The following is a 57,671-nucleotide window of genomic DNA, read 5'->3' on the forward strand; positions in this document are numbered from 1 at the left end:
GCTCGATGACCGTAAGGCTACTTTTTGCCGCGATGGGAAAAATTGCGAAGTGATGTTTTGAAAAAACCAAAAGCCCAGTGGGCTTTTGAACGGAGTAGCCGCGTAAGCGGAGGGCAATCTCTTAAATGTCATCTCGATACTATTTTCGCAAGACTCAATCGAAGTCGCATTTTAATTCAATAAAAAACAAAACCCCCGCGCCTTTCAGCGCGGGGGTTTTCATCACAAAAAGTGAATAATATTATTGTTTGATAAACTTAACAGTATTCCCAGAATCTATCTTAAGGAAATACATCCCTGGAGTCAACTCATCAATCTGAATAGGCTGATTGTTATTCGCAACCCCAGACTTCACTTGTGCTCCAAGCACGTTGTAGATCACAAACTCCTTCGCCTCGCTAAGTCCCGCAAGGGAGATTACGTTGTTGGCTGGGTTTGGATAGGCTTGGATACCAGCGTTTAGTTCAAAATCTTGTACAGAAAGTACTCCTGCAGCAAAGGCGATCTCTGCAAAACCGCTTCCAGTTCCTCCGTGATTACTGGTCACTTCCATACGAATGAAGGAAGCAGTAACGGCTGGGAATACGCGCACTTCTGGTGGCGCAGGAGCCGTAAACACTTCATTAAATGCCGTTGGAGCTCCCGGGATCTCCACATAGGTTACCCCGTCTGTAGAAGAATAAAAGGTTACTCCGTTTACACCAACGTCAGTAGATGGTCCTCCTGCATTTTGGTTCCAAAAAGCAATTCCATCAATATCAAAAGTACCTCCCAGATCAAAGTCAATGGTTCCTGCAACTTCTAAAGCCACAAAACTGTTGGTTGGTGAAGTATCATCGTGTTCTGACGTCACGGATGGGAAAGAGAACAGTCCAGTTCCGTCATAAGTACGGGTTAGATCGGTTCCAAAATCTGGGTTAAAGGTAGTCGTTGCACTTGTTGGGTTAACGATCTGCCCGTAGGTCAAACCACAAACAAAAAGTGCAATTACAGCGTAGAGTTTTTTCATAGGTATTTGATTAAGGTTTATAAGTAGTTATTCAAAGATAGCGGAATAGCCTCGCCTTTAGTTTAAATATATCTTAAAGTGTTTCTTTTACGTCGCGATTCCTGTTGCAACTCAGGTTTTTTGGTTCGATGTCGCAAAATGGGCGCAGAGCGACCTGCGACTCAGAAAAACCGAAGGGTTTGCCGCTTGAGCGGCGAATGCAACTTTATCGCGACTAGATTTTTTTGTACACTTTTTTCATCAATGGAAAAAAGTGTGAGAAAGAGGTGCAAGGACTTGTCCTTGAAAGAGAAGACTGCTTTTAAATGTCATCTCGATACATTGCTGAACGAAGTTTCATAGAAACCAAACATCCAGTGGATGTTTGAGTGAAGCACCTGCGCTAGCAGCAGGCCGATTCTATGTCACCACTCGATGCCCGCAAGGCTAAATCCTTGCTTGGTAAGTATAAAGGTCAAAGTATCTCCCTTTCTTCTCTAACAAGTCATCATGATCTCCGCGTTCGGCAATGCGGCCGTTTTCAATGACCAGAATTTGATCTGCTTGACGAATGGTGCTCAAGCGGTGGGCAATTACAAAGGTCGTTCGGTCTTTAACCAAAGCGGCCAAGGACTTTTGAATGAGGGCTTCACTCTCGGTATCTAAGTTAGAAGTCGCTTCATCCAAAATGATCACTTTAGGATCTGCCAAGATAGCTCTGGCAATGGCAATACGCTGGCGTTGTCCGCCAGAAAGCTTGACTCCGCGCTCTCCAATTAAGGTGTCCAAACCGTCTTCAAAACGGTCTGTAAATTCGTTGACATAAGCCGCTTTCACTGCAGCTAAAAGTTGTTCTTCGGAGGCGTTCGGTCTTGGAAAAAGAATGTTCTCTCTAATGGTACCTTCAAAGAGAAAATCGTCCTGTAAAACAACCCCTAAATGCTGTCTGTAACTGTTCAAATTGACTTTGCTGAGATCTTTGCCATCTACCCAAACGGTTCCGCTTTCTGGAGTGAGAAAACTCGCAGCCAAACCAGCTATAGTAGACTTTCCAGAACCCGAACTCCCTACTAGGGCCGTTACGCTGCCTTTAGGTGCATTAAAGTCAATATCGTGTAGTACAGCCTTGCCTTCTTCATAGGCGAAGTTTACTTTGTCAAAACGCAGTTCTCCTTCAAGAGCGTCTAAACGTTCCGGTCGTAATCTGTCATCTTGTTCGGGCTCCATATTCATAAGTTCTTGGGTACGGTCCAAACCGGCTAGAGCTTCGGTGAGTTGGCTTCCAATATTACTCATCTGCACTATAGGAGCGATCATGAATCCAAGCAGCAGAGTAAAAGACAAGAATTCACCTGTGGTCATAGTACCACCCATCATAAAATAGCCGCCAATTCCCATGATTCCTGTAGAGGCTAAGCCCAACAAAAAGGTAGACGAACTGGTCATCAGCGCTGTGGCCGTCAAGCTCTTCTTTACATTTTGAAAGAGGCGCTCCACCCCTTCTTCAAAGGATTTATTCTCCTGATCTTCTGCATTAAATCCTTTAATCACGCGTATTCCAGAGAGGGTCTCTGTCAAGCGCCCGGTAACCTCTGCATTGATCACACCGCGTTTTCTAAATATCGGACGGATGTACTTAAAGGCCTTTAAGGCCACAAAGCCAAAAATCGCCACGGGTATAAACACAAAGGCCGTCATTAGGGCATTCATATTGATCAATAAGACCAGGGAAATAATGGCCGTAAAGGTTCCACCAACCAATTGCACCAAGCCAGTACCAATGAGATTCCGAACACCTTCTACATCACTCATAATTCGGCTTACCAGAGCTCCGGATTTTGTGTTGTCAAAAAAGCTGATGGGCAAGGAAAGAACCTTTTTCTGCACCTGAGCCCGCAGTTCTGAGATCAGATACTGCGCCTGTACACTCAAGATTCGCGTGAGTAAAAAGGAGGTGGTTGCTTGAACCACAATAGCTCCGAGAACTATGGCCAAAAGCGTCCAAAGCTGCCCGAGGTCGTTGCTGGGAACCACTTCATCCAGCAGGGTTTTACTCTGCAGCGGAAGCACCAATCCAGCCAATCGACTCAAAACAATCAATACCAAACCCACAAAGACTAAATTCCTTCGGGGCCAAATGATGGTTTTAAATGCCTGTACTATGGTAACCTTTTTGCGCTTATCGCTTTTGATCTTATCGAGTTGCAATGCTTTACTTGCCATATGGGATGTTTTCTACTCCTCAAGTTAGTCAAAAGTCAAGCCTTTTTGATTTTAAGGACAAATAGTCATGTTTTCTTCTTTTCCTTTTTACCCGTCCCTTTACCGTCTGTAATGAGCAAAGATCAGTCTGGTTATCGAGGTGAGTACCGTGCACCTTTTAATTTTTCTTTTCTATATGTCCTTTTTACCATTGCCGTAAAAAGGACCAAAAAGGTCTAGCGACGCTCCTTCATCTCTAAAATCTACGCCAACCGCAGCCACAGCTGTGTGGAGTACTCTCTCGGCATCGCCTCGCACCGATTCCACACATCTTTTTCCCAACCGCTGCTGGCTTGATTTTCACGAGACTCAGTCGGAGTCGCGTTTTCTAAATAATTTATTATCCGTCGCAATTCCCGTTGCAACTGAGGTTTTTTGGTTCGATGTCGCAAAATGGGCGCAGAGCGACCTGCGACTCAGAAAAACCGAAGGGTTTGCCGCTTGAGCGGCGAATGCAACTTTATCGCGACTAGATTTTTTGGAGGTACTTCAGTCATAATGTCCACTGGACATTAATCCTTCAGTAATCATCGATGGAAAAAGTATCAGAAAGAGGTGAAAGGACTTGTCCTTGAAAGAAAAGGCTACTTTTTGCCGCAATGGGAAAAATTGCGCAGTGAAGTTTTGAAAAAACCAAAAGCCCAGTGGGCTTTTGAACGGAGTAGCCGTGGAAGCGGAAGGCAATAATTTAATGTCATCTCGATAATAGAAAAACATTATGGAAGAAAAAGAAAGCTGCAGACTTCTCTGCAGCTTTCCATGCTTACTATAACCAAATACATGAGACTGTATTTCTATTACAATTCAAAGGTGAACTTTTTGATTTACAGACGGGTAAATCCTTATCAAGCTTATCGTTTTTACAAAACTTTACCTCAAATGATCAGAAATTACGAACTTTAATGCATGAGCTTAGAAATTAAATCGCGCATTTGGATAGAGAAGGACGGACAAACGCTTTTGGGGCACGGCAGAGTGCAACTTTTAGCGGCTATTGAAGCCACAGGATCACTTTCGGCCGCAGCAAAAAGCATCTCCCTTTCCTATAAAAAAGCCTGGCGCTTATTGGACGAGATGAACACAACGGCCGCGACACCCTTGGTGGTCACTTCTGTCGGCGGAAAAGACGGAGGCGGCGCACAACTTACAGAAGCGGGAACCCAAATTGTGGCCAGCTTCAATCACATCCGCAGTGAATGCGATAAGCTTTTGGATCAACTCAGCAAACAACTCCCTCCCGCATAAATGACTCCTCTAAACGGCATAATTCTCTGTGGTGGAAACAGCAAACGCATGGGTGCTGACAAAGCCTTTTTGGACTATAAGGGCCAGACCTTTTTAGCGCGAATCATTGCCCAAATACAGCCGTTCTGTGAGACTGTTTATCTCTGCGGAAACAAACCGAGCTATGCCGAATTTGGCTTGGAAGTGGTTCCTGATCTTATTCCAGACTCTGGAGCTCTTGGTGGTTTGTACTCCGGATTGCATCGTTCTGAAACTCCATGGAACCTAGTGTTGAGTTGTGATGCACCATTAGTAGATTCAGAGATTATGGAATCTTTAATAAATAGTATCCATCCGCAGCTAAAAGCCATACACGCCCAAACCGCAAAAGACGCGCATCCTTTGGTGGGTTGTTATCACCAAAATTGCCTTCCAATATTTGAAAAGGCCATTAAAAACGGGCGCTTAAAGCTACAACCTGCCGTTAGTGCTTGTAATCCAAAGACCTTGGAAATTACTGGAGCTCAGGCTTCCAAATTGCGCAACATCAACACACCAGAAGACTATAAATCCTTGCTAAAGCTCGACTCCTAGCGGGATTTCACCCTTTTGAATATAAAATTTTGCTATCTTCATATCCTACAAGGCCGGAATCGTTCTCTGGTTTTGTAGAATCTGAACTAACTAAACTGCACATGACGGATCTTGACATTGCCAAGCAATGTACGCTGCAACACATCAGCGACATTGCGGGAAAGTTGGGCCTCAGCCCCGACGACATTGAACTCTACGGTAAACACAAAGCCAAACTACCACACAGTATTATTAACCCAGAAAAAGCAGCGCAAAGCAAGCTGATCTTGGTAACAGCCGTCTCACCAACACCAGCTGGTGAAGGGAAGACCACCATGTCCATTGGACTTTCAGAAGGACTGCATCAAATTGGTAAGAAAGCCATTGTTGTATTGCGCGAACCAAGTTTAGGACCTGTCTTTGGGATCAAAGGTGGCGCCACGGGTGGAGGCTATTCTCAGGTCCTTCCTATGGAGGACATCAACCTGCACTTTACAGGAGATTTCGCGGCTATTGAAAAGGCGCACAACCTCTTGGCCGCCGTTATTGACAACAATATTCAAAGCAAGACCAACTCTTTGGGTATTGATGCGCGCACCGTAGTTTGGAAACGGGTTATGGATATGAATGACCGCTCACTGCGCAACATTGTGATTGGCTTGGGCGGAACCACTTCTGGGGTTCCAAGACAAACTGGTTTTGACATTACCGCAGCCTCTGAGATCATGGCGATCTTGTGTTTGGCAGCTGATATGGAAGATCTCAAACGCCGTTTGGGGAATATTTTTGTGGGCTATACCTTTCAAAAAGAGCCTATTTATGCCCGTGACCTCAAAGTTCAGGGCGCTATGGCGGCCCTACTGAAAGAAGCGGTAAAGCCCAATTTAGTGCAGACTATTGAAGGGAATCCGGCCATCATACACGGCGGACCTTTTGCCAATATAGCCCAAGGAACCAACTCTGTGCTGGCCACAAAGATGGGAATGTCCCTAGCCGATTATACCGTGACCGAAGCTGGTTTTGGCGCAGATCTCGGTGCGGAGAAGTTCCTAGACATTAAATGTCAAAGTGCGGGAATTTCTCCTAAAGCAGTAGTGATCACCACGACGATTCGCGCGTTGAAGTATCACGGCGGAGCCGATCTAAAGAATCTTACGGAAGAGAATGTTGATGCCTTAAAGAACGGATTGCCGAACCTTGAAAAACACTTGGAAAACGTGATGCAGTTTGGCATTACTCCGATCATTTCTATCAATCGTTTTGTATCAGACAGTGATGCTGAGATCGCTTGCATCAAAGAATTTGCGGCAAACAAGAACGTGCGGGTTTCTTTGGCAGAAGTTTGGGCTAAAGGCGGAAAAGGTGCAATGGATCTAGCACAACAAGTAGTAGATATCATTGAAGAGAACGAGGCGAATTTTACGCCCATGTACAGTTGGGACATGCCTGTGATGGATAAGATAAAGGCCATTGCTACCAAAATCTACGGCGCTGCCGATGTGGAATACGCGGCCAAGGCCAAAAAGAACCTGCGCACCATCGCAGATCTGGGATTAGAAGGGCTACCGGTTTGTATTGCCAAAACTCAAAAATCACTCTCTGACGATCCCAAGCAAATTGGACGACCGAGCGGATTTACCCTAACGGTCCGTGAAATTGAGATCGCCGCTGGCGCTGGATTTTTAGTGCCAATAACAGGAGATATGATGCGTATGCCAGGGCTACCTGCGCATCCTGCATCAGAAAACATTGACATTGATAACGAAGGAAACATCAGCGGGCTATTTTAACAGCTGACTGAAAGTAATACAACTGATCTAATTTTGAAAAACCCGTATATTTAGTAAACGTTTGATTTTCTGCGTTTTATTAGAGCTCTAAAATCATGGCAACCCGAAACTATCAAGGCAAGAAATTTGACCACCAACAGGCCGAGCGCGTGGTGGATGCATTGACGGTAGAAGAAGCTTTGCAGATCAACATCAATGGCAAGCCTTTTACCCTATCTATGCGAACTCCTGGTGATGATAAGGCCTTGATTCGCGGGATGCTCCACAGCGAAGCTGTGATCAATGATACAAGCTTCCATCCTAAGGTGGTGCTGCACAAAGAGAACGAGGACGGCATTGTCACTGTGGTAGATCTGGAAATTCCAGAGGATAAACTCGGAGTGGGCTATTCCAACTCACGTTCCTTATTGTCTGTTTCCTCTTGCGGAATTTGCGGAAAGACAGAACTGTCAGAACAAGGCTTCCTCGGCAAGACGCTGGACGAACCCATCACTTTTGATGGCCCGGCCTTTAGTGCCATGTTTGCTAAAATGAATCAGCAGCAGTTTGATTTTAAACAATCCGGAGGCACCCACGCAGCCGCTGCCTTTGACGCTTCTGGCGCCATTTTGGTTGCTGCGGAAGATATTGGGAGACACAATGCCGTAGATAAAGTCATTGGCCATTTACTGCAGCAAGGACAGCTCAAAGCCGCAAAAGCCATGACGGTGAGCGGTCGTATCTCTTATGAGATCAGTATAAAAGCATTTAAAGCCGGAATTCCCTTTTTGGCTGCCGTTTCTGCCCCTTCTTCCTTGGCGGTGGATTACGCCAAAGAATTGGGCATTACCTTGATGGGATTCTGCCGCAACGGACGTGCAACTTGTTATTCACATCCGCAGCGCATAAAAAATAAACCACTAAACAATATTAAAGCGAGTTAACCCATGTCAGAAAATTTAAGTGAACTTTTAGGCAGAAAAGGCCTGCAGGAAAACCTCTTTGACAAGCTGGGAAATTTGGCGCAGCCCGCCGGAACCCCGGACGAGGAAGCTTTGGCCCTCTTGGCTGATGAATTCCTGATCGGGAAAGCCAATACTTACGGTACGGCCACCTTTTACGATTTTCTGAAACCCGATAACAAAGGCAAACAGGTTTACGTCTGTAACGGGACCGCATGCGAATGCGCGGGAACACAACCGGGAGTTATTAAAGAGCTGAAAAAACAATTCACTGAAGATCAAATTGGGCATATGTGCTGTTTGGGCAGATGCCACGAGAATTCGGCCTTTCATTATAAGGGACATAATTACTCCGGAGGAGCGATTGATGCGCTGGATAAGATTGTAAGTGGTGACGGTGAGCATCACAGCGACCGCTATAATGTGGCCGCGAGTCATGATGCCATTCTAACGGCAGACTTCACCGATGTGGACACTTATTACGAACCTTGGTTGGCCGTTTTGGCTCAAGATTCTGCTGATGTTTTGGAAGAGATCAAAACCTCAAACGTGCGTGGCCGTGGTGGAGCGGGATTCCCTATGGGCCTCAAATTGGAGTTTTGTCGCAATGCGGAAGGCCCTGTAAAGTTTATCATTTGTAATGCCGATGAAGGTGATCCTGGAGCTTATTCAGATCGATATTTACTCGAAGAACGACCACATTCGGTGCTCTTTGGAATGTTGGTAAGCGGTTATGTGACTGGAGCCAATCATGGAATTTTGTACATACGTGCGGAATATCCAGAAGCTGTTGAAATTGTGCAGCAAGCCATAGATGCCCTTAAAGATCGAGGTCTGGTGGGCAGCAATATTGGGAACTCCGGATTCGATTTTGAGTTTAAGATCATTCAAGCGCAGGGTTCTTATATCTGCGGAGAGGAAACAGCACTAATCAACTCTATAGAAGGCCAGCGCCCAGAAGTGCGCGTACGACCTCCTTATCCCGCACAACGCGGACTCTTTAATCGCCCGACGGTAGTCAACAATGTAGAGACCCTTGCGGCTTTGCACTACATCATTAGTGAAGGTGGTGAAGCGTGGAAGGACATAGGAACAGAAAAATCCTCAGGAACTAAACTAGTGTGTTTGGACAGTTATTTCAACAAGCCAGGCATGTATGAGGTGGTCATGGGAACACCCATGAAGACCGTAATTGAAGACTTGGGTGGAGGCTTTAAGGAAGCAGTAAAAGCTGTTCAAATTGGAGGACCTTTAGGAGGCGTTGTTCCAGTAGAAAAGCTGAGTGAACTCACCTTAGATTTTGAATCCTTTAAAGAACACGGTTTTCTTTTGGGACATGCCTCAGTAGTGAGTATTCCAGAGGATTATCCGATGATCAATTACATAGAGCACCTTTTCGACTTTGCCTCTTATGAGAGCTGCGGAAAGTGCTTTCCGTGCCGTTTGGGCACCAAACGCGGTCACGAATTGGCCTCCAAAGCCATTCAGGGCAGAGAGACCATTGACCGGGAATTGTTTCAAGACCTTTTGACCACTTTGGAGCAAGGGTCATTGTGCGCTCATGGTGGGGGAATTCCCCTACCGATCAGAAACATTGTGCAGCACTTTGATGACGAATTAAAAAATTACTTCAGTTAAGCTATGAAGACAGCCTATATTAACGATATCGCCTACACCTTTGAGCCGGGAGAAACCATGCTCTCTTTTGTGCGCCGCCATAAAGACGACAACTTGGTACCTACGCTTTGTGATGCGCCCAATTTAGATCCTTTTGGTGCTTGCCGTGTTTGTTCCGTAGAAGTTGCTTTGGAAGAAGGTGGCCCTGTAAAGACCATGGCTTCTTGCCATACGCCGGTCAGTGAAGGACAATACATCTATACTTCAACAGCCAGTGTTCAAAAGCTCAGAAAGAACATTATTGAATTGGTCTTGACCGATCACCCTTTAGATTGTTTGACCTGTGAGGTCAATGGGAATTGCGAGCTTCAGACCGTTGCAGCTCAAGTAGGGATTCGCGATGTACGCTATCCCGCGGGAGACAATCATTTGCACAAAACCAAAGACCTGAGCCATCCGTATATGACCTCAGATTTTAGCAAGTGTATCAACTGCTACCGCTGCGTTCGCGCCTGTGATGAAGTTCAGGGCGAATTTGTGCTCAGCATGGCCGGGCGTGGTTTTGATGCCCATATCATTAAAGGTTTGGATCAGAGTTTTATGGATTCTGATTGTGTGAGTTGCGGCGCCTGTTCTCAGGCCTGCCCTACTTCAGCGATCTCTGATGTGTTCCAATCCAAAGCCATTCAAGCCACAGAAACTACACGCACCGTTTGTACCTATTGCGGTGTTGGATGTAACCTGGATGTAGCTACAAACTCCGGTGAGATCTTGAGCATAACTGCACCCTATGATGCAGAAGTAAATCAAGGACACACTTGCCTTAAAGGGCGCTTTGCCTTCAAATTTTATGACCATCCGGAGCGCTTGGACTCCCCGATGATCAAGCACAATGGCGAATTTGAAAAGGTGAGTTGGGATGAAGCTTACAACTATATCACGGACAAATTCAACCATTATAAAGATACCTACGGGCCAGACAGCATGGCCGGAATTTCTTCTTCTCGTTGTACCAATGAGGAGAATTATTTGATGCAAAAGTTCTTTAGAGCTGTACTACAGACCAACAATATTGACGGATGTGCGCGCGTGTGCCACTCGCCTACCGCTTTGGGGATGCAACGCACCTTTGGAACCGGAGCTGCCACCAATTCTATAGAAGACCTGCAATTCACCAATTGCATCATGGTTATTGGAGCGAATCCTACGGATGCGCATCCAGTGACCGGAGCCAAGCTCAAGCAGTTTGCCATGAAGCAAGACAATGTCACTATTGTGATCGATCCGCGCCGAACGGAAATTGCGCGTTATGCCGATCACCACTTGGCACTGAGACCGGGAACCAATGTGGCCGTACTCAATATGATGATGTATTATATCATTGATGAAGGCTTGGTGGACGATATTTTTATTAAGAACCGTACCGAAGGCTATGAAGACTTTATTAAAGAACTCATGGCCATTGATATTGACAAATTAGAAGCCGTTTCTGGTGTGCCGAGAGAACAAGTAAGAGCTGCCGCAATTGCTTATGCAACTGCGCCTAATGCCATGTCCTTCCACGGTCTGGGTGTGACGGAACACTCTCAAGGAACTTTTACTGTGATGCAGATCGCCGACTTAGCTATGTTGACGGGTAATATTGGTCGACGTGGTGTTGGAGTGAATCCGCTACGTGGACAAAACAACGTTCAGGGAAGCGCCGACATGGGCGTGCAACCGCACCAAGGTGCTGGCTATCTGGATGTGACCAATCCGGAGATCAATAAACGCTACAACGAATTTTACGGCTCGGAACTGCCTTTGCATATTGGGTATAAGATCCCAGAGATGTTTGACGCTGCTTTAGATGGCAAACTCAAAGCCATTTGGATCATTGGAGAAGATGTGGTGCAGACCGATCCGAATACGCAGAAAGTGATCAAAGCACTCAATGCGACCGATCTTGTGATCGTACAGGAACTCTTCATGACTGAGACGGCCAAACAAGCTGATGTGATTCTGCCCGGCTCCTCCTTCTTAGAAAAGAGCGGGACTTTTACCAACGGAGAACGCCGTGTGCAAGCGGTGCGCCAAGTGGTGAAGCCGATTGAAGGAACCAAACCTGACGGTCAGATCATTGTTGATATTATGAACCGCATGGGTTATAAGCAACCCGATTATACGCCGGATGGCATGCTGGAGGAGATCTCTCAGATCGTGCCTTTCTTTGCAGGAATCAAATGGGACCGTTTGGGTCATAACGGGCTGCAGTGGCCGGTGGCACCAGACGGTACCGATACGCAGATCTTACACCAAGAAGAGTTTAAACGTGGACTGGGCTATTTTGAATTCCATCCGTGGGAAGAGACTCAAGAGATTACTCAACACGGGAAAGACTTCCCGTATATCTTGACCACCAATCGCGAATTAGAGCATTACAACTGTGGGGCGATGACCAGAAGAACGGCTAATGAGCAGATCTTAAAGAGTGATTATTTAATGATCAATCCAGAAGATGCTGCGAGTCATTTGATCAAGGACGGAGATTTTGTTTGTATAGAATCGCCGCGAGGCAAAGTTGATGTCAAAGCCCGAATAACTGACGAGGTGAAACCGGGAATCTTGAGTACAACCTTCCACTTTCCGGATATTATGATCAACAACATCACTGGAGACGTTCACGATTCTGAAGCCATGTGCCCGGAATACAAAGTGGTAGCCGTGCGAATCAGAAAATCAAAAGGCAAGTTCAAAAGCCTCTTGCAAGACAAATAAAAAAAGCGCCCGTTTGGGCGCTTTTCTTTTTTACTTTTCTCCGATGATCTCCATGGCCTTGTCCATGAATTCATCGCGACCTGCTTGTATGCCTTGAACCGTTCGGGTCACAAAAACATCCGGTTGCACCCCAACGGCATGATGCTGATCTCCGTTGTGCTTGAGCACCCGCATGCCGGTCCAACTAATTGTGATTCCTCCTGGAAGTCTGGAGCGGTTCACGTTACCGTTGGCTCCTGCTGTAGGTTGTCCCACAATGGTTGCTAGCTTATATCCTTTAATAAAGCCCATATAACTCTCGGCATAGCTAATGGCGCTTCCATCAATGAGAAAGACCACTTTCTTGTCGCCTAAATAAGGCTTCTTAGTTGACATATTCCATCCGCTAGCGCGAAACTCGCGATCCTTCTGATCTGGATAAATATATTCTGGAATATACATCCACTTGTTGTAATCATTGTCTTTGAGCAGGTGCGAGATCAGCTCGTGATTTCCTTTGGGATAACCTCTGAGGTCAAAGATCAATCCGCTAGCTTGTTCCAACTTAGGCATCAAAGCATTGATACTATCCATAGTCATTACATCTAAATTGACGTAGTAGGAGTTCTTGCCCACCTTTTTATGAGGTTGCTTTTCTGTTTCAAACAGCTCATAATTGCTGTACATATCCATGCTGCGCGTTACGGAAACTGATCTGCCATCTTTAAGCACTAAGGCAAGCGTACTTCCTTTTTCACCTCTCAGGGTCTCTGTTTTGGCGCGATAATCTCTCCAGCCATCAGTTCCAAAAGAGATGCCTTTGTAGGTGTCTGCCAAGTAATCGGCAGTCTTTTGGCCGTTAACCGAAGTAACAACATCACCCACCTTTAAAGGCAAATCTGGGTCCAACAATTTGGTGATGACCAATTGCCCTTCCACCACTTCCCAAACAAATTCTGGAGCGAAGTTTTCAGCGCTGCTTGCAGCGTTTACGCGTACGTGGCCGTCTTTGAGTTGAGCGGTAAATTCCTTCACTGTTTGGATGTGATCCTTAGCAGTTTTATCTGAGAACGATTTATTTAAAGCTGTTGTAAAAGCCGCGTACCAATCCACCCCTGTTTGATCAAAATACGGGAAGAAGTGCTGAAAGATATTGTACGTATTCACCACATTCCCCAAACGAGTCTCTAGATTATTAGCATCAACCCCTGTAGCCGCTACGGCATCTTTGAGTGCTTTAAGAGCAGCAGCATCGCCTTTTGGATAGGTCTTTCTATCTCCATCAATACAAACCGTTAAAGGCACGCGTACGTATATATCCTTTCCAATCATAGCCGTATAACTCGCTCCGCGATCTGGAGCCGTAGAGAAAATGGTACGCCCTTTTACCTGTTTTGCTTTTTGTTCACCCTGAATAAGCACCGCCTGTGATCCCTCTGCAATATCTGCGCTGTTAAGGTCAAAATTATAGCCTTGGCCATAGGTGGACCATTTGTTGTTCACTCCCGAAGTATCGTCTATGACACTGCTCTCAAAGGAGGCATTGTGCAGGTCAAATTCTGTCCAATCTTGACCTTCTGAATCGCGGAAGTACAGTTTAAAATCGTCCACAGCAATTGCTCCGGAACCTATGAGTAAGCATCCCAGAACCAAACGATCTGGCTCCTCACCCAACTGTCCTTCAATAGTATAGGTTTCCCACGCTGTTTGTGTTACCGGACGGCCAGCCATATTGTCAAAGAAGCCCATTCCTCCGCTTCGTTTATCCTCGCGAAGCCACAAACGACCTTCTCCAACATTCCCAGCAATGGATTTAACCTGAGCGGTCATTTTCACATACTTGTTAGCTAGATCTTTGGCATCAAGAGAGGTCATTAAATTCGCAAACTGATTGTTTCCGCCTTGAGAAGCCTGATTCATCATCGCTCCTACACGGGAACTTTGGTAAACGCTACCTCCGGAGGTCGCATCATAACCTAGTCCTAAATGCTGCCAGTAGGTCATTTTACAGCTCTGATCTATCTCCGTTAAAAGACTTTCTGAACTAGCCAACTGCAAGCTCGGAGCCATAGGCATAAACAATCGTTTTAAAGTGGCGTGTAGCTCTTTTTGGTTTTTGCATTTGATCACTTCTTGGGATCCATAAATGGCAAATTTGTCCCAATCCATGGTGTAGGCCTCATCCGTAGGGTGGAAATACTTCACATAGCCGTAAAGCTTGGCAAAGGTCTCCATATTTTGAAATTGCTGTTGTTGAGATTGTCCAAAACCAAGCGAATAACAGAGGCTAAAGACTAAAAGAAGTAGTGTTTTTTTCATCGTTGAAGTTGATTGCTTTTTTTAAAGATTGCAAAAAAAGATTCAGCCTCAAACGCTTTTAGGCTAGGTTTAACTAAAGATTGAAAGGTTTTGTTAAAAGCCCACCTTGTTTAAACCTACTCCTTCAAAGTCGTATACACCTCCAAATTATTCACCCCCCAATGGTCTAACTCTTCTTGACTCCAAAGTTCTGGGAAGAAAATTCTACGCTGGTATTTGGGATGCATATACTTATGCCAATCGCTACCTCCCGTGGCCTCTGAGCTGCCTTTGCCGGAGTCTAAATATTGGGCTGCGGTATTGTAATGATGCATTACCCATTTGATGTTCACGGTGTGATCATAATGACGCATGGCATTGATCAAGGCGGTATTTTGCTGATACGATTCTGGCAAGGCCTTGAACTTGGTCCACAAGTTGACCTCATTATAGCGTTTCATCCAAGCAATGAGCTCTTCCTTGTAGCGACTCTCAAAATTCTTCATAAGCATGGTAGGTTTCCCCGTTTTATGGTTCTTCCCAGCCACTTGCCAATACATATGATTAAAAGCGTGCAAATACGGAGTCTCCCGGTCTATGGTCTCTCTGTGTCTGTAATCGATTAGGTTGATGAGCTCTGTGGAGGCGATCTCTATTTTTCTGTATTGAACCGATTGGAATCCGCTAGCGGGAGTTAAGGTATCCCGAAACTTCATGTATTGTTCCAGCTCCATACCCTCACTCATAATGTGAAAGGAATTGGACAACATATCAAAATAACGGCTGATCCGCATCAGGTGCGTGGTGAACTTTTCTGGAGCAATATCGTCCGTAAAAGAGATCTGGTCCATCTCCCAAAGGATCATCTTAAAGAGCAGTTCGTTTATCTGATGGTACATGATAAATACCATCTCATCGGGTTGTTGGGTGCGTTTAATTTGCAGTCCCAAAAGAGCATCTAGCTGAATATAGTCCCAATAATTGATGGATTCTGCGTGCAGGAGTCCAGACAAATGCACATCTGGATTTTGACCAACGGCTTCGTATTTGGCTACTATGGCCGCCACTAGTTCTTCTCGGGTCATAATTGTTTGGTTTAGGTGGAGTGAATAAAAAAGACGTATTCATAGGCGGAGTGTATCCGCAAGGGGAAGAGAAGACTATGAAAAGGGAGATTTTATGTTTCGATACAAACGATACACCTCGGTCTAAATTTTTATTCAGATTCTAATGGAATCTCTACTCAAAGCTAGCCAAATCTAACCGATCCTCAAAAATAAGGGCATTAAAAAACCCGGGCGCGGGGCCCGGGTTTTCCTCACAAAAAATGACTAAAGCTATTGTTTGATCAAACGCTTAGTCGATATTACACCCGTGTCGGTATCTTGCAGTTGAACCAGGTACATTCCTGAGCTCAAGGCAGAGATATCAACGCTTAGAGAAGTTCCGCGCATTTGTTGTGGCGCGATCACTTCTTGTCCGCTAATGTTAAATACGCGAACCTCAACTGCAGTACTGCTCTGTCCGCCCGATGAAATATTCATTTGATTCTGGGCTGGATTTGGGAACAAGCTGATGTTTGCATCAAAGTCTTGCTCGTCCACACTCAATACTTCACAGTCGTCACCGGTCAGACGATTCACGGTCACAAAATTGTCTGAGATATCAGAACAAGATTCCGCGTTCAAGTCTGCCAAAGGACCCCCAATGAATGCCGCCCCGTTGTCCGGCACTCCACGGTAACTCCAACCCCAGATGCGGCAAACCCCTTCACCGGCACCTTCAAGGTCGATAGTACTTGATCCAGAAATACCCAAGATGGTATTGTCTGCGTCTGAATCGGTAATAACATATCTATAACTTAGGTTTTCAGCCCCTGGATTCTCGTGAATCACAACTAATGGGTCTGGAATATCATCACCTGCACAAATAGAAACTTCAGTATCTCCATTCTCTAGGCTTACTGTACCTCCGTCAGCTTCCTCACGGATCACTTCAATGGCGTTGTCTGAGATGTCTGAACAAGATTCCGCATCCAAATCAGCTAAAGGACCTCCAATAAATGCAGCACCATTGTCTGGTACACCGCGGTAGCTCCATCCCCAGATCAAGCAGGTTCCAGGACCGGCTCCATCCAAACTGATCTCACTAGATCCGCTGATGGCCAAAATCGTTTGGTCAGCATCATTAGCAGTGATCACATAACGGTAGCTCAAGTTTTCAGCCCCTGGATTCTCGTGTACAACTACTAAAGGATCAGGGCGTCCGTCCACGCAGATCACAGCGCTAAGTCCGTCATCAGAAATGGTAGTCGTGTTGTTTGGGTTACCCGTGGCAGCGATATCAATGGCTACAGTTCCTCCGTCAGCTTCCTCACGGATCACTTCAATGGCGTTGTCTGAGATGTCTGAACAAGATTCAGCATCCAAATCTGCCAAAGGTCCACCGATAAAGGCAGCACCATTATCTGGCACACCGCGGTAGCTCCATCCCCAGATCAAGCAGGTTCCAGGACCGGCTCCATCCAAACTGATCTCACTAGATCCGCTGATGGCCAAAATCGTTTGTTCAGCATCATTAGCAGTGATCACATAGCGGTAGCTCAAGTTCTCAGCACCTGGGTTTTCGTGTACAACTACCAACGGATCTGGACGTCCGTCCACACAGATCACAGCGCTTAGTCCATCGTCTGAAATAGTAGTAGTATTGTTTGGGTTTCCAGTAGCAGCAATGTCAATGGCTACAGTACCTCCGTCAGCTTCCTCACGGATCACTTCAATGGCATTGTCTGAAATGTCTGAACAAGATTCAGCATCTAGATCTGCTAAAGGTCCACCGATAAAAGCAGCGCCGTTCTCAGGCACGCCACGATAGCTCCATCCCCAGATCAAACAAGTCCCCGGGCCAGCGCCGTCAAGGCTAATCTCGCTAGAACCACTGATTGCCAATATGGTGCGTTCAGGGTCATTGGCGGTGATTACATAACGATAGCTTAGGCTTTCTGCCCCCGGGTTCTCGTGAACAACTACCAACGGATCTGGGCGACCATCCACACAGATCACTGCACTTAATCCATCATCTGAGATGGTAGTAGTATTGTTAGGGTTGCCAGTAGCGGCAACGTCAATGACAACTGTACCTCCGTCTGCTTCTTGACGAACTACAGTTAAAGGATTTGATAGGTCAAAACAACCTTCAAGGTCACTTAGATTATTCCCCACTTCATTTCCTGAAATGGTTTCGTAACGCACATACCAGATCTGGCAATCTCCAGGTCCGGCTGGGTCAAGGTTAAAAGGTCCCATATCTGTAACAGCCAAGATCTGATCTGTAGCGGCATCGGTGATAATCCAACCGCGGTTGGTCCCAACACCACCGGGAAGGGTAGTTACAAATAATGGATCTGGACGACTGTCTACACAGATCACGGCAGTTAATCCGTCATCTGAAAAGGAAGTAGTATTGTTTGGATTTCCTGTTGTAGCAACATCAAAAACAATGTCAGCGGCATTTACACTGCAATCAGAATTCTCAGCGCCAATAGTAGGAAGCGCTACGAAGTAATCAGTTACCGCGTTACCTACTCCGTCATACTGTAAGGAGTTCCCGTCAGAGATTGGATCCGTAAAAGCTCCGGCAGTCCAAATACCCGCAGCAACTGCAACGCCTTCACGCGTTGGGTCTCCAGGGTTCTCACCCCATTGTACATAATCCAAAATAGCATCTGCACTACCAAAAGCATTGGTCTCGTAAAGCGCGAGCTCATCTGCAGGTGCATTCAAAAAGTCCCAGTCTTCAATAACCAAGAATTCACCTGGCGCAATGTTCAGATCTCCAGAACCAATAGTAAGCGCTCCTACTCTTGCGTAAGTAGGACGGTCACAAAGCCAGTAGTTGGTCACGTCCACAGCCGCGTCACCTATATTCTTAAGCTCAATGGTTCCGTTTGGAAATACTTCATTGATCACGATCTCTCCCATAGGCACAGCATTCTCAGCTCCAAGGGTTGGAGTCGCTAGGAAAAAATCACTCACCATCTCTCCCATACCATCATATTGAAGGGAGTAACCGCTCGTAATCGCTGGAGTAAAAGCTCCTGCTGTCCAAATACCGGCAGCGACAGCCACACTCTCACGTGAAGGTTCTCCTGGATTTGAGCCCCATTGCACATAGTCTAGGATCGCGGTCGTGCTACCAAAGGCGGCACTGTTGTACAGGGCCAATTCGTCGCCTACAGGATTTAAAAAGTCCCAATTTTCAAAGACGATGAGGTCTCCGGGGGCCAAATTGAGGTCTCCCGAAACGACATCTAGAGTTCCTACGCGAGTGTAGGTAGGTCTGTCGCATAGCCAGTAATTTGAAATGTCTACCGTTTCTGTACCGGTATTTTTAAGTTCCAAGGTCCCATCAGGATAGATCTCGTTGATCACCACCTGGGCTTGGAGGTTGGTCATTAGGCTCACTAGAAGTAGCGCTAATAAGTGTAAAGTTTTCTTTTTCATGTTATTTGTTATTAAGAGTAAAGCCCCTCCATAGCAAGAGGGGCCTTGTTATTAATTATTCCCAGAAATCAGATCCAAATTGGTCTGCAGATCCGTTAAAGCTGTAGTCTCCCGCAAATGGAACGAATGCACCAGCATTATCCCAACGCCCTGCGGTAATAGCTTGTCCAACGCGCGGTCCGTTTCCGGCACCCCATTGTACATAGTCCAAAAGCACATCAGGACTGGTAGACGCAAAAGTGTTGGTAGAGAACAAGCTCAAACCATCGGCGTCATCATTCATGGCGAAAGTCAAAGTGATAGTCTCATTGGCTCCTAAAAGAGTTGCCTCTCCAGTTAAACCAGAAACTTCTCCATAACGTCCAGGTCCAAGACACAACCAGTAGTTGCCTACTTCTTGAGGCTGACCTCCTAAGTTGGAGATGATCACCAAATCTTCATCGGCGTCTACTCCGACAATTCTAATGATGGCCGCAGGGGCTTCATCGGAAGAATCATCTGAAGAAGAATCGTCTCCAGTTTGTCCACCAGATTGATCTTGTTGTACAGGATTGTTCTCGTTGTAATCGTCATCATTACTGCAGCTCATAACTAGGAGCGCAAGTAGACTAAATAGCATTATCTTTTTCATAGCAATTTTTTGTTTAAAAAGTTTTACGATGCAAATATTCAACACCTGCCACGTGTATTCAACAAAAAGGGGGTGAAGCGGAATTTTTACCCTTAAAAGGGAATAAATCAGGTTTGGCCAAAAATCACTTATGCCAGTGTTTATGGGCTTTCACAGAATTTTAAGGGAAATCACCCCTAAGGGTTCACCCGTGGTGAACAGGAATAAAAAAAGCCGGTTTAAACCGGCTTTTAGATACTTTAATTGGACGCTTTTGATTACTTTTCTAAGCGATTGGAATGTTTAAAATGGATGAGGTAGGTCGCCTGAAACCCGAAGTGTAAATTCCCGTTTCTAAAGTTGAAATTATTAAAGGTTCGGGCAATGAATTTGTCTTCAACCAAGTTTCTGGCATTGGTCAATTTGAACTGTAGCATCAGATCTGCGATCTCCCAATTTACTCCTAAACTAAAAGGTCCATAGGTAGTAATATCTTCACTGGGATCGTCCACCAAAAAGTACTCCGAAGTCAAGGCAACAAAACGCCCAATCTTATAACGCGCACCAAAACCTAATGCAAAACTGCTGGGATCCACTCCGTCTATAAGCTTATCTGCATTGCGGTAAATAAAAGTAGGGCTCAATTGCAAAGACAAATTGGAATTGATCTTGGAAGCGATTAACACTTGAGAGGTATAGGCCAATTCATCACTAAAGTTCAATTCCCTTGAATATATTCCTGGATTCTTTTCCCGATGCACCACATTCTGAAACAAACTTATACTGATGGGCAGCTTTGGTTTTTGATACAGTAAACGGTACTTGGCAAAAAGGTCAATGCTGGTGTAACCTGTTCCAAAAGCACCTCCAACGGTAAGCTGGTCGGTGACACCGTAGGCCAGCTCATAGCGTCCGTTGTACTTATCTGCGGCAAATGTTTGAGTGGTTTCTTCTGTAGGTCTATTCCAAAAACGATTCTGGGCGGTAACTTCCAAAACCCCTTTTCTGCGGGTCTCTACGGAATGTCCTATTCCAATCCGTGTGCTTTTAAAGGTTGCTTGTACTGTAAAAGTACTGTCTGGCGCTATGGCATCTAATTGGTCCAAAAGCTCTTGTTGTCCGAACATATTGAAAGCTGGACTCAGTAACAAAAAGGCGAGCGTATATCTATTCAGCTTCATAAGGGAGGAATTCAAAGTTAAAGGTCACAGAAACAGTTTTGGCAATATTGGGTCTGAGCAAGACTGGTATTTTGATGTTGTAATCGGCTACTTGTAGCTGAAAATCGCCACTAAATACATAGCTGTTTCCTTGTTTGTTCACCGTGGACTTGAATTGAATCTGCTGGTTCTCCCCATGGAGGCTAAAGGTTCCACTGATCAAGCAAGTCTGCTGCGCAGCGGCTGCATCAAAATTCTCCAGCACACCAGCAAAGGTGGCTTTTGGGAAAATATCGGACTCAATATAACTCTCGTTAAAATGCTGTTGCATGAGCGCCTTTTCAAAAGTAAAAGCCCGCATGAGCATACGCACTGCGATCTGATTTTTATCCAGATCCAGCAAACTGTAAACAAGGTCATTGGAGGCCTTTATGTTCTCTACAGGGGTATAGGAGAAAAAGGAAACACTTCCCTGACTGGTGGCGTATTGATTGTCTTGGGACCAGCCCAAAGACGTCAATAGCAGCAGTGTAATGAGGGTAATTTTCTGCATATGCTTATGGAATTATACAATTCTGAAAAATGGCATCGGCAAGTTTGCCTTTGTAAACGCCGCGCACTTGAAGGGTGTCTCCAAGATTGATTTGACTATAGACTTGCTCATTGCCGGGTTTGAATTCACAGAGTAGCGTGGTCGCATTGCCTGCTTGCTTTAAGCGGACGATGTACTTGCCGTTCTTAGTATTTACTTCGGTGACTACACCTTGAAGTTCCATGGTCTTTTCAATGAAGGCAGCGAGCTGCTGGTCTTCTGAATCGTCCAGGATGGAATAAAAGAGTTCGGTTTTAGTTGAATCCAAGACACGCTTGGATTCTGCAATGACAATGACACCTACCATAAGTGCAATAACCACTGCGGATAGCAGGATTCTGGGTAGTGTGATTGTCTTTTGAACTTGCATGACTCGAATTCTGTCGATAAAATTAACAGTAACTTGCATTCTTTGTAAGGAATTGATCGACATTCTGACCTAAACGGAAATATAGAGGTTCAAAAGGAATTTCTGTACCTAAAGATGCTAACCAAGTGACCAACTATCGTTTTTACCGCTATCTATTCATAGGATGGGTTGTCTTCTTTGGCCTTTTAACGGCCTTTGGAGTGCCTTTTGCTGTGAAAAAACAAACCGTGATCGCTCTAGAAGAGCGCATTGACAATGCGAAGACCAAGGCCGATCAGTTGGCAGTTTTGGCTAGTGCCCTCTACGGAAACGATCAGCAGAACAGTACGGCATCAGCCTATATGCAATCAGGCGTAGAGGCTTCCTCCCAAGAAGCCATTGAATTGGTGGTGATCGATTGGTCTGGCAAAGTGATCGCCCACCCTGCCATTGTGGAATTAGGCAATCAATATGAGGCTTTAGAAGAAGCCAATATCGCCTCAGATTTTAGGGCAGAGGCTTTTCTGGAGTCTGCAGAGCAGTCCATAGCAGATCAAACCCATAAGGTCATCTATCTGAAAGACGTGCCTGAGACCGATCTTGTTGTTGTCGCTCAAGCCAAATTAGAATCCGTGCGAGCTCTTAAATCCAAATTGACCTCGGTTTGGTATAGTGGCATTATACTCACGGCAGTATTCGTGCTCTTGCTCGCCCTTTGGGGTGTGCGCTCGGTACAGATGTATTACGATAAAAAGTATCAGCAGCAATTGGAACGCTACCAAACGGGCATGCTCAATATTCAGCAACTTAACTCGTCTTTAGAGACCTATAAACGAAAGGTTGAAGAACTGGACAGACCGGTTGCCCCTGCGGAGAAAGTAGAATCCCCATCCGAAGAAAACAATACCAAAGAGCGTCTACTCACCTACGTGAGAAATGAACTGCTGCCGGTTTCTGTTTTAGACATTGCGTACATCTATGTGGAGAACACCATTACCTATGTGGTTGCAAAAAATGGGAAGCGCAGTACGTCTAACGACAGTCTGGATCAGATCTTTAAAAACTTAGACACGCGCCTGTTCTTTAGAGCAAACCGCCAGATCATTGTGTCCATTGGTGCTATTGAGACCATTCTAAAATACGGCAACAATCAGCTTAAAATTCAATGCGATCCACCTGCTGAAGTGGATATTCTGATTGGAAAGAACAAAGCGGCCCAGTTTAAAAACTGGCTCAACCTATAAAAAAATCCGACGCTTTTCGGCGCCGGATTCTTATGAACTAATCATCACTACTAGATAGTTCTCTGGATCAATTACAAGTTTGTGGCAATTGTTCCAGTGAGTCTTTGTCGTAATAGATCTTCTTATCATCGGGAAGCTCTGCATTCATGGCCGTAACCATTTTTCCAAAGTTCTCGTTGTATTTATTTGATACCCTGATTTCTCGTGAAACAGTGTCGTTTTGTGTTAAAACCAAGGTAAAGATCTGTCCGTCTTCTACACAGTTATTGACGTATTCATCTTTGTCAAAACCTGTTATAGTACTAACCATATCCCCGTAATCTGCACTGCTCAAAGCAGCTTGAAAAACGATGGTATCGGTGTTTTGTGTTCGATGCACCTGATGCACAAAAATGGAACCGTCATCTACCACATATTTCATGGTAAATGGACTCGGAAACATCGGGATGGATAGTGCGATATTGTTTGACTGATCCACTGCGATAGATTCTCCTGGATCTTCGCAGGTCTTTAATCCCAAAGAGGAGATCAAAGCCAAGGCTAATAGATTCTTAAGTATCATTATTTCTTCCAGATTTCAATATACCTTGGGTATGTTCTACTCATACGGCTCATCATACTTTCAATAGAAATATAAGAGCTGCTCACTCCAAGATCCGTCAAATGTGTTTTGATGGATTGGGCCTTTTCTTCATCGTCTGGATGGAAATAACGAATGGTCAAAACGTTCGGTAGATTATCTACCGCCGCTTGACTCACTTCAATCACCGGCGTGTACTCCTCCGTGAACTGAGCCACGTCAAACTTACTGCTACTATCTATGGCTGTTTGAATTTCGCGCAGTCCTTGAACGTCTTTGTCATAGGCTGGCACTATGCGAACCTCAGCAAGTTCAACGCTTCCTGCGGCTACATTAGGACGGCCGTAGATCTGTTGAATTCCAGAGACATCTAAAGAACTCAATACCCCGTGGTTCCCCCAACGTGGGTTACAGTAGTTCATTACGGAATACAAGTCACAAGGGGTCACATAGTATCCACCGCCACTTCCCTGCGGAGCTTCTCCACAAAGACAGTCCGGACGGTTGTGCTCATGCGCCAATCCAATGGCATGACCAAATTCATGCACGGCGATAAACTTGATACATTCCTCTGGTGAATAACCTACACATTTAAAGCTTCCCAAGAAACCAAAATTGAGTTCCATTCCGTTTTCAAGCCCGTCCAATTGAGTCCCGAGACCCTTGGTGTGTGGGTGGGTGTAGTCATCCGCCAAAATGCGAATTCCGCGTTCCCCTGGGCTGGCTTGTCCCCAACCTACAAAGTCAATATTGGCATTGGCTTCCCATGCCGCTTCTACGGCTTCCTTAACCCAAGCTCGGTATTGAGCATTGGCAGGAGTAGCATTTTCCCAACTCACTGGGATTACGGTCTTTCCTTGTGCGTTTGCTGGCCATTTAGTGTCAATGGACATGTTGATCGCGCTGATACCTGAATATCCTTTATAAGGGCCTGGGTCTTGAGCCATGGCTACACTTACCACAAGGATACACAGTAGAATGAGTGTTTTTTTCATCGATTTAGCGTTAATGTTAGAATTAAAAGTTTATCCATATCTCGAAATAATCAGGTATGGGTTGATTAAAATAAGGCGCCATATTCTGTAAAGAAATCTGGCTTGGATGATATTTTGCTGCTATTTTTTGCTGAAACAAGCGTGCCTTGGTCAGGTCGCGTTCATCAAAATAGCGTATAGTAATTACGTTTGATAAATTGGAGACCGCATTGGCCGGAGGCAAATCATCTTCAATCTCAATGGCCTGCACCAAAAGGGCGTCTTGGCCTTGATTGAAGGTGTTTTGACTGATCTGTGCCACAGCCTGTCTGGAATAATCTGTACAGGCCACCAAGCGCAATTTGTCTACAGTTATTTTGCGTTGTGCGGTAGTCCCCACTTCTTGGGTGAGTTTGATAACCTTCTTTCTATTATCTATTGTAATGGCTCCAAAGTTCTCCAAAGCACTTTGGCCTAATAAGGGCGGAACATTAGCCCCGCGAATCACCATGGCATCCACGTCTTCTAAAACCAAACTGCCAAGCGCCAAACGATCAATACGGATCAACAAAGCGTCTGCTAATTCTCCGTTAGCCATCATGGTGCTGGTCTTAGAAATGATGTTCTTAGGCCCCAAAGCACCGGCACGAACCAATTGGCCATAAAGCCCGTCTCCGAAGGAAACTTTAGAAGCTGCAGTATCAAAGATGAAAGGCGTTTCAAAGCCGTTCAATCCTACTTGAACTTCCATCACATTAGCAGCATTGCGCTCAAAAGGGATGACCAATTCGCGCTTTTGCTGGGCAAAGCTCAATAAAGAGCTACAGAGGAATACCGTAAAAAGAATCCGAGAGCACATATTGGTCACAGGTGAATTTAAAAATTAGTACTAGTATTAATGCCAGAATAGCCATAACAAGCATGATCTTATTGGCTAAGCGGCGATATTTCCAGCGGAGTTTGCCGCTTACGTTGAGAATCACGAACACAATCCCGATAACCAAAGCGATCATCACTGGGTAAAAGAAACTACTGAACTTAAAACGGCTGTAGATGTACTCAAATCGGCCTTCGCAGGAGTAGTGCATCAGCTTTAAAAAGTCTGGAATCTTCCCTTGATCAATGAAGTAATCTTCGGCCTCAAAGCGTTTGAGTAGTTTTCTTACATCACGCTTTCTGGTGTTGATGTCTTCTGAGTCAATGCGCTTTTTGATGTGATCTGCCAAAACAGCCAAATAGATCTGCCCTTTAAGCTCATTGTCGGCATTGGTGGTGTCTTTTAATAATCCTACCGCCCGCTCAAAGCCGAGATTGAGATCCTCTATGCTTAAGGGCGCGAGGGCCTCAGGATCCAATTGTTCTAAAGGCACCTCAAAGAAAGCGTCCAAAGACAGTTTATCGTCTTGTGCCTGAAGCTGAAAGCCTAAAACAAACAGTAAACCTATTAATAGTTGTTTCATAGATCTTCTTACTTCTTAATAACGCTTAATAACGGTCCTAATTGATAACGTGGATCGTAGCGGTCTTTCACACCTGGAGCTGCCCACTGACTTAAAAAGCCGTCTAGATAAAGCGCATTGTCACAATTCAACTCATCTCTTAGCAAGGTAGAGAACTCATAAAAGTTCACCTTGTCAATAGAGATCACAAAGACAATGTTTCCGTCCTTATCCACTCCAGCGGCGTTTCTGATATTCAAGTTCGGTGAACCTTCATTAAAAGCCTCATTGAACTTACCGCCATAAACCATCATAGGGCCAGACTGGGTTGCGATCTGCACGTCTTTAGGTCCAAAATTGGCCTTCAAATACTGCTCTGTAGTTAAGACCATAGGTTCTCCTTTGGCCGTGATCAAAAAGACACCATTAGGTGGGAAATCATAGAAATTTCCACGGCCGTTCTTTTTGGTATTGAGCGGGAAAACAGTATTGCCTTCATCGATATATAAACCTACAGGCAATCGATTCTCATTGAACATTCCAGCGTTCATGGTGAAGATATGTTTATCTTTTTTCTGCTGATGGTAGCGCGCCACACTAGCTATATCGTGCAAACGAGTTCCGTCCTCGCTTTCATTGAATAGGTCTACCTTGTATTTCTTCGGATCGACCTTACACATAACATAGCGCTTGCCAAATTGAGTGATCTCTGTGAGTTCGGCAGTGATCTCTTTCATCTGAGTGTCTTGAGGAATCTGAATGTCCTCCTCAACAGTTTCGCCTCCAGTATTTTCCTTGGCTACTAAAATATAAACGGGACCATAACCTGATTTCTTTGGGTTCACCTCACCACCATCTGGTGTGTAATAAGCAGTGTCATCTCGACGCATGATCATGGCGTCATTTACCTTCAACTCAGACTTTACAAAATCGGCCATAGCAGCGTAACTCACCGCATCTTGTGCAATGACAAAAACCGCTGTACCATTGGCTCGTGTTCCCACCACACTCATTGTAGTTTCTGCCGCATAACCCTTTAGGCTAGGATGCATAGCCCCTCCGGCCAAAAGTACCGGTGTAGACTCCACGGCAAATTCAAATCTACCGGTATCTGCAGCCGAATACCTGCTAGAAGGTCTTAGTTCGGTTTTACCCCCTAAGTCTTTAGCAAAAATTCCTTCCAATTGTTGGGTTTGAAAAGTAGCTGGATCCTGAAATTTTGCACCTTGCTGTCGCACTTTACCATCCTTGAAAACCAAGCCGTAAGCTTCCTTCTTTTCATTGATGGAAGTTCCACTAATGGCAAAGACCATTTGTTCCCCCAATTGTGATTTTTGATCGTGATGTTTGTCAAAAGACCACTGAGTAGCAGCTGTATTGTGCAGCTCCAAGACGTGCTTGGCTGGGTTGTATTCTACCACGAGATAGGTTTTACCCTTGTGCTTTTTAGTTTGCATGACCTCTTGAGCAAATGCTCCCGTACTTATAAGCACAGCGAACAACAAGGTCCAAAAGCCACGCATTTTATAGTGTTTGTGTAAATTAATCATAAGAGTAAAAGACTATTAAGTTAGTTGCGTCTTCCAGGCGATCGTCCGCCTTATAGGTAAGTCCATCCCAAGATTCTCGAACCAGAAAAATGTTCTTTCCTCCAGTATCTAGATTGATGATATACTGCACATCATAACCGATCTCCTCCAAGACCCTCAGGGTAAATTTGGCAGAAAGGTTGAGCTCCAATTCTGCTGGAGCATCAATGATGATGTTGTAGTAATTGTCTTCATAGGATGCTGTTGCTAGAAAACGACGTTCTTGCTTCTTTCCGTATCTAAGATCGTAGAAATTGTCATTTCTATCCTTAGAATAGACCAATTGCGATTGAAAAATGGTGTAATTACCCTCTTCTGCAGCCTGAAGCAGAATTTGTCTGTCTTCATAGTTTTGTCGAGGATGTATTTCTAATATACTACCATCCTCAAGCGTCAGGCCGCCTTGCAGCTCATCAAGATCCATGGCGTAGACCATTCCTTCTACTACAAGCACTAAGGCATCCATATCAGGATCCATATTTCTGTTTTTGATCACTCCGTCTTCAACGGTCATCCCAACAGGTTTTGAATCCTTTTCCCAGGTCTCTGAAAATGCACCACTACAGGCGAGCATTACGGTTTTATCACTGTACCAATTCTCATAACGATCTTGAGCTTCCATGGCAAAGTACTCTGCATTGACCGTATAGCCCATATTGAAGGCATAGACCTCATAGTCTCTACCTAATAATGCACGGCTGTAATGCACGAAGTTCTCGTCAAATTCTTGAGCGCTAGCAGGAGCTACACTCAAAAGCAGCGTTAGTATAGTTATTGCTAAAGTTCTCATTTACCGATTAGTCCTTGTAATAGATCAATAAATTGGTTGCGTTTTCAATTTTGGCGGCGTCGGTGTTAGAGCCTTTATAAGGTCTCTTGTCTTCCAAATAGCTGCCGTTGTAGCTGTACATCAAGTTTTTGTCTCCTGTATCTAAATTCAAGATATAAAGTACTTTGAAACCATCGTACTCCAAAACAACCTTAGTGTCTTCTGCTCCTTCTCCAAGATAAATGGCTTCTGGAACATCAACAACAACGTGGTGCACAATACCATTCTTGATACAAATAGCTAAATAACGACGTTCTCTTTCGGCACCGTAAAACTTGTTTCCAAAGTTCTCGTCATAGGTTTTCTTTTCAGAATATACGAGCTGAGTTTGGAATAAGGTAACACCAGCATCCTCTCCCCAGTTCAAGAATTTGGTTCGATCAGTTATATTATCTCTAGGATCGTACTGCTCGTAGTTGCCGCTGCCGTATGGGTTTTCTACGTTGACGTATTTTTTATCCATATCTACTACGGCGATTCCCCCTTGTTGGGCAGCTCCATTGTAGACGATCACCATTCCGTCCATCTCTGATTGTGGAGAGCGGTTAACAATATGTCCGTTATCTACACAAATGCCTACTGGTTTTGCGCTAGAATCCCATCCGTCTGAAAAGGCACCCGCAGTAATAAACAAGATCTCCTTGCCAGACTTCCAATTGAGGTATTGGTCATAAGCATTGGTGGCAAAGTACTTGGCTTTGAGATTAGTTGCAGAGCTTCCCTCTCTAGAGAAATCGTATAGAGTAAATGTCCTGTCACCATAGTCATAGGCTTCAATTCTAAACTTGCCATTAAAATAACTCTGCGCATTGAGCATAGTGACGCTCAAAAGCAAGGTAAAAATAGTGGTGTAAAATAGTCTCATCTTAAAATATTTGATGGTTGTTAAAGTGTGTTGTACTTAATTTTAAAAACGATAGGTAAGGTATCGTTTGGTTGTTGCGCGGCATATTGTCTATCATCAATGATGGTATTCATAAGACCGGCATAGTCGTTTTTATAATCGGTGGTATCCTTTATGTGTTGTCTGTAATTTCTGGGCATGGCGTAATAGGCGCCGTTCAAAAAGGATTTTTTGATCTTGCGTTCATTAAGAATCGCTCCGGTTTGATGCGGCAAATAATCCATACGTACTCGGGCGTATTTGTTGAGCACTTCATTTAAAAAGTCCGATGCGGCTACCAAACTAGAAACACTTTCATTCACAGAATCCCAGTTCAAAGCAATGTACTGGTAGCAGACGTAGTAACCTGCAATATGATCGGTGATATAATCGTATTCAGTTGGTTCAATGCGCAGCTCAAACTGCTCGTATACAGAAGCTGAAAACAACTTGGCCAAGTAAGGGTCTACTACATCGCCATTGGCATTGAGGTAGTTCAAAAAGGTATTCCCCAAGCTGATATGCACATCGGCCTGACTCTGATTTCTGTCTAAACAAAAACCGTCAACTTCTTCTTGAAAATATATAATGGATTGCAGGCTAAAGAAACGTTCCAACTCTTGTTTTACCGGAAAGTCTATGGATTGACCCACAGCTGGGTTCAAGGCATTCCCCGCGTCACGACTGTAGCATTGCGCTTGGGTCGTAGTGGCTCCCAAATAGCATCCCAACAAAAACAGTGCAGGGATCAGGTAGTAGTGATGGCTGCTTTTCTTCATTTAAACCTACAGTATCCAATTCGCCCATCATTAGGCTTGGATAAAACTATACTATGTTGGGAGATGGTAAAATACCCATTGCTGGGTATAATCCTAAAAGTACATCATGTAAGACAAATACGTAAGGTAAAACCGTAAAAATCGTTAACAAACTCTTAACATCGGTGAAATGACTTACGGTTGTTAATTTATTTGGTCACGTACCAGACAATATAACTACCCCAATCCCTTAATAAACCGGCTTCATTTCGCGATAAACCGCTTTGTTCATCAAGATTAGTTATTTGACCATCTATTGAAGAGCGCAAAAAATTGACATTTCCGGTTTCTAAATTCAATATGTATAAAACTTCATGACCGAGATAATCTAAGATGTTCTTTGTGTCACTTGCACCTTCAAGGAGTTTAATTGCGTCTGGAACATCAATCACGATGTGATGCACCTCATTATCTTTAATTGTGATTGCTAAATACCTTCTCTCGCGTTCATTACCTTGATAAATATTAGCAAAATTCTCTTCTTGAGTTTTTTTCTCAGAATACACCAAATGGGTTTGCCAAACACTCAATCCAAGATCTACTGCTGCATTTAAGAATCTAGTGCGATCTGTAATGTTATCACGTGGATTGAATTGCGCGTAGCTCCAGTTGTCAGCGGGCACTTCAATATTTACATAAGATTTGTCCATATCTACTACTAAAACACCTCCTTCTTGTACATGACGTGTATAAAAAAGGACCAATCCATCCATATCAGAGCTAGGACTTCTGTTGATTATTTGCCCATCATCAACCGAAAGACCAACGGGTTTGGCATTGACATTCCAACTATCCAAATAGGCGGCTGATGTAATTAACAGTATTTCCTTATCTTCTTTCCATTCCATCAGCCTGTCATATGAATTGGCAACAAAGTACTTCGCCCCTATCGTAGAGCCAAAAGTATCTATAGCAGCCCTAGACATATCATAGAGCGTAAAATCTCTATCGCCATATTCATAAGTCTCGATGGTAAATCGACCGTTATAATAGGATTGCGCATGAATTAGACTCGTTACGAGTAGCGGCGCGAGAAAAAGAAACTGTCTCATCATTATGGTTTTTTGCAAAGTAGGTGCTAACAGGAAGACTCCACATACCGTTTAAGGGGTATTTTAACTTACTAATTCTAAAACAGCTAAGACTTCTAGATTGACACAAACTCGTTCTTAGGTTCCAAAATTCCGTTCTTCTGTTCCCTGTTTGTGAGATTTATTCCTGTTCCATTTCCTTTTTATAACTTTCTGAGGATTTAATCCAGGCAAGCCACTGATCCTGCGCTCAATGTAACCCAGGTTACTCTGTGACTGAAGCAGAAGCGCTAATTTTCGGCTTGGGTTTAAAAAACCAACTGTCTTGAAACGCAGAGCATTCATTCAAAAAACAGCGCTGAGCGCCTTTGCCGCCGCCTTGGGAACAGAAATAGTCTTTGGCGCCAACTTGCTGAAAGGCTACACGCCCTTGGGACTTCAGGACCCGGATCCTTTTGAACTCTTTAAAAAGAACACGGACATGGTGGTGCTCAACGATCGCCCTTGGAATATAGAAGCGCGTGCCCATCTGCTGGATGAAAAGGTCACCAGCAACGCCAATATGTTTATTCGAAACAATGGGTTGATCCCGCCAGAAATTGACGTTGCTAATTGGACATTGACCATAGACGGAGAATCAGTCCAAAACTCAAAGACCTATAGCCTTGAAGAGTTAAAAACCAAATTCAAGCAATACACCTACCAACTCACTTTAGAATGTGGGGGTAATGGCCGTAGCGAATTTGATCCCCCTGCCAAAGGCAATCAGTGGACCGTAGGTGCGGTACATTGTGCACAGTGGACTGGAGTTAGACTCAGAGACGTTCTAGAAGATGCCGGAATAGCCAGTGACGCTGTATATATAGGATATCACGCCGCAGACATTCACTTGAGCGGAGATACTTCCAAAGAACCGATCTCTAGGGGCTGCCCTATGAGCAAAGCCATGCAAGAGGAAACGCTTTTAGCCTTTGAACTGAATGGAGAAGACATTCCTGTAGCCCACGGCTATCCGTTGCGATTAGTCGCCGGTGGCTGGCCGGCTTCTGTTTCTGGAAAGTGGATAGAGCGCATCAGCATTAGAAATGTAGTACACGATGGAGCAAAAATGACCGGTACGGCCTACCGCGTGCCTTGCAAACCTGTCGCTCCAGGAGCGAAGGTTGCAGATGCCGATATGTGTATCATTGAATCCATGCCTGTAAAATCCTTGATCACTTATCCCAAATCTGGAGCTGTCTTAAAAAAAGGACGCAGACTTAACATCCGGGGACATGCTTGGGCTGGCGAATTGGAAGTTGCTAAAATGGAGTATTCTATAGATTTTGGAAGCACTTGGAAGGCTTGTGAGCTCAGCAAACCTGTAAACCGCCTCGCTTGGCAACACTTCTCTGCGAGTATTGATTTTCCCGAGCTTGGCTACTACGAGGTCTGGGCCCGTGCCACAGACAGTCAAGGCAAAGCACAACCCATGGTATTGCCAGGATGGAACCCAAAAGGCTATCTCAACAACGCTTGTCACCGCATAGCCATTAAAGTACAATAGCATGAACGGACCCGACGCGTTTAAAGATCAAGTCAAACAACTCTACCGAGCCTTAACAGGTTTACTCATAGCCTTTGTAGTGGTGGTTGGGCTTGTCATGGCCTATGTGAATGATCCCTCCCTTTTTGAATCTAAAGACGATTCCTGGGTAGCGGTTCCCGAAGAGGATCCCGATCTAATCGTAGACGGTATTCATCAACGCACAGGTTTAATAGAGGCGGAAGGGCTTATGGCAGTGGTTGCTAATTGTACCAGTTGTCATTCTGCTAAACTCATCACACAAAACCGCATGAACGCTGAGCGCTGGAACACCACCATTGCTTGGATGCAAGAGACCCAAAACCTTTGGGACTTGGGAGATCAACAAGAGGTCATTGTCAACTATTTGGTGACCAACTACCCTCCTAAAGCAAAGGGCAGACGCATGGCATTAACTGATATTGAGTGGTATGAACTCCAATGACTCAGCGACAATTTCAAAAGCATTTATGCAAGGCGAAGAAAAAATGACGACACAGTAAATATACGGTAAGCCGCGATTGATTATCATGTAATTCCTAAGCTAGGTAACCTATATTGCAGCTCACATTTTGTATTTTTATGATCATTAAATGAATCCATACTTAGAAACCTTTTGGAACGCAATTGTGGGTACGGCAGACTGGACCTGGAAGTCCATCATCTTTGAAGTGCCTTGGTATACCAACTTCTTTTGGGGTCTTACGGCTATTTCATTGGTGGTTTGGCTGTTGGAGATTGCCTTTCCTTGGCGCAAAGAGCAAAAGACCATCCGCAAGGATTTTTGGTTGGATGCTTTTTATATGTACTTCAATTTCTTTGTCTTTTCCATAGTGATCAGTGGGTTTTATCAGATCTTGAGTTTACTTTTTGCTGAAGTGAATATTACCGCCAGCAGCTTGGCTTTGATTGATTTCTCCGGATGGGCCCCAGCGTTGCAATTGTTGATATTCTTTATTTTACTCGATTTTGTGCAGTGGTTTACCCACGTATTGCTCCATCGATATGAATTCCTTTGGAACTTCCACAAAGTTCACCACAGTGTAAAGGAAATGGGCTTTGCCGCGCACCTGCGCTACCACTGGATGGAAAACGTCTTATACAAACCCCTAAAGACCTTTGGGGTCATGATTCTAGGTGGATTTGAACCTGAACAAGCCTATATTGTACACTTTATCGCCATAGCAATTGGCCACTTCAACCACTCAAACATAAAGATCACTTGGGGGCCGTTGAAGTATATTTTCAACAACCCCGTCATGCATCTTTATCATCATGCCTATACCCTGCCCGAAGGAAAAAACGGGGTGAACTATGGTATTAGCTTAAGCCTTTGGGATTATATCTTTAAGACCAATTACATCCCAGAAGACAGTGGCACCATTACCATCGGTTTTAAGGGCGATGATGAGTTTCCTAAAGACTTCGTCAGGCAAAACCTCTACGGATTCGGTAAGAAAAAGAAGTGATTTTCTAAAAGTCCTTAATCACAGGTCTCGGCTTTAAATTCAACTGCATCCAGCTCCTTCCAAATGGGCGTGTCAAAGGGCTTCGGTGACAAAGTAAATAACACTTGAACCCGCTGTTGCTCTTCACAATAGCGCTGTTTAACCTTAACGAATAATTCCATCATCTCTCCGGTGTGAAATCCGTCAAAGACCTTGATCTTACCCAAAAAAGCCGCAGACTCTCTTTGCCCAAACGGATTGGCTAATAAGACCATATTGGGCTCAGAAAAGTCCGTAGTCCAATGATTGGGTTGCATCAGCCCACGATAGTAGCCTTCCAAATTTTGGACAATTTTCTCGGCGCTAAATTCCCCTGATGCATTAACGTTCCAAACCAAGGCTAAGCTCCAAAATCCTGGCTTGTCTTTAAACTTCCAATCGGGATGAAATCTCAACTCTTCATAACCCACCAGGTCCATGTCTGGAGCCCAATGAATAGGAAACTCTATGATCTCTTCAGCCCAAGATTCCGGAGCATCCAAAATCAGTTCTTGAGCCTCTTCTTGTCCGCAAACCCAAAAGGGAATTGACAAAAACAGAAACAATACTATTGCTCTCATTGGGCTTTGAATTTCAAGTAAACATCAAACTCAATGGCCTCTGCTATGGCGTGATCTTTTAATTCATTGTTGTAGGTAATTCCCCAACGCGTTCGGTCTATTTTGAATTGAGTGCGGAGTTCCAACTTATCTCCATCAGCAACACCCCAAAACTCTTGTGTCTTGCTAACGCCTTTAATGGTTAAGGTAGCTATAAATTTATGCTTGTTCTCTTCTGGAAAATACTCCGCAGTTTCAATCTCTAAAAGTGCAAATGGATATTTGTTTACAAAGAAGAAATCTTCATCCTTTAAATGGTTAACAGGGCCTTTGCCTTCAAGATGATCAGGGTTGCTTATGGAGTTCATATCGATAACAAAGGAGCCGCCTACTATGTCGCCTGCATCGGTTCGTAATTCTCCACTTCTAAAATTTACCGTGCCTTTGTGTTCGGCAAATTGAAAGGCATAATAGCCACGCCAATTGATCAAACTTCTATCGGTGTCCAAGAGATAAGTGAGTCGCTCGTCTACTTGAGCTTGGGCGGCCACACCCATTAATAAACACAAGGCCATTACTAGTTTTTTCATGATTTAAAATTTTTAAACGAAACTAGACTGAGCGGATGTGAGAAGTGTCAAAAAAGTGTAAAAGATGTGCAAAGGCTTGTAAAAGTTGGTCAAAATCTGTGTTCTTTGCATCAGCTATGAACAAATCCGCTTTAAAAATTAAATACCTCTGCTTAGGAATGCTTTCCCTTTGGATTTTGGTCAGTGCCTGCCAACCCCAAGAGGAAAATGAAGATCAGAAGGCTAAGATCGCCTTGAGAGAGGTGGGGCATCAACTGCTTCTCGCTACAGAGGACTCTACCTCAACCATCCCTCCTATTAAGACTTTAGAAAACAATTCCTACCTGCTTTCCTTCAGCAATGAACTGTCTATTGAACCACAGACGCTCGTGGATCAAATGAAGGATAAGATGCTCCGAGCTGGATTTGAAAGAAACTATACCGTTGAGGTCAAAAACTGTGAAGACCTTGAGGTGGCCTATAGTTATGAAATTGCCAAAGAAGAGCAGCGTACCATCATTCCTTGCGGCACAAGGATATTGCCGCCCGGCTGCTATAAAATTCAATTATTTCTCAGTGCTTCAAAACAAACAGCAGCGACCATACCTTGGTGGTGGTTGACGCTTCCGCTGCTACTTATTGGATTGATACTTTTCTATTTTAGAAAAAGTAATGACACAAAGCATGAGGAATCCAAAAACTTCAAATCCTTAGGTGATTTTAGGTTTTACCCCGATCAGAATAAATTGGTAAAAGCGGCTGTGGAGATAGGCCTTTCCAACAAGGAGTGCGAACTCCTGGCCATTTTAGTTGAGGCGCCCAACCAGATCATTCGCCGTGAAGAATTACTCAAAAGGGTTTGGGAAGACAACGGTGTGGTCACGGGCAGAAGCTTAGACACGTATATCTCTAAACTGCGTAAAAAGCTCAAAGATGATGATCGGATCCAGATCGTGAACGTCCATGGAGTGGGTTATAAGCTCAGTTTTAATTCTAAATAAAAAAGCCGGGATTTCTCCCGGCTAGCATAACTTAATTCTCCCAAAAAAAGTGATCGTAAGATGATCCTGTGCTAACTTTCTTATGGACAGTTTTAAGCTGCATTTGTTTGGTCTTGTATAAATAGCCCGTTGATGCCGGAGCTGTAATTTTGACTTTCACAGATCTACGGCGACGTGTTTTGGTTTTGTTGAGTTCAACAGGCTCCATACAGTCAAAACGAACCGAAACCCCGCGAATTTCTGCGGTAATTCTTCCGCGACGACGACGCCATTTTCCACGCTTCTTCTTGTAATGAACTGTTTTTGATTTAATTCTAGAACCCCAAAGTCCGCTTGGATGAGATAACTTCTGCTTCCCTTTAATTCGGCGGTTTGACGATGGATAATAATATCTGGATCGGTCAAAGCCCAATCGGCATTCTGCACCGCCATCGGTACCAGAGGTTCCCGAGTTATCGTTGTAATTCCCAGAACTACTTCCGCCTGTATATCCACCATATACAGTTACCCCTTCAACATCGACAAACTCATCAACATTAGAAACGGCAATAGTCTCCAACAGACCAACGTCCATAGTACTCACAGTTACATAACCAAAGCGAGTAAAATGATAGAGGTCACGACCAATCTTCACGTTTCCAAACTCATTGACCACAGTTCTTACCTCATCGTCAAAGATGTAATGATTGTCAGGGTCATTTTTCTCATCCAGAATGTCGTTTGCCAACCAAGCATCCTCTTTTTCACGCAACTGTTTGCGCAAAGAGCTAAAGTCACCGAATTGGTTCTCAAAATCGATCAACGGTTGCGCTGGGTCGAACTTGAGTTCGTCTTCTTTCTCATCTAGTGATTCGTCATCTAAGTGACCCCATTCGTCCAGAAAAGCATCGTCATAGGCTTCAACTTGCTCCTCCAATTGATCCAAAGTATTTAGAAAGGTCTCTACGTCTGGAAAATCCAACATATTCTTGTAAACCCCTACGCGAGCACTAGCTTTGCCTGTAAAATTTGCCTGTTCACTAGTTTGCTCCGTCAAAGGCTCCTGCTCACAAGAACCCATTAAGGCGATAAACAGCAATAACCCGAATCGCTGCAGTATTTGTTTAGTCTTCATAGGATATAAATTTGAATTAATACCCTACTGTTACCCGTACCAGCAATCTGTTACCCGCGGTTTTTGAACTTTTTTCGTAAAAAATAAAGAGGTACTACAAGCAGTATAGAAAACCAGGCATAATTCCATTTTTTTCTAGCCTGAATTGGTACAGAATCACCAATGAGAATCAGCGAACTCCAATAATAAGGAGACTTTTCAGACAGATCAGCCTGCTTCAGATAGTCCATCTTTGCCAGTCTTAAAGCGGTCGCTGAGGGAACTCCACTTTCTAAATGAGCATAAAATGACGTGAGGATACTTTGTGTGGTCTTATCGTTGGTGCTCCACCGACTACTGATCACAGTTCGCGCTCCAGATTGAAAGAAGCCTCTGGCAAGACTAGCAACCCCTTCTCCCTTTAGGGCTTGTCCTGTTGCTGTATTGCATGCGCTCAAAACAACAAGATCTGCCTTTAAACGCAAGCCGTTGAGATCAACTAAATTAATCAGGCTGTCCTGCATGCTAATCCAAGGAAGCTCATTTGCGGCCGCGTGAGTTGCTAGATGAATGATTCTCGCCTCGGAGGCGTTTTGCAAAAAATGTTTTCTACTCGCCTGTATATCGGAAAAGATCATACCTTCATAATAAAGCGAAGCTGCTGCTATCTCATCTGTGGTTGCGGGCAAATCCACTAATCCTTCCTGTTGAAAACGCACAGGTGCCATGGCCAAAAGATCGTGTTGGGTATTGCGTTGCATCTCTTTGCTTTTATGTAAATAAGACAGCGATTGCGCATAGCTGATGTTCTTTTGCTCAATCAAATAGGTCAATGGACTGCTTTGACTTACTAAAGCTTCAAAGGGAACGGCATTTAAATTTTGATCTGCAACAATGATGAGATTTGTAATATCCTTGAGGTAATTCTGCAGTTCTTCGGGAAACAACCTTTTATATAAGTTTGCACTAAGGGTGTGGAAATTGGTCGCGTCCGACTTGCTCTGGAATGGCTTCATTACAAATTCACTAAAGGCACTTACTTGCTTTGACAATTCTTTTGCCTGTGGCAGCGAAATCAAAATGGTGTTTGCCTCACTGATCAACAAGACTTGATGTGATTGATCGGGTTTCTCGCTGTCGTTCCAGAGATAATGAAGAATAGCGGTATTTGACTCCAGTTCAGACAGCACATTTTCTAAAGATTCAATTTCAATTTGAGCAATTGCACCCTTTAATTCAGGGTAAGAAATCGAGAGTTGTTTCAAAAATGCCGTTCTGTCCGCTTTTAAGTCCAAAAGCTTTGCATGCTCTAAACTGGGGTCAGCCAGTGCAGCCAATTGTGCTTTATTGATCTGTTTGTTATAGTAATAATAGGCTTTTACAAGGCTGTCGGGTAATTGTTCTAATTGTTTATTGAAAGAGGTGTTTTGCGTTAAAAGGACCGCTTGTTTTTTTTCTGCAAAGTAGAAGGCCTGATCGGGTTGATTCAGTTCCCAGGCCACAAAAGTTCCATTGCCATATATTTTATAAGCATACTTACGCCAAAACAACTTGGAAGCATCATCACGATTACCAACAAAAAGTTGATCTGCAATATAATCCGCAGCTTTGAGTTGAATCATAGCCAGATCTAAATAAGTCTTTTCTTTATTGATGCGGTATTGTTGGGTGTAGATATCCGCTTTTTTAGTGAGTCCCCAGAGCAATAATTTAGCATCAATTGCTCCATCCATTGTTTCAGCCGATGGGACTTGATCAAGCGCAAAAGTATCTTGTGTGTTCTCTTCTAAACTTTGATGAATGGCCGCTAGAGCATCATTCAAACGATCATTCTCCAAATAGAAATCACATTCAATGTTCAGCAATCGGGTAATGGTACTGGCACTGCCTGGATAATTCTTAGCGCGATCAATATAATAAAGTGCACTATCACTGTGGTTTTGTGCGTATAGATTGGCCAAATTCACATAGGAACGAACCAGTAGTGAAGTGTCTTTCACGGCCAAAAGGTCATCAATACTTTTTAAGTAGTATGCCTTGGAGCTTTCATAATCAAAATAGTTGGCGTTGTTGTAATAGCTCGCGTAATGCAACTTCAAAATCACCGCATTTCTGGCAGAAATACTCGCGCCATTGTCCAGCGCTTGATCTATTTCTTGCAGTAGTTCAAACTTCTTCTTTAAACTTTCTGGACTGTTGATTTCCTCATAGATTTGTGCCAAATCTAAAGATCTGGAAACCCAGCCTCGCATTCTGCCCTTGGCTTTATAAATGAGTCGGCCTTGCAAATAGGCATCAACCGCTGCATAGGGATCGCCTTGCTTTTCCGAGATGTTTCCTAAATAAAAGTGAGCACGAGCTACCTTTAAACTGTCAATTTTTTTATCAATCAACTTTTGAAAAAACGCTCGGGCTGCTGGCCATCGTTTATCCCAATAACAAAATCGAGCGGTATTGTATAAAGCTTGGTTGTAATCCTTATTGTAGAGTTGCAACTCATCATACCACGCCAATTCTCTTTGGCTGTAAGCTATAGCAGTACTCAGATCGCGTGCCTTATTATTATAGTAGCGCGATTCTTGATGCGCGATCTGTATGGCTTGTTGCAAATCGGTTGAAGCAACGGCCAAAGTCAGCAGGGAATCTACCCAAGTTTGGCGTTGTTCAAGAGGGACTTTAGCAATACCTGCTTCATAAGATTCAAACAAAGTTTGGCCATTGAGCATACCACATATCAGTACACTCAACAGCCAAATTCTTGTTTTTACAAATCTCATTAGGAGGTAGATACTTTAATAGCGGCAGTGGTTACCCCAAGCAACTCTTTTGACTTGACAAGGTTCAGTCTCATCAGTGGTACCGCTTTTTTCTTCTTCCTCTTCTTCCTCATCTTCACAAGGATCAGTTCGGATTGGAACATCAGCTTCGTGTTCATAACAAACACGGCAAAAAACCACCCAAACTTCTTTGTCTGGTTCGGCAGGACATACTGACCAGCCTTTCAATACCCCGCTGTCGCTGTACTCTTTACGGACTTCATTTTTTTCTATCTCTGATAAACCCGTAAAGAATTCTACGGTGAGCTCTCTGACGTCTGTTTCAGCTTTCAGATTAAATTCGGCTTGATCTTCTGTGGTTGAGGGTTCATCTTTAGAACAGGATACTAAAGACAGGGTTGCGGCTATAACCATTAGACACAACATTTTGAATGCATGTTTCATTTTGTGAATTTAAAATTAAAAATTAGTTGAATCACGTGGTTTGGCCATAGCACGGCTGAGGGAAAGTTGTAAAACCTTGTGTTATAAAGGTAAAGTACAATAGAATCTTACCTTTACCTCTTATGCAACTCTGGTTTTTCTTGCGTATTATTGTCGCACAGTGACAAATCCGCGTGAATTTACAATCCTGTTCCCCTACAGTGGATTTTGTTACCCAGAGAATCGAAAAAACCCCAGAACCGCAATACTATTTAATGGATCCCACCAAATATTTAGAAGCACTTGTAAATGCTAATTCTAAGATCATTGACCAGCTCTATGATAAGGAATTACCTAAAGTTACTCGATTTGTGATGCAAAATAATGGAGGGCAACAAGATGCTGAAGATATTTTTCAAAAGGCATTATTGCAATTAACCACGAGGTATGTGGCAGAACCTTTTGAAATCAAAAGTAGTTTTGAAGCCTATTTATTCACCGTTTGTAAAAATTTATGGCGACGGGAGTTAAATTCTAAAAAACCTCGGGTAACAAATGCCACACATTTGGAACCAGTTTATGATCCTGAGGATCTAGCCTTGTCTGCTATGGAGCAAAAACGATGGGACTTATTCAAGGCCTGCTTCGAATTGCTTTCAGAAAATTGCAAAGCAGTGCTGCAGTTGTTTTTCAACAAAGTATCCTATGCTGATATTGTAAGTCGTTTGGGTTATAATTCAGAAACTGTAGCCAGACAGCGAGTATTTAAGTGCAAGGCTAAATTGACAGAATTTGTAAAAAAGGACCGAAGTTTTAAGGCCTTACGTGAACTATGACCAATCAAGATTTAAAAGAAATTAGCGCGCTATTGCGCGGGGAACTCTCTGCAGAAGAAGCTCAAAGCTTGCAGAATCGCTTGGAGGCTGATCCTGAGCTGATGGAGAACTATTTGCTGGAAAAGCAGCAATTTACGGCTTTAGACGAGTCGCAATGGCTTAAGGCAAATACCGCCGATAAAGATTTTAAAAAGTTTCATAACGCGGCGCAATCAGATGCCGTTAAAAACTTGAATCAGCATTTAGAAACACGAAAACACAGTCCAACTAAAGTTGTTCCACTCTATCAGCGTACCTATTTCAAATGGGTGGCCGCTGTCGCTGTAATTGCTTTAGTAATATCGGGTATACTTTTAGGAGGACAAGATGATCCGCAGACCTTATACGCTCAGTATATCGATATGGATGACGTCCCAACATTAACCGTTCGAAGTGACCGCGATTCTATTTACGGTATTTTAGAAAACCAGTTTCAAAACGGGAACTACCAAGAATTCCTCAGCAATCTTAAAGAAAATGATACCCTTCCTGCCAATGCAAGCTTGTTACTTTACGAAGGATTGGCCTATAATGAACTCAATGATGCACCAAAAGCCATTGAGACTTTTGATGAACTAATTGCCAGCGATCTTATTGACGCGCCGAGAGGTTATTGGTTCAAAGCTTTGGCTTTAATTAAATCTGAGGATGTTAATGAAGCCAAAACGGTTTTGGAATTCATAGTCAATAATAATCTTTACAATGCTGATAAGGCAAAAGAACTTCTCTCAGATCTCCCCTAAAACAAAGGGATTTCAAAGCATAAAATCAAAGCATAACGAAAGTTGTGCTTTTTTTTGGGTAACAAAATAAAATTTACGGAACCCTTTAGTGAGTACCATAACTGTGCATGGTGTTTAGTTAAATAATAATATGGAAGTCGATGATTCCAAATCTCGGCTTTGCATTAAAACTAACCATTATGAAAACTCTAAAAACACTGGGCATAGTCTTGATTCTTTCCTGCTTGATCACTGCATGCTCTAAGGAAAATTCGCAGGAAACCATAACCATTGAAAACCAATCTTCTTACGCCAATAAAAGTGCCCTCAAAGCACCTAGTACCGCTTTTGAAGGATTTACTAATGTAAAAGAGGCGCTCGAACCCTACGGGCCACCCAGATTACCCTTAACCAGATCTAAATTCGCAGAGCTAAGTTCCATTGCTGGAATCACGGACATGGATACCGATTCAGCAAACTTCATTGCTGATCAGATGCTGCTCGCTCAAGACATGGGTACAGAAGCATACATCATGGAAAAGACAGACTTCAGCGAATTCACTAAAGTTCATATTCTCAAGATCATCGCAGAGCAATCTTTGGACGGTATAGAAGAGATTGAAGGGTTCAATCGTCTTAAAGAGCACGAACAACAACTGCTCGTATATCTCAATGATGTTGCTCGAGATTTTCGCGATGACCGCGATGCCTACACCTCTTCAAGATTCAGATGTGAAGTACTCATTTTAGAGTATCCCGTAAGCACTCCCTGTACGTTGAATGGCGCAGTTCTCGGAGGAGCAGCTGGATTTACCCTTTGTGGCCCGCCTTGCGCCGTAGGCGGAGCAATCATTGGTGGGCTTGTAGGACTTTGGGTCGATTTAAAGTAATCCTTATAAAAACAGTATCATTATGAGAACTCTATTATATATGAGCATAGCCTTAGTAATGTCCTTTCTGGTCACAGCTTGCTCCGAAGAAAATCAACAAGAGCCAATCACTATTGAAAGCCAGTCATTGTTTGCCAGCAAAAGAGCTGTCAAAGCTCCAACTACGACCTTTGATGCGTATTTGAGTGTAAAAGCGGCCATTGAAACTCATGGGATGCCCGCATTACCCTTGGATCGCGGAAGCTTTTATGAACTTCAATCGCTCTCTGGCATTGAAACCGAAATAGACACTAAATCAGCAAATCTAATACTCGACGAGCTTTTTGTGTTCCAAGAAATGGGTGTAGTTCCTTATATCCGCGAAAGAACAAATTTCACCGAGCTGACCAAAGATCTAATCATTAAGATCATTGCGGAAGAATCTATTGAGGGCATCGATGAAGTTGAAGGCTTCGCTTCACTCAAAAGAGATGAACAAGAGCTATTGCTTCACCTCAATGCTATTTCTCTAGAATTTAAAGAAGGAGCAGCCGGATTTGAACACAGAGACCGTTACTGTGGCACCTATATTTCTGGGTATGACAGTTATGCTCCCTGCACTAGGGCAGGAGCGGTCATAGGAGGTACCATTGGAATGTCATTGTGCAGCTTTCCCTGCGGAATCATTGGGGGAGTTCTAGGAGGTCTTTTCGGGCACTGGCTTGATACAAAATAAACATCTAAACAACATTGGGTAATGCTACCCAATAGCCTGGAGCAAACTAGCCAATTGGCTAGCACTCTATTTCTCCTTTGTACTCCAGGTTTTTCTAAACAGAAAATGTGCTGCAGCTAAATATCTGTTGACTATGTATTCGCCTCAATACTCAACCAGAGGTCGCGTATGCCGAAAAGCGAACGAGTAGGCAATCAATTAAACTTTAGTATTATGAAAATTGTATATCGAATGAGCGTTGTGCTCTTACTTTCTGTGGTAATCTTCTCTTGTTCAAAAGAGGATAACACAACTCCTGAAAACACAGATGTTAACAGTGAACTCTTAATTGTCAAATCAACTGATAGAGCTTCAGAAAACGCATTTGATCGTTTTAAAAGCGTTCAATCAGAGATTGAAAGCAAAGGAGTCCCGACCTTCCCGATGTCTCGCGGAGATTTTAGTGCTCTATACGGAGCCGCTGGTAATCCAGGTAGTCTGACCGCTAAATCAGCAAATATGATTGCAGATCAGTTGATGGTGGTAGAAGAAGTTGGGTTTGAGACCTATATTCTTGATCGTACCAAATACAGTGATTTCGCAAAAGAAGCGATCATTAAAATTGCTGCAGAAGGCTATTTGCCAGAGCTGACTGAATCTGAAGAATTTGCTTCACTTTCGGAATTTGAGCAAGTGCTTCTAAAGGATATCAACCTTATCTCAAAAGACTTTAGTGAAGGTCTTGGCAGAAGCGCGTTTACTGCAAAAACTGCAAACTGTACCATCAATGGTCAGCCGGCTCCATGTACAGCGACCTTAGCAGTTGCTGGAGCCGCAATTGGAGGTGCAATTTGCGGACTTCCATGCGCCGTTGGTGGCGGAATCATCGGCGGAATCATTGGATGGTTTGCTGACGGAGGTAGCAAATAATTAGTTAGGATCATTCTATGTCACGCTTGTTTAAAATTCTTGTTGTTTGTCTGGCAGTACTCTTTGGTTTTGCTGCGGTTTGGCAGGGGTCTTCTAGGGAGGAAGATCTGCCAACTGCTGTAGATAGTGCAGTATTCCAAAAGGAGAACATTTATTTATTGCTCCGCGGATCCCAAACCAAAATGGGGGGTTATGCCAGAGAATACAACAGGTATGGGGGTCTTGCCTCACACATTGCCTTAGGTGTTTACACCGATAGTCTAAGGATCTATCACGTAAATACCAGAAAGTCAAATCCTATGATCACAGAATCTTTGACCTCTTTTGTTACTACAGAAGAAAAAAGTTATAACTATCTGTCGGTCTGGAAACTTAAAGGCATGACCCCTAACAAGCTTGATAGTATTCAAAATGCGGTCAATCAACTGTTGAACCACGAGATCAAATTTGATTATAAATTCAACAGCAATGACGAAAATACCTTGTACTGTTCCGAATATATCTACAAAGTACTTCAGCCAGTGTCTCCAGCTCTTTTTAAAGATGCTTTCTACACCAAAGAGGTTCCAAGAGGACATCGATTTTATTTAAAAACAGACACTTTGCATTACCTGCCAGCAGATTTTATCCTAGGCAACAAACAAGAACTGGATCTGCTTTTTGAGTGGGAGTTGCCTACACAATAAAAAAGAGTCGCCCTGAAAACAGAACGACTCTTAGGATTAATAGCTGGATTTACAACTTATTAATGATTCGACTATTGGTAATGGGACCAAATAGTTTAGATATGTCAGAAACAGCTAAGCCGTCTGTGTCAATTATTGTAGAAGGCTTGATCCTCAAGGCCTTGTTAAAAGGCACACGAAACTGCTTGTCAAACTTCTTTCCATCTAAGGTTCCAAAGATCTTAACCGGGAGGTTGGTCTGAGCTCCAGAATTTTCCAAATCAATTCCTGTAAGACCAGATTTTACATTCAACTTAATAGATTTCATGGCCTGAACAGGAATATTACTTAGAGCCAGGGTAATCTCATCGCCGTTGATCCCCAATTTATTATTGATCTCTAAGTTCAAATTTTTAGCCTTAGCCGATTTAAAATCAATACTACAAGCATTTGAATTTAAGTCCTTAGTCACAATAGTATTGACTTCGTTTTTAGAGATCGTTGAATCGATCTTCACCGTACTGAACTGGCTTTTGATATAGTATTCCAGCTTCCCATTTTTACTTCCTTTTACCGTATGCTTAAAGTTGCGATCACTATTACTCTTGGTAATTTGTGTGAGTTTCTTTTTAAGCTCTGGACTGAGTTTTGCCGCTGTTTTAGGGTCATTCAACACATGCAAAGCCGATCGATTCTCAATCTGATCGCGCAAAATTCGTGCAGATGGCAAAGAGCGACGGGTAAAACCTCTAACCCTCGAATTTCTAGCCATAATATTCAACGGCATTGCCGGCACATTAATTCGTTCTATGGCTGAGGCAACACTGCTTTTGTACTTCTCTGTACGCATCATCAACTGACCGGGTTTCAAATTAACACCAGAATCGAATCCTGCGAAACTTGCAAAATAATCATCAGGACGGCTACCTGCCTGAAGTAGTTGCTTAGCCTGTGGTCCGTTTCCGTCTAAACTCTTACCATTTTCATCGGTAATGCTTACGGTCTCGGCATCATCAGCCAAGATTAAAATGGTTCCACTTAAAAGCAGCATAATGGCATCCCAAACTGGAGTACGTTGATCTCCATCCAACACACAAAACGGCATATAGTGCATGCGACCTCCACTCCAGGCACCGCCAGAATAGGTTTTAGAACCTTTGTAGCGAAAGGTGTTATTGCCTGCATTGACCTTAACTACCAAAGAAGTATCTCCTGGTTTGTTGGGATCCATTACCCACATTTTCCAATCGTTTCCATTCTTTTCCCAACGGTAGGGCATGATACAGTGCGGTGCTCCAGAAAAGTCGTAATTCTGCGAAACACAGAGTACAGGATTGTTGCCTCTTCTAAAAGCATCACGAGTACGGTTGAATACGTCTTTAGGGTCATGGGTATTACCCGAAAGGAATTGACCTACAAACCACCAAATGGGACCAGCACCTACCTGATAGGTATGCTTGATATTGATTTCGTTTTTAGAAGCACTATTAAAAACCACATCTTCCAAGGGTTGATTCAGCAAACTGTTGTTCTTCCTTGCGTAGATAGCCTCTAAGGACATCCCGAAGCAGTTACCACCACTGGCTATTCCTTTAACGACCCATTTGTAATACAAGTTCTTGAGGCCATCGCCAATATCCCACCATTCTGTCTCGCTATCAACATCGCGGAAAGCAGCCGCATATTGTGCTTTAGAAATGGTTGAAGTTCTAAAATTATCAAAGCCCCACCACTTTTGTTTTTCTGATAAACTGGCAATATTGATCTGTGGTTTGATGGACCATACAATACTCTTTATCTTATTGTAAGACTGATTGAACACTTGATTGGGCTCCCTATAACCCCAAGCATTCGCCGCAGTAAGCATGGTTACGTTTCGCCCGAGGTTGTCATCGTTACCAGGGTCAGAATCGCGAACATTTATATCAAAGCTGTACTGATCATTGATTTTTGGAGTGATCAATACCGGAAAGGTCTTATTGGGATTGATCACATTACGCCCTCCATAGTCTCCGCTTGATGGATAACGTTTCTGATGCAAAGTTCGCGCACCATTTTTGATCTTTACGTGGAAATAGATATCGTTTTGACCCATTCCAAAACCTTCACTCTCACGTGTGTGAATGCGCTGCAGCCTGATCTTAAATGGTCGTACTACACAAATACTGCTGTAGCTTCCGTACCAGTTCAAGCAGCCTTTTTCAAAGCTATTGATGCGTCCAGGTCCAGATACTTTTTGAATGTTTTGCTCATCTGAAGTTGGAAAGCCCAGAGCACCTAAAGGACCGCCAAGTTCTTTGTACTTCTTGCGAATATCGCCGTGAACTTCAAAGGCTCCAATACCGCTTTTCCAATAAATGGTACAACCCTCAAACTCAGAGAACTTTCCGCGTACCGTCCTGCCCTTGCGAACATCGCTTTCATTAGACACAGGGAACCCCCATTTGGAGACACCTCCCTTAGCCAAGTATTTGGCTAGAATTGCACCGTGGACCTCGTGGGCCTTAGCTTCTCCGTGCTTATAATACATTCGGGCTTTTTCAAACACCTGTTCTTCACCTCCTGTGACGGAGCGGGCCGCTCGTTTAGGAAAACCGAGAACTTTTGATTCTCCCAAGTTTTCATACTCCAAGTAAATTTCACCCATCACAGGATGTGCCCCCGTATTGCCGTGCCAATAAATACCTCCTTTACTAAAAAGACTCTTTCGGCCCGAGGTCCGCGTGGCACGTTCTTCATCTGTAATTAAATACCCAAGATTTGCGGCCTTTGAACCCATAGCTTTATATCGGTTGTAAATAGACCCGTGCATTTCAAAAGCGCGCCCTGTACTTTCGTGAAACATGATGGCGCAATTCTGATAAAACTGGGTGTAACTCCCTACAGAAACATTGTACTTAATAGCGCCAATGCGTTTTCCTGTATTCAATTTACCGTGCAAAGAAGCTTGCTTGTAGGTGATTTGCCATTCTGCGTTGGCACGTTGCTCATCTAAGAGACTCTCTAGTTCTACAGGGATGCCGTCAAACCATTTAAAATTTAAAAGTGCTCCTTTCATTTGGAATCTCGAGCCGTCTACCCAAGACCCGAAGAAGAGACGCTTGGTGGATCCTGGTTTTAAAGCCCCAGCTGGAAACCCATGAACAGAAACCAACTTCCCATCCACAAACAAACCTATTGTGTCATAATCATAGACCAAGGTAGCGGTGTACCACTTATTGATTTGAAGTTCTTTTTTAAATTGTGTGTCTGCTCCACGCCATCCGTATTTTTTAAAATTAAGGCTAGATCTCAAATCAAAAGTATTGTTGCGGGAGCCTTTGTCGGCAAAAAGAGCGAAGGGTAAAAAACCACACTCCATTATGTTTTGTCTACTGCTTACGGCAGCATTAATTTTAAAGGTGATCTGTAAACAAAATTTGGACATGCTAGGATCAAGCGTGCTCAGGTCAACTGAGCCCTTGCCAGAAGTTCCCAAGTCAAGAGCTGTGGTGGCTTGACCATCTATAGTAGGGCCTGGGATGGGAGTTGAATTTTTAAACTTGGCAGTAAAATTACCTACGCTGCTACTGACATCCGCAGCATTGAAATCAAAATGAATCAATTGAGTTTCCATTGGTTTGTTAATTGGTTAGGAAAAAATGAGTAGACCGAAATTCTCAGGAATCCGCAGACCAAAACTGGTCTTAGAACCATACGCTATTACCTACATTGTGAACACCGCAAAAAGTTGGATTTTGAAGCTAAGAAGGACGGTCTTCGATCTTCTTTTCATGGACAAGCCTTGGGGAAGTTTAGCTTGATCTTTCTGTAAGAAGCTAGGGGTCGTGTTAGTTCATAATTGTAGAACTAATCACGCCAAAAGTAAATGCAGCGGCAGGGGCAATCAAGAGGTAAAACCCTGATTTTCAATAGAAAAAACCTTCTCATTGTAGAGAAAAACCTCCGGAAGAAATTGAGGTTAAAACGTTAAACGGACAGGTAAATGCCTAATTGGGCTAAATATTTTTCTGGATTTCTCCGCGCTCTTTGACCTTAAACTGAGCATCCATAGAATCCAACAACTCTAATTGTGCTTTGGCTTTTTCTGTCTGATCCAGCTTTAAATAAAGCAAGGTCAAAAACCATTTAGATTCTGTTTGAAATTCAAATGCAGTATCTGACAATTGTTCCAACTCGGGAAGTGCCTGCTCGGTATCGCCAGAATTAAGTAGCGCCATGGCGCGGTAGAATTTTAGGTTGATATCATCATGCTGAGCTAAAAGCTGGTCAAAAGAGGCGGCAGCTTGCTCAAATTCACCGTTTTCATAGAATAAAAAGGCATCACTGACCGAGGTAGATTCCGCACCGCGTATCACCGGTTGATATACGTTGGGATAGGTCTCAAAATAATCCTCGTATAAATTGTCTGGGCCACCAAAGAAGAAATTTACCCCCAATGCGATCACTAACACACTTGCTGCAGCATAACGCAACCAAGCTTGGCGATGCCATGGTTTGGTTTCTTTAGAGATCGTTGACTCCAGCCCTTGAAGTTGTGCTTTGAGTGCGTCGTAATCTGCCTTTTTGAAGGCTATATGCATATCCTGATAGCTTTCAAAGGCGGCTTTGAATTCGGCATCCTCTTTCAGCAAACGGTTCACCAATTGGGAATCAGCTTCCGAAAGGCTCTGCTTAAAGTATCCTTGTATTAACTCCTCGTGCTCCATCATTGATCAACTCCCATTAAGGTTTTTAAGTTCTTCATACATCTCGATTTGTGGCTCTTAACAGTATTGACATCCTTGTAATGTGTCTGCTCAACAATTTCACTTATGGTTAAATTCCTAAAGTAAAAAAGCAACAGAACTTCTCTACAGCGCTCTGAGATCTGATTCAACTTTCTGGCCAAGAGTTTTTGCTTCTCATTGAGTTCGGGCTCTACCGGACTCTGCAATTCTTGATCTCCAAAATCAGCTTGCCATCGCAGGTGTCTGTCTTTCAACTTCAAATATCGAAACACTTTGTTCTTCCCTATTCCAAATAGGTAGGTTTTAAGGCTGCTTTGTTGAAGTTGCAACTGCTTGGTTACAAAATTCTGATGCATGGCTATGACGGTATCTTGATAGATGTCCATGGCGTCTGCATCGTCAATCTTATAACGCTTTACATAATTCAGAAACTCGTCCCGGTATAATTTATAGACCTGCTCTAAAGCTGATTTGTCATCGGCTCGCAAGCGGCTTTCCAAGTTTTGGGGATCAGTGTTTCTTTCCACTTAGTAGAAATGAAGTGTTGAAGGTTAACAGTCAATAGCAAATATAATTTTTTTTAGTCGGTGTTAACCTTTTGGTTCATGGGATCACTAAAGCACGTATGCGAGTCCATTGATTTCCCCATCAATACAGCACGAAGTAAACCATCAACTTAAACCAAACATCTAGGAAATATGATTATCAAAAAAGCCTTGTTCGCCCTTGCGAGTCTTGCTATTCTGAGCGCTTGCATGGGAGACCGTAAAACAATCGTTGGGGAAGACTTATCAGACACTTCTTTTGTCAATAAAAATTTTAAAGCCAATGCCATAAACTACACGGAGGGCATGAGTGCTTGTAGTGAATTATCTGCGGATGAGATCGCCCAAATCTATCAAGTCTCGGTCAGTGCGGTTATCATTGATGACCCACTGACCAATCCGCAGCGAAGAGCTACCTCCACCCCCTTGTGCTCTTTTTACATCAAAGCGGGTGCAGACGATTATCAATGGTTGCGCGGCTCAATAAGCGTGGAACGAGAGATCGGTAAAGATGAATTTATGGGCGATGTGGCGGAGGCCACAGGTTCCGGTACCGATTGGAAAGAAGCTTGGAAGCTAAAACAGTCTATGTATGAATCTACCGAGTGGGTGCCCAACTTAGGAATGGCCGCACTTTGGCACGGACAACAAAACACTTTAGAGATCAAATTTGAAGGCTATACCCTAAAGGTACATCCGCTGATGAACAAATCGAACCCACAAGAAGTAGCACTGAATCGCGATTATAAAGCAGCCGCTATTGCAATGGCCAAAAGCGCCGGATTTCTCAACTAAACCATCATCATGAAACCTATATTCTTAAAAGCTTGTACCCTTTTTATGACCCTTTCTCTGCTGAGTTGTTTGGGGGGAGCAGAACAATCAAAATCCGAAGAAGAAAGTACCAACGCTACAGCAAGCAATAACGAAGCTCTTGCTTCAAAAGCTGCTGATCTAGCAGAAACCCTGTGCGAGGAATTCCCAGAGGCACTTATTCTCAAATACAACCCCGACGGTTTGTGTATAGAAAGCGAGCGCGTTGAATACAAACCAGGGGTGTTGGATCACTGTAAGATCAAGCTTTTCTACGGTAAAAAAGACTACGAATTTTATGAAGGACAAGTAGGGGCTTGGGCGCCAAAAACTGAAAATCCTTTATGGCAATACGACCCCAAGCGAAATGCCAATATGTACCACGCAGTGGACGGCCTGGGAGAGAAAGCTGTATTCCTAACAGCGGTCAATCAGCTGCTGATCTTGAAGGACGGAATTATCTATAACATCAATCCTCCGAACAGACGCGGAACCACAACTAATTCTGGAAAAGCGGTTAAAGAGATCGCCATAGAAATGGCAGAACATTACGGGATTTAATTTGATGGGACGTATTATGAAAAAACTAATCCTACCCTTACTGTGTTTGCTGATCAGCGCCGTTACTTCATACGGGCAGCGGTTTGAGCTCATGAACGGTTTTGCTAAAGACATAGCCATAAGTTCAAAAGATGGTAGCATTTACATGATCAACCGTGCGGGTAAGGTGCACAAATACAATGCTGCAGCCCAAAAATTTGAGCCTTTCGGATCGCAGACAAAAGCTGCCTTGAGCATTGCGGTAGATCCCAATGGAATTGTCTATATGGTTTCTACCAATAAGGACGTCCATATCGATGTTAACGGACGATGGAATTTCATTCCTGGCATAAAAACAACAGAAGTACACATTGACAAAAAAGGGAATATCCGCGCTTTAGATTCCAACGGAAACCTGCGCAAGCTCTTTCAAGGCAAGTGGACCATGCAATCCTTGGTGAATAGAAATACTTCTGGATTTAATCAAGTTTTGGGTCAAGACTCTAAAACGCTTTTTGCCCGTTTTAAAGACAATGCCTTCAAACAATTCAAAGGAGGTCAATGGATCAACCTCAACGGAAAACCGCTTAAAATAGCTTTTGATGAAGCGACCAATACGGTTTATGCCGTTGGCAGAAATAAAGGTATTTACCGCTGGAATGCGAGTGCGCAAAAATGGAATTTACTGCAAGGCACCAGAAAAGACCTTATGGATGTAGCGGTTCACAAGGGTCAGATTTGGGCTATTGGCAACATGGGTGATATATACAAATACAACCCGAAAGCCCAACAAATGACTCACGGTAAGTATCGTGTAAGCATCACAAAAATTTGGGCCATGGCGGGTGAAATGACTATAGGTGAAAACATTCGCCTGTATGGAACCATGGGCTTTCGTGTCAACGCAAAGGGAAGTTCGGGCCCAATGGTCCTTGGACCTATTAATGGAACCCCAAGAATGTTTGATCACAATAGGGACTATCCTGTAGCCATTAGCCCAGTTCCCTATTCAGATTTTGAATATAAAAATCCAGGAGAGATCTATGAACTTGTTCTCTACAATGGAGAATATAAGGTACAAGCCTCTCGTGACTTTTTATTTACCAAAGACTTAGATCTATCCTCGATTGTATTTGATTTTCAGGTCGATATGTCTCAAAAACGATTGGTAGACATGAGCTTTGATTGGACCAGGAAACAGGTACGTCTTGAGAATTTGATCCCCAACAAAGAATACTATGTCAGCTTTTCAAAAGTGGCAGGGATAGGTCGCACCAACGTTACCATCGGCTTTAAAATTGAAAAAATAGATTGATTCCAAAACCATCAACTTATGAAAACTCATTACCTAAAAAACAGTCTCTACCTACTTCTGGTTATAATGACCGGCACAGCCTTAGGCCAAAACACCGTACGTGTAAACAGTTCTAGTTTTAAACCAAACTTAGAGGTAGCGCAAGCACAGATCTCAGATCAAACCTTAATGCTAACCTTGATGGAAATTGACAAATACGACTCAAAATTCTTGCAGGATAATTGCGATGAATGTCCCGACGGAAAGGATCTCCTTTTAGAAGTTGATTTTCAACGTGGATTTAAGTTTCCGATCACAGAAAAAGACAGTGTTTATGTAAGGGTGAGTTTGCTTCAAGAAGCTTTAGCAGAAAACGAATTCAATGAGGGACAGATAGAAGATTACAAAAGGAATCGAAACCAAGGGGAGGAAGCCGCATTAGCTAGTAATGCCGATCTGATCAAGAAAAAAGGCATGGAAATCTCCCAACAACTCATGGCAGGGACTATCACCCCAGAGGAGGCAGAAAAACAATTGCTCGCTTTGACTGAAGGTTACACGGAAGCCCTTGACAATTCAACCATTGGGAGTATGGAAACTGAGGAGTACAAAGAGCGCTCTAACTATTCCATCGTTTTTTATAACGATGAAACCATGACGGACCATCAAATGTTCTCAGGGTATTTGTACATCAAACGATTTGACAATGAGCGTTTTGTTGCGGAGTTTCAAGGCGATGGAATTGAACAGTGCGTTGAAAAACGGGCGGCGCGCTCCGCAGAAGATGAAGAGATTTGCGGGCAAACAGAGTCGCAATTCTTGCCAGACGCAAAAGTGCTCAGCGAGGGAGCAAGTTCCATATTCATTGATGTTGCTATTAAAGAATTACTGAACAATAGATAAATTGTTCTCAGCGATTTAAAGACAATTACTATATTGATAAAAACGGACTACGTTGACCAATCCATCATTAAACAGATCTTTGCTTTTAACTCTAATTCTGGGTAGCTGCGGTCTTTTCTTGTTTTGGAGTTCAACGAGTTTTGAACCCAATTTAGCAACGCCTGTCCAAGTAGAAAGTAGCGTGAATGGTCTGGATAGCCTGGCTAAAAAGACCATGGAAACCTATGTGAGTGGTGCTTTTGCAACAGTCATTGAAGCTACAGATTCTATTCTGCCAAAACAGACTGCTCTAAATGAAAAAGACAGTCTGAGCTTAGCGAACATCTATCTGGTTCGTGCCATGAGTTTTAGACATCTTTACAAATCCGAAAAAAGTCTGCATGCTGCGCAGCAGGGACTACTGTTTTGTACAAAATCACTAGAGGGAAACAAGTTAAAAGCCAAACTCTATAACAGTAAAGCTTGGGCAGAAATTGACTTGAACTATTACAATAAAAGTCGCAAGAGTATTCTGAGTTCTTTGGAGCTTCTCAACCAAGAAGATGACCCCAACAATTTATACCTAGTAGGGGGGTATATTCTCGCTTCTACTTTAGAGGCATACTACGGTGACAAAGATGAGGCGCAGCGTTATTTAAGACTTGCAGAACGCATCTACTTTGAAGATCAAGAGAATATTGAAAAAGAACGGCGTGGGATCTATAGAAATTACGACCGTTTGGAGGTCATGCTCCCATACCGGAAAGCCTATAATCTTTGGAAACTGGGAACCTCTACTGCAGACAGTATACAGCTGGAAGCCACTATTGATCGTTTGCAAGAAATTCGTCAAAGTGCAGCCTTTGTCAAAGAGTACGAAAGTCAATATTACACTACAGCCTTAAATCATGCTGCAGATTGGTTTATTAGTCGCGTGGTGGATTCTTTGGTCACTCCAGCAGAGATTGAGCGGGCGAGAAAGTTACTGAATGAAGCCATTAATTTGGTGGAGCGGGAAGGTTATAACGGCCCAATTATGAGCTTCAAATACAACAAGACCAAAGTTCTTGCCCTTGCGGGAGAACACCAAGAGGCCGATGCTCAGATCACCGCGCTTTTGGAAAGCTTGTCACAAACCGATCCAAGAAGACCCTTTTTCTATGCGCAGAAAGGACTCATTCAGGCGCTGAAAAAAGAAAAAGACAGCTGCATTGCATACTTCTACAAAGCCATGAGCTTGGCCCACAGCAGCGATACGATACTGGCCAAGGATTATAGTAATTACAGCCCGAGTACCGTATTTGGGCATACAGACATGATGGTCAAGATCGCGGCCAAATTGGACGAATTCTACCCCAAGGATACCGTAGTTTCTCAGCAAGTAGCCAAACTGTATCAAGGTGCCCTCAAACAATTCAAGGCGAGCTATGCAGACAAAGCCTTTAACACCAAATACAACCAAACTTTACGACTGATATTAGACGGTATTTTAGAGCTGAAAAATCGTGGGTTTGGTCTGGAAGACATACGCTTGCAAGAGATCATCAACGAATCAGAAACCATAAGAAATCAATTAGCCTGGAAGCAATTCAATCAAAATAGATATACCAATTATCTGCCCAACCTAGACTCCTTAACCAAGCGCAGCGTAAGACTCCGAACACAATTGGTCAAAGCCAAACAAAGTGATGCCACCCGAAGTGCAGACTCTATTGAGCAATTGATCCGAGGACATCAACGCGTGATCAAAGAAGAGTTTCCCAATTTAGATCTATTGAGTAATTCTAAATTCTCCATAGCGCAACAACAGAGTACCATGAAGGCTGATGCGTTGATCTTGAAATATATTTTTCTTAAAGATAAACTGGCCCTATTCTCCATTTCTAAAGACGATATCAATGTCGATATAAAACCATGGAGGTCAGAAGAGAAAGCACTACTGGATCGCTTTGTAGATAATCTCAAAACGCAACAATACGATAAAGAATTAGCGCAAGATCTCAGCGAGATGCTTTTGCCTGAAATCAATGCCTACAGTCAGCTGATCATCAATCCAGATGGGGAATTGTTCCAATTGCCCTTTGAGGTTTTAAATTCCGATGATGGCTATCTTTTTGAAGAATTTGCCATTAGCTATACCTCCAATCTTAAGTTTATCGATGCACAAGCCTCTCAAAATACCGCTTCTGAAGAATTGGCCATTTACGTCCCGAATTATGATGACACCTCAGCAATGAGTTTGACGCGCAGTCAGTCTTCTGTTTTGGTTGGCGCCCAAAAGGAGGCCCGTACCATTGGAAACCTGTTCAGCGGCAAAGTGTATGATGAAAGTAGCTTGAACAAAGAAGCTTTCATCACCACTTCTACCAATGCGCGAATGCTGCATTTGGCCATGCACGCAGAGGTCAATAACGACCAACCCGAACTCAGTAAATTTATTTTTAACAGCTCCGAGAATGATGATGACCACTTATACCTCGAGGAGATCTACGGAATGAGTCTAGGCGCAGAATTGGCCGTACTGAGCGCTTGTAATACAGGCCTAGGCAAAGAGAATGCAGGTAGAAGTTTTGAATCTTTTCAACGTGCTTTCACCTTTGCGGGAGTTCCTGCTACCGTAGCGAGTCTTTGGGAAGTTCCAGATCAGGCAACAGGACAGATCATGGTGGAATTCTATCAAAACTTAAAAGCGGGTAAAACTAAATCCGAAGCACTCAAATTGGCCAAAGAGAGCTTTTTAGCTCAGCACCGTGGCACGAAACTCGCCCAACCTTATTACTGGGCAGGATTTGTTATTTACGGCAATGACGATGCGATAAATACTGCCGCAAATAACACCCTTTGGTATACAATTGCTGTGCTACTCTTTTTAGGAATTCTAGTTTTTTGGTTGCTGAAAAGACGAACCCAAGCCCAACTATAACAACTCGTTCTCCAGGGCTATTTTGATGATCCCCACACTGTTCTTCGCCCCGAGTTTACTCATCAAATTCATACGATGGGTCTCTGATTTTAGTAGGTGTAAACAATCCTATCCAGAACAATAGACGAAGACTTATCAGCGTCAATACAGTCGGCACTAAACCTCTAAATATGGAATAGAAACTGGCCAAGGGATCCAAAAGTTCCTGCTTTGATACTTCTGAAAATAGCAGTTCTCCGTAGGGCTGCGCCTCATAGAAACAGGCCATTAAAAGATTGTATCCCATATGAAATCCGAGTCCTAAATACATGGAGCGCGTTTTAGAGAACGCATAGGCCCATACATAACCCGTTAAACCCGTGATAACAATCACGTAAGCAATGAGTATCCAACGATCCTCCAATATCCCGTAGGAGAACACGTGATAGACCCCAAAACAAACTGCGGATATCCACAAGGCCCATTGCGAGCCCAATCGCGTTAAAAGAATATAAAGCAAAGCGCCTCTAAAGACCAGATCTTCGGTCAGTGCGGAACGCCAATGATAATACAAGGCCTGGACAAAGGTTTTGAAATCAAATTCGGTGCTTTCCCATTGGACGGATTGTACAGCAGTTTCAATTCCAATAAGGATCAGACAGCTTAGCACTAAAATTATCAAACCA

The 57,671-nt window shown here is 43.6% G+C and carries 50 protein-coding genes (1 of these 50 only partly in view); 22 read left to right on the top strand and 28 right to left on the bottom strand.

The features are described 5' to 3' along the window. Positions 1-241: 241 nt before the first annotated feature. From POW22_RS01305 to POW22_RS01315, 3 genes are all read right to left on the bottom strand, one after another. A complete protein-coding gene (locus tag POW22_RS01305) occupies positions 242-1,009 on the bottom strand; it encodes a T9SS type A sorting domain-containing protein (protein ID WP_272830611.1) in 768 nt (255 codons plus the stop codon). Between the two features lie 426 nt (positions 1,010-1,435). Further along, positions 1,436-3,211: an ABC transporter ATP-binding protein gene (locus tag POW22_RS01310; RefSeq protein ID WP_272830613.1), complete on the bottom strand. Its 1,776-nt coding sequence runs from the start codon at positions 3,209-3,211 to the stop codon at positions 1,436-1,438. Between the two features lie 171 nt (positions 3,212-3,382). Next, positions 3,383-3,532, bottom strand: a complete 150-nt coding sequence (locus POW22_RS01315; RefSeq protein WP_272830614.1) for a hypothetical protein — start codon at positions 3,530-3,532, stop codon at positions 3,383-3,385. Positions 3,533-4,156: 624 nt separating this feature from the next. Between POW22_RS01315 and POW22_RS01320 the strand changes: the two genes are divergently transcribed. The 6 genes from POW22_RS01320 (at position 4,157) to fdhF (ending at position 12,152) form a co-directional block, all read left to right on the top strand. Continuing rightward, positions 4,157-4,495 carry a winged helix-turn-helix domain-containing protein gene (locus POW22_RS01320; protein WP_272830616.1) on the top strand — a complete coding sequence of 113 codons (339 nt, stop codon included), beginning with the start codon at positions 4,157-4,159 and terminating at the stop codon, positions 4,493-4,495. Next, a complete protein-coding gene (gene mobA, locus POW22_RS01325; protein WP_272830617.1) occupies positions 4,496-5,068 on the top strand; it encodes a molybdenum cofactor guanylyltransferase in 573 nt (190 codons plus the stop codon). Between the two features lie 101 nt (positions 5,069-5,169). Beyond that, positions 5,170-6,837, top strand: coding sequence for a formate--tetrahydrofolate ligase (locus POW22_RS01330; protein ID WP_272830620.1), 1,668 nt, complete (start codon positions 5,170-5,172; stop codon positions 6,835-6,837). Between the two features lie 95 nt (positions 6,838-6,932). Further along, positions 6,933-7,760 carry a formate dehydrogenase accessory sulfurtransferase FdhD gene (gene fdhD, locus POW22_RS01335; protein WP_272830622.1) on the top strand — a complete coding sequence of 276 codons (828 nt, stop codon included), beginning with the start codon at positions 6,933-6,935 and terminating at the stop codon, positions 7,758-7,760. Between the two features lie 3 nt (positions 7,761-7,763). Then, positions 7,764-9,416: an NADH-ubiquinone oxidoreductase-F iron-sulfur binding region domain-containing protein gene (locus POW22_RS01340; RefSeq protein WP_272830623.1), complete on the top strand. Its 1,653-nt coding sequence runs from the start codon at positions 7,764-7,766 to the stop codon at positions 9,414-9,416. A 3-nt stretch (positions 9,417-9,419) separates the two neighbouring features. Continuing rightward, complete coding sequence (gene fdhF, locus POW22_RS01345; RefSeq protein WP_272830625.1) at positions 9,420-12,152, top strand: formate dehydrogenase subunit alpha; 2,733 nt, start codon at positions 9,420-9,422, stop codon at positions 12,150-12,152. Between the two features lie 30 nt (positions 12,153-12,182). On the opposite strand, the gene POW22_RS01350 is transcribed toward fdhF, so the two are convergent. The 7 genes from POW22_RS01350 to POW22_RS01380 form a co-directional block, all read right to left on the bottom strand. Continuing rightward, on the bottom strand, positions 12,183-14,450 hold the full coding sequence (locus tag POW22_RS01350) for a S41 family peptidase (RefSeq protein WP_272830627.1): 2,268 nt from the start codon (positions 14,448-14,450) through the stop codon (positions 12,183-12,185). Positions 14,451-14,566: 116 nt separating this feature from the next. Continuing rightward, positions 14,567-15,514: a tryptophan 2,3-dioxygenase family protein gene (locus tag POW22_RS01355; RefSeq protein ID WP_272830628.1), complete on the bottom strand. Its 948-nt coding sequence runs from the start codon at positions 15,512-15,514 to the stop codon at positions 14,567-14,569. Between the two features lie 252 nt (positions 15,515-15,766). Continuing rightward, positions 15,767-18,931: a T9SS type A sorting domain-containing protein gene (locus POW22_RS01360; protein ID WP_272830629.1), complete on the bottom strand. Its 3,165-nt coding sequence runs from the start codon at positions 18,929-18,931 to the stop codon at positions 15,767-15,769. 55 nt (positions 18,932-18,986) lie between these two features. Further along, positions 18,987-19,562 carry a hypothetical protein gene (locus POW22_RS01365; RefSeq protein WP_272830631.1) on the bottom strand — a complete coding sequence of 192 codons (576 nt, stop codon included), beginning with the start codon at positions 19,560-19,562 and terminating at the stop codon, positions 18,987-18,989. A gap of 257 nt (positions 19,563-19,819) precedes the next feature. Then, positions 19,820-20,722 carry a DUF5777 family beta-barrel protein gene (locus POW22_RS01370; RefSeq protein ID WP_272830632.1) on the bottom strand — a complete coding sequence of 301 codons (903 nt, stop codon included), beginning with the start codon at positions 20,720-20,722 and terminating at the stop codon, positions 19,820-19,822. Further along, positions 20,709-21,254, bottom strand: coding sequence for a YceI family protein (locus POW22_RS01375; protein WP_272830633.1), 546 nt, complete (start codon positions 21,252-21,254; stop codon positions 20,709-20,711). Before POW22_RS01375 ends, POW22_RS01370 begins: the two co-directional genes overlap by 14 nt. Positions 21,255-21,258: 4 nt before the next feature. Continuing rightward, entirely contained in the window at positions 21,259-21,663 is a 405-nt protein-coding gene (locus tag POW22_RS01380) for an OB-fold protein (RefSeq protein WP_272830634.1), read from the bottom strand. Positions 21,664-21,788: 125 nt separating this feature from the next. Between POW22_RS01380 and POW22_RS01385 the strand changes: the two genes are divergently transcribed. Further along, positions 21,789-22,886: a LytR/AlgR family response regulator transcription factor gene (locus POW22_RS01385; protein ID WP_272830635.1), complete on the top strand. Its 1,098-nt coding sequence runs from the start codon at positions 21,789-21,791 to the stop codon at positions 22,884-22,886. A 67-nt stretch (positions 22,887-22,953) separates the two neighbouring features. Here the strand turns inward: POW22_RS01385 and POW22_RS01390 are convergent, their stop codons facing one another. The 9 genes from POW22_RS01390 to POW22_RS01430 all read right to left on the bottom strand — a co-directional run bounded on the left by POW22_RS01390 (position 22,954) and on the right by POW22_RS01430 (position 31,053). Then, a complete protein-coding gene (locus tag POW22_RS01390; RefSeq protein ID WP_272830636.1) occupies positions 22,954-23,448 on the bottom strand; it encodes a hypothetical protein in 495 nt (164 codons plus the stop codon). After that, on the bottom strand, positions 23,448-24,461 hold the full coding sequence (locus POW22_RS01395; RefSeq protein ID WP_272830638.1) for a zinc metalloprotease: 1,014 nt from the start codon (positions 24,459-24,461) through the stop codon (positions 23,448-23,450). Before POW22_RS01395 ends, POW22_RS01390 begins: the two co-directional genes overlap by 1 nt. 22 nt (positions 24,462-24,483) lie before the next feature. Continuing rightward, on the bottom strand, positions 24,484-25,299 hold the full coding sequence (locus POW22_RS01400) for a retropepsin-like aspartic protease family protein (RefSeq protein ID WP_272830640.1): 816 nt from the start codon (positions 25,297-25,299) through the stop codon (positions 24,484-24,486). Further along, positions 25,262-25,900 carry a hypothetical protein gene (locus POW22_RS01405; RefSeq protein ID WP_272830642.1) on the bottom strand — a complete coding sequence of 213 codons (639 nt, stop codon included), beginning with the start codon at positions 25,898-25,900 and terminating at the stop codon, positions 25,262-25,264. The genes POW22_RS01400 and POW22_RS01405 overlap by 38 nt, the downstream gene beginning before the upstream one ends. 8 nt (positions 25,901-25,908) lie before the next feature. Continuing rightward, positions 25,909-27,402 carry a phosphodiester glycosidase family protein gene (locus POW22_RS01410; protein ID WP_272830644.1) on the bottom strand — a complete coding sequence of 498 codons (1,494 nt, stop codon included), beginning with the start codon at positions 27,400-27,402 and terminating at the stop codon, positions 25,909-25,911. Positions 27,403-27,421: 19 nt separating this feature from the next. Further along, the gene (locus POW22_RS01415) at positions 27,422-28,258 is read right to left on the bottom strand and encodes a ribosome small subunit-dependent GTPase A (RefSeq protein ID WP_272830646.1); all 837 of its coding nucleotides are present in this window, start codon (positions 28,256-28,258) and stop codon (positions 27,422-27,424) included. Positions 28,259-28,265: 7 nt separating this feature from the next. Then, the gene (locus POW22_RS01420; RefSeq protein ID WP_272830647.1) at positions 28,266-29,162 is read right to left on the bottom strand and encodes a hypothetical protein; all 897 of its coding nucleotides are present in this window, start codon (positions 29,160-29,162) and stop codon (positions 28,266-28,268) included. 20 nt (positions 29,163-29,182) lie between these two features. Further along, a complete protein-coding gene (locus tag POW22_RS01425; RefSeq protein ID WP_272830648.1) occupies positions 29,183-29,959 on the bottom strand; it encodes a hypothetical protein in 777 nt (258 codons plus the stop codon). Positions 29,960-30,147: 188 nt separating this feature from the next. After that, positions 30,148-31,053 carry a hypothetical protein gene (locus tag POW22_RS01430; protein ID WP_272830649.1) on the bottom strand — a complete coding sequence of 302 codons (906 nt, stop codon included), beginning with the start codon at positions 31,051-31,053 and terminating at the stop codon, positions 30,148-30,150. Positions 31,054-31,354: 301 nt separating this feature from the next. On the opposite strand from POW22_RS01430, the gene POW22_RS01435 reads away from it, so the two are divergent. The 3 genes from POW22_RS01435 (at position 31,355) to POW22_RS01445 (ending at position 34,062) form a co-directional block, all read left to right on the top strand. Further along, a complete protein-coding gene (locus POW22_RS01435) occupies positions 31,355-32,575 on the top strand; it encodes a sulfite oxidase (protein ID WP_272830652.1) in 1,221 nt (406 codons plus the stop codon). A 1-nt stretch (position 32,576) separates the two neighbouring features. Then, positions 32,577-33,038 (top strand): monoheme cytochrome C, encoded by a 462-nt coding sequence (locus POW22_RS01440; RefSeq protein WP_272830653.1) that lies wholly within the window; start codon positions 32,577-32,579, stop codon positions 33,036-33,038. Positions 33,039-33,186: 148 nt separating this feature from the next. Continuing rightward, the gene (locus POW22_RS01445; RefSeq protein WP_272830654.1) at positions 33,187-34,062 is read left to right on the top strand and encodes a sterol desaturase family protein; all 876 of its coding nucleotides are present in this window, start codon (positions 33,187-33,189) and stop codon (positions 34,060-34,062) included. A 14-nt stretch (positions 34,063-34,076) separates the two neighbouring features. Here POW22_RS01445 and POW22_RS01450 read toward each other — a convergent pair whose 3' ends face one another. Both POW22_RS01450 and POW22_RS01455 read right to left on the bottom strand, forming a co-directional pair. Beyond that, entirely contained in the window at positions 34,077-34,661 is a 585-nt protein-coding gene (locus tag POW22_RS01450) for a hypothetical protein (RefSeq protein ID WP_272830655.1), read from the bottom strand. Next, positions 34,658-35,230 carry a YceI family protein gene (locus POW22_RS01455; RefSeq protein WP_272830657.1) on the bottom strand — a complete coding sequence of 191 codons (573 nt, stop codon included), beginning with the start codon at positions 35,228-35,230 and terminating at the stop codon, positions 34,658-34,660. The genes POW22_RS01450 and POW22_RS01455 overlap by 4 nt, the downstream gene beginning before the upstream one ends. A 158-nt stretch (positions 35,231-35,388) precedes the next feature. On the opposite strand from POW22_RS01455, the gene POW22_RS01460 reads away from it, so the two are divergent. Continuing rightward, positions 35,389-36,210: a winged helix-turn-helix domain-containing protein gene (locus tag POW22_RS01460; RefSeq protein ID WP_272830658.1), complete on the top strand. Its 822-nt coding sequence runs from the start codon at positions 35,389-35,391 to the stop codon at positions 36,208-36,210. Between the two features lie 31 nt (positions 36,211-36,241). Here POW22_RS01460 and POW22_RS01465 read toward each other — a convergent pair whose 3' ends face one another. Genes POW22_RS01465 through POW22_RS01475 form a run of 3 tightly spaced genes read right to left on the bottom strand, consistent with a single transcriptional unit; the run spans position 36,242 to position 40,524 of the window. Continuing rightward, complete coding sequence (locus POW22_RS01465) at positions 36,242-37,324, bottom strand: hypothetical protein (protein ID WP_272830660.1); 1,083 nt, start codon at positions 37,322-37,324, stop codon at positions 36,242-36,244. 50 nt (positions 37,325-37,374) lie between these two features. Continuing rightward, on the bottom strand, positions 37,375-40,050 hold the full coding sequence (locus tag POW22_RS01470) for a CHAT domain-containing protein (RefSeq protein ID WP_272830662.1): 2,676 nt from the start codon (positions 40,048-40,050) through the stop codon (positions 37,375-37,377). Between the two features lie 45 nt (positions 40,051-40,095). Further along, positions 40,096-40,524, bottom strand: coding sequence for a hypothetical protein (locus tag POW22_RS01475; protein WP_272830664.1), 429 nt, complete (start codon positions 40,522-40,524; stop codon positions 40,096-40,098). Positions 40,525-40,778: 254 nt separating this feature from the next. On the opposite strand from POW22_RS01475, the gene POW22_RS01480 reads away from it, so the two are divergent. From POW22_RS01480 to POW22_RS01505, 6 genes are all read left to right on the top strand, one after another. After that, positions 40,779-41,339, top strand: a complete 561-nt coding sequence (locus POW22_RS01480; RefSeq protein WP_272830665.1) for an RNA polymerase sigma factor — start codon at positions 40,779-40,781, stop codon at positions 41,337-41,339. Next, entirely contained in the window at positions 41,336-42,121 is a 786-nt protein-coding gene (locus tag POW22_RS01485; protein ID WP_272830666.1) for an anti-sigma factor family protein, read from the top strand. The genes POW22_RS01480 and POW22_RS01485 overlap by 4 nt, the downstream gene beginning before the upstream one ends. 179 nt (positions 42,122-42,300) lie before the next feature. Beyond that, positions 42,301-42,990 carry a hypothetical protein gene (locus POW22_RS01490; RefSeq protein ID WP_272830667.1) on the top strand — a complete coding sequence of 230 codons (690 nt, stop codon included), beginning with the start codon at positions 42,301-42,303 and terminating at the stop codon, positions 42,988-42,990. A gap of 22 nt (positions 42,991-43,012) precedes the next feature. Continuing rightward, positions 43,013-43,705 carry a hypothetical protein gene (locus POW22_RS01495; protein WP_272830668.1) on the top strand — a complete coding sequence of 231 codons (693 nt, stop codon included), beginning with the start codon at positions 43,013-43,015 and terminating at the stop codon, positions 43,703-43,705. Positions 43,706-43,918: 213 nt separating this feature from the next. After that, positions 43,919-44,614, top strand: coding sequence for a hypothetical protein (locus POW22_RS01500; protein ID WP_272830670.1), 696 nt, complete (start codon positions 43,919-43,921; stop codon positions 44,612-44,614). 17 nt (positions 44,615-44,631) lie between these two features. After that, complete coding sequence (locus tag POW22_RS01505) at positions 44,632-45,300, top strand: hypothetical protein (RefSeq protein WP_272830672.1); 669 nt, start codon at positions 44,632-44,634, stop codon at positions 45,298-45,300. Positions 45,301-45,349: 49 nt separating this feature from the next. On the opposite strand, the gene POW22_RS01510 is transcribed toward POW22_RS01505, so the two are convergent. From POW22_RS01510 to POW22_RS01520, 3 genes are all read right to left on the bottom strand, one after another. Then, positions 45,350-48,895 carry a hypothetical protein gene (locus POW22_RS01510; RefSeq protein ID WP_272830673.1) on the bottom strand — a complete coding sequence of 1,182 codons (3,546 nt, stop codon included), beginning with the start codon at positions 48,893-48,895 and terminating at the stop codon, positions 45,350-45,352. A 382-nt stretch (positions 48,896-49,277) separates the two neighbouring features. Continuing rightward, positions 49,278-49,991, bottom strand: a complete 714-nt coding sequence (locus tag POW22_RS01515) for a hypothetical protein (RefSeq protein ID WP_272830675.1) — start codon at positions 49,989-49,991, stop codon at positions 49,278-49,280. Further along, positions 49,988-50,536: an RNA polymerase sigma factor gene (locus POW22_RS01520; RefSeq protein WP_272830677.1), complete on the bottom strand. Its 549-nt coding sequence runs from the start codon at positions 50,534-50,536 to the stop codon at positions 49,988-49,990. Before POW22_RS01520 ends, POW22_RS01515 begins: the two co-directional genes overlap by 4 nt. Before the next feature lie 171 nt (positions 50,537-50,707). Here POW22_RS01520 and POW22_RS01525 point away from each other — a divergent pair, with 171 nt between their 5' ends. The 5 genes from POW22_RS01525 (at position 50,708) to POW22_RS01545 (ending at position 57,006) form a co-directional block, all read left to right on the top strand. After that, positions 50,708-51,349 carry a hypothetical protein gene (locus tag POW22_RS01525; protein WP_272830678.1) on the top strand — a complete coding sequence of 214 codons (642 nt, stop codon included), beginning with the start codon at positions 50,708-50,710 and terminating at the stop codon, positions 51,347-51,349. 9 nt (positions 51,350-51,358) lie between these two features. Beyond that, the gene (locus POW22_RS01530) at positions 51,359-51,928 is read left to right on the top strand and encodes a hypothetical protein (protein ID WP_272830679.1); all 570 of its coding nucleotides are present in this window, start codon (positions 51,359-51,361) and stop codon (positions 51,926-51,928) included. Positions 51,929-51,944: 16 nt separating this feature from the next. After that, positions 51,945-53,222: a tectonin domain-containing protein gene (locus POW22_RS01535; protein ID WP_272830680.1), complete on the top strand. Its 1,278-nt coding sequence runs from the start codon at positions 51,945-51,947 to the stop codon at positions 53,220-53,222. An 18-nt stretch (positions 53,223-53,240) separates the two neighbouring features. After that, on the top strand, positions 53,241-54,104 hold the full coding sequence (locus tag POW22_RS01540; protein WP_272830681.1) for a hypothetical protein: 864 nt from the start codon (positions 53,241-53,243) through the stop codon (positions 54,102-54,104). 79 nt (positions 54,105-54,183) lie between these two features. Beyond that, on the top strand, positions 54,184-57,006 hold the full coding sequence (locus POW22_RS01545; RefSeq protein WP_272830682.1) for a CHAT domain-containing protein: 2,823 nt from the start codon (positions 54,184-54,186) through the stop codon (positions 57,004-57,006). Positions 57,007-57,061: 55 nt separating this feature from the next. Here the strand turns inward: POW22_RS01545 and POW22_RS01550 are convergent, their stop codons facing one another. Continuing rightward, positions 57,062-57,671, bottom strand: partial view of a CPBP family intramembrane glutamic endopeptidase gene (locus tag POW22_RS01550; protein WP_272830684.1) — the 3' portion only. The gene runs 119 nt beyond the window's last position; the window shows 610 of its 729 coding nt (coding positions 120-729); its start codon lies beyond the right edge, outside the window; its stop codon occupies positions 57,062-57,064.

Source organism: Gilvibacter sediminis (assembly GCF_028561565.1).
In the GTDB taxonomy this organism is placed as follows: Bacteria; Bacteroidota; Bacteroidia; order Flavobacteriales; family Flavobacteriaceae; genus Gilvibacter; species Gilvibacter sediminis.

What these genes read in the sequence shown, in the direction of transcription:
- POW22_RS01395 (WP_272830638.1), bottom strand. Translation starts at nt 24,461, where the DNA reads ATGAAAAAAACACTCATTCTACTGTGTATCCTTGTGGTAAGTGTAGCC.
- POW22_RS01375 (WP_272830633.1), bottom strand. Translation starts at nt 21,254, where the DNA reads ATGCAGAAAATTACCCTCATTACACTGCTGCTATTGACGTCTTTGGGC.
- POW22_RS01390 (WP_272830636.1), bottom strand. Translation starts at nt 23,448, where the DNA reads ATGATACTTAAGAATCTATTAGCCTTGGCTTTGATCTCCTCTTTGGGA.
- POW22_RS01430 (WP_272830649.1), bottom strand. Translation starts at nt 31,053, where the DNA reads ATGATGAGACAGTTTCTTTTTCTCGCGCCGCTACTCGTAACGAGTCTA.
- POW22_RS01365 (WP_272830631.1), bottom strand. Translation starts at nt 19,562, where the DNA reads ATGAAAAAGATAATGCTATTTAGTCTACTTGCGCTCCTAGTTATGAGC.
- POW22_RS01415 (WP_272830646.1), bottom strand. Translation starts at nt 28,258, where the DNA reads ATGAGAACTTTAGCAATAACTATACTAACGCTGCTTTTGAGTGTAGCT.
- POW22_RS01360 (WP_272830629.1), bottom strand. Translation starts at nt 18,931, where the DNA reads ATGAAAAAGAAAACTTTACACTTATTAGCGCTACTTCTAGTGAGCCTA.
- POW22_RS01510 (WP_272830673.1), bottom strand. Translation starts at nt 48,895, where the DNA reads ATGGAAACTCAATTGATTCATTTTGATTTCAATGCTGCGGATGTCAGT.
- POW22_RS01340 (WP_272830623.1), top strand. Translation starts at nt 7,764, where the DNA reads ATGTCAGAAAATTTAAGTGAACTTTTAGGCAGAAAAGGCCTGCAGGAA.
- POW22_RS01515 (WP_272830675.1), bottom strand. Translation starts at nt 49,991, where the DNA reads ATGATGGAGCACGAGGAGTTAATACAAGGATACTTTAAGCAGAGCCTT.
- POW22_RS01485 (WP_272830666.1), top strand. Translation starts at nt 41,336, where the DNA reads ATGACCAATCAAGATTTAAAAGAAATTAGCGCGCTATTGCGCGGGGAA.
- POW22_RS01450 (WP_272830655.1), bottom strand. Translation starts at nt 34,661, where the DNA reads ATGAGAGCAATAGTATTGTTTCTGTTTTTGTCAATTCCCTTTTGGGTT.
- POW22_RS01535 (WP_272830680.1), top strand. Translation starts at nt 51,945, where the DNA reads ATGAAAAAACTAATCCTACCCTTACTGTGTTTGCTGATCAGCGCCGTT.
- fdhF (WP_272830625.1), top strand. Translation starts at nt 9,420, where the DNA reads ATGAAGACAGCCTATATTAACGATATCGCCTACACCTTTGAGCCGGGA.
- POW22_RS01495 (WP_272830668.1), top strand. Translation starts at nt 43,013, where the DNA reads ATGAGAACTCTATTATATATGAGCATAGCCTTAGTAATGTCCTTTCTG.
- POW22_RS01465 (WP_272830660.1), bottom strand. Translation starts at nt 37,324, where the DNA reads ATGAAGACTAAACAAATACTGCAGCGATTCGGGTTATTGCTGTTTATC.
- POW22_RS01425 (WP_272830648.1), bottom strand. Translation starts at nt 29,959, where the DNA reads ATGAAGAAAAGCAGCCATCACTACTACCTGATCCCTGCACTGTTTTTG.
- POW22_RS01490 (WP_272830667.1), top strand. Translation starts at nt 42,301, where the DNA reads ATGAAAACTCTAAAAACACTGGGCATAGTCTTGATTCTTTCCTGCTTG.
- POW22_RS01405 (WP_272830642.1), bottom strand. Translation starts at nt 25,900, where the DNA reads ATGAAACAACTATTAATAGGTTTACTGTTTGTTTTAGGCTTTCAGCTT.
- POW22_RS01410 (WP_272830644.1), bottom strand. Translation starts at nt 27,402, where the DNA reads ATGCGTGGCTTTTGGACCTTGTTGTTCGCTGTGCTTATAAGTACGGGA.
- POW22_RS01505 (WP_272830672.1), top strand. Translation starts at nt 44,632, where the DNA reads ATGTCACGCTTGTTTAAAATTCTTGTTGTTTGTCTGGCAGTACTCTTT.
- mobA (WP_272830617.1), top strand. Translation starts at nt 4,496, where the DNA reads ATGACTCCTCTAAACGGCATAATTCTCTGTGGTGGAAACAGCAAACGC.
- POW22_RS01320 (WP_272830616.1), top strand. Translation starts at nt 4,157, where the DNA reads ATGAGCTTAGAAATTAAATCGCGCATTTGGATAGAGAAGGACGGACAA.
- POW22_RS01305 (WP_272830611.1), bottom strand. Translation starts at nt 1,009, where the DNA reads ATGAAAAAACTCTACGCTGTAATTGCACTTTTTGTTTGTGGTTTGACC.
- POW22_RS01355 (WP_272830628.1), bottom strand. Translation starts at nt 15,514, where the DNA reads ATGACCCGAGAAGAACTAGTGGCGGCCATAGTAGCCAAATACGAAGCC.
- POW22_RS01330 (WP_272830620.1), top strand. Translation starts at nt 5,170, where the DNA reads ATGACGGATCTTGACATTGCCAAGCAATGTACGCTGCAACACATCAGC.
- POW22_RS01400 (WP_272830640.1), bottom strand. Translation starts at nt 25,299, where the DNA reads ATGTGCTCTCGGATTCTTTTTACGGTATTCCTCTGTAGCTCTTTATTG.
- POW22_RS01350 (WP_272830627.1), bottom strand. Translation starts at nt 14,450, where the DNA reads ATGAAAAAAACACTACTTCTTTTAGTCTTTAGCCTCTGTTATTCGCTT.
- POW22_RS01500 (WP_272830670.1), top strand. Translation starts at nt 43,919, where the DNA reads ATGAAAATTGTATATCGAATGAGCGTTGTGCTCTTACTTTCTGTGGTA.
- POW22_RS01525 (WP_272830678.1), top strand. Translation starts at nt 50,708, where the DNA reads ATGATTATCAAAAAAGCCTTGTTCGCCCTTGCGAGTCTTGCTATTCTG.
- POW22_RS01480 (WP_272830665.1), top strand. Translation starts at nt 40,779, where the DNA reads ATGGATCCCACCAAATATTTAGAAGCACTTGTAAATGCTAATTCTAAG.
- POW22_RS01475 (WP_272830664.1), bottom strand. Translation starts at nt 40,524, where the DNA reads ATGAAACATGCATTCAAAATGTTGTGTCTAATGGTTATAGCCGCAACC.
- POW22_RS01380 (WP_272830634.1), bottom strand. Translation starts at nt 21,663, where the DNA reads ATGCAAGTTCAAAAGACAATCACACTACCCAGAATCCTGCTATCCGCA.
- POW22_RS01420 (WP_272830647.1), bottom strand. Translation starts at nt 29,162, where the DNA reads ATGAGACTATTTTACACCACTATTTTTACCTTGCTTTTGAGCGTCACT.
- POW22_RS01530 (WP_272830679.1), top strand. Translation starts at nt 51,359, where the DNA reads ATGAAACCTATATTCTTAAAAGCTTGTACCCTTTTTATGACCCTTTCT.
- POW22_RS01370 (WP_272830632.1), bottom strand. Translation starts at nt 20,722, where the DNA reads ATGAAGCTGAATAGATATACGCTCGCCTTTTTGTTACTGAGTCCAGCT.
- POW22_RS01540 (WP_272830681.1), top strand. Translation starts at nt 53,241, where the DNA reads ATGAAAACTCATTACCTAAAAAACAGTCTCTACCTACTTCTGGTTATA.
- POW22_RS01310 (WP_272830613.1), bottom strand. Translation starts at nt 3,211, where the DNA reads ATGGCAAGTAAAGCATTGCAACTCGATAAGATCAAAAGCGATAAGCGC.
- POW22_RS01440 (WP_272830653.1), top strand. Translation starts at nt 32,577, where the DNA reads ATGAACGGACCCGACGCGTTTAAAGATCAAGTCAAACAACTCTACCGA.
- fdhD (WP_272830622.1), top strand. Translation starts at nt 6,933, where the DNA reads ATGGCAACCCGAAACTATCAAGGCAAGAAATTTGACCACCAACAGGCC.
- POW22_RS01460 (WP_272830658.1), top strand. Translation starts at nt 35,389, where the DNA reads ATGCTTTCCCTTTGGATTTTGGTCAGTGCCTGCCAACCCCAAGAGGAA.
- POW22_RS01445 (WP_272830654.1), top strand. Translation starts at nt 33,187, where the DNA reads ATGAATCCATACTTAGAAACCTTTTGGAACGCAATTGTGGGTACGGCA.
- POW22_RS01455 (WP_272830657.1), bottom strand. Translation starts at nt 35,230, where the DNA reads ATGAAAAAACTAGTAATGGCCTTGTGTTTATTAATGGGTGTGGCCGCC.